Annotated in this window: 57 protein-coding genes and 1 tRNA gene (2 of these 58 cut by a window edge); 18 read left to right on the top strand and 40 right to left on the bottom strand. The window is 56.6% G+C overall.

The window, feature by feature from the left end:
• The 4 genes in view from AC14IB_RS08890 to AC14IB_RS08875 are tightly spaced (at most 59 nt apart) and all read right to left on the bottom strand, a layout consistent with a single transcriptional unit that may run on beyond the window.
• Positions 1–112, bottom strand: the start of a protein-coding gene (locus tag AC14IB_RS08890; protein WP_484231539.1) for a YceD family protein. It extends 443 nt beyond the left edge of the window; only the first 112 of its 555 coding nucleotides appear in the window; it begins with the start codon at positions 110–112; its stop codon lies beyond the left edge, outside the window.
• A gap of 59 nt (positions 113–171) precedes the next feature.
• Positions 172–1149 carry a signal peptide peptidase SppA gene (gene sppA, locus AC14IB_RS08885; RefSeq protein ID WP_484231538.1) on the bottom strand — a complete coding sequence of 326 codons (978 nt, stop codon included), beginning with the start codon at positions 1147–1149 and terminating at the stop codon, positions 172–174.
• A 36-nt stretch (positions 1150–1185) separates the two neighbouring features.
• Entirely contained in the window at positions 1186–1854 is a 669-nt protein-coding gene (locus AC14IB_RS08880) for an HAD family hydrolase (protein ID WP_484231537.1), read from the bottom strand.
• Entirely contained in the window at positions 1847–2809 is a 963-nt protein-coding gene (locus tag AC14IB_RS08875) for an RluA family pseudouridine synthase (protein WP_068860002.1), read from the bottom strand. Before AC14IB_RS08875 ends, AC14IB_RS08880 begins: the two co-directional genes overlap by 8 nt.
• 519 nt (positions 2810–3328) lie before the next feature.
• Here AC14IB_RS08875 and AC14IB_RS08870 point away from each other — a divergent pair.
• The gene (locus tag AC14IB_RS08870; protein WP_484231536.1) at positions 3329–6244 is read left to right on the top strand and encodes an Rne/Rng family ribonuclease; all 2916 of its coding nucleotides are present in this window, start codon (positions 3329–3331) and stop codon (positions 6242–6244) included.
• An 82-nt stretch (positions 6245–6326) separates the two neighbouring features.
• Here AC14IB_RS08870 and murB read toward each other — a convergent pair whose 3' ends face one another.
• Genes murB through AC14IB_RS08825 form a run of 9 tightly spaced genes read right to left on the bottom strand, consistent with a single transcriptional unit; the run spans position 6327 to position 15126 of the window.
• Positions 6327–7358 (bottom strand): UDP-N-acetylmuramate dehydrogenase, encoded by a 1032-nt coding sequence (gene murB / locus AC14IB_RS08865; RefSeq protein ID WP_484231535.1) that lies wholly within the window; start codon positions 7356–7358, stop codon positions 6327–6329.
• Positions 7348–7863: a low molecular weight protein-tyrosine-phosphatase gene (locus tag AC14IB_RS08860; RefSeq protein WP_484231534.1), complete on the bottom strand. Its 516-nt coding sequence runs from the start codon at positions 7861–7863 to the stop codon at positions 7348–7350. The genes murB and AC14IB_RS08860 overlap by 11 nt, the downstream gene beginning before the upstream one ends.
• An 8-nt stretch (positions 7864–7871) precedes the next feature.
• Entirely contained in the window at positions 7872–8702 is an 831-nt protein-coding gene (gene kdsB, locus AC14IB_RS08855) for a 3-deoxy-manno-octulosonate cytidylyltransferase (RefSeq protein WP_484231533.1), read from the bottom strand.
• Positions 8668–8868 (bottom strand): Trm112 family protein, encoded by a 201-nt coding sequence (locus AC14IB_RS08850; RefSeq protein ID WP_484231586.1) that lies wholly within the window; start codon positions 8866–8868, stop codon positions 8668–8670. The genes kdsB and AC14IB_RS08850 overlap by 35 nt, the downstream gene beginning before the upstream one ends.
• Positions 8861–9895 (bottom strand): tetraacyldisaccharide 4'-kinase, encoded by a 1035-nt coding sequence (gene lpxK, locus AC14IB_RS08845; protein ID WP_484231532.1) that lies wholly within the window; start codon positions 9893–9895, stop codon positions 8861–8863. The genes AC14IB_RS08850 and lpxK overlap by 8 nt, the downstream gene beginning before the upstream one ends.
• Positions 9885–11672 (bottom strand): lipid A export permease/ATP-binding protein MsbA, encoded by a 1788-nt coding sequence (gene msbA, locus AC14IB_RS08840; RefSeq protein WP_484231531.1) that lies wholly within the window; start codon positions 11670–11672, stop codon positions 9885–9887. Before msbA ends, lpxK begins: the two co-directional genes overlap by 11 nt.
• A gap of 9 nt (positions 11673–11681) precedes the next feature.
• Entirely contained in the window at positions 11682–12107 is a 426-nt protein-coding gene (locus AC14IB_RS08835) for an ExbD/TolR family protein (protein WP_484231530.1), read from the bottom strand.
• Positions 12104–12736: a MotA/TolQ/ExbB proton channel family protein gene (locus AC14IB_RS08830; protein WP_068860014.1), complete on the bottom strand. Its 633-nt coding sequence runs from the start codon at positions 12734–12736 to the stop codon at positions 12104–12106. Before AC14IB_RS08830 ends, AC14IB_RS08835 begins: the two co-directional genes overlap by 4 nt.
• A gap of 44 nt (positions 12737–12780) precedes the next feature.
• Positions 12781–15126 carry a DNA internalization-related competence protein ComEC/Rec2 gene (locus AC14IB_RS08825; protein ID WP_484231529.1) on the bottom strand — a complete coding sequence of 782 codons (2346 nt, stop codon included), beginning with the start codon at positions 15124–15126 and terminating at the stop codon, positions 12781–12783.
• A 133-nt stretch (positions 15127–15259) separates the two neighbouring features.
• On the opposite strand from AC14IB_RS08825, the gene AC14IB_RS08820 reads away from it, so the two are divergent.
• Positions 15260–15817 carry a DUF2062 domain-containing protein gene (locus AC14IB_RS08820; RefSeq protein ID WP_484231528.1) on the top strand — a complete coding sequence of 186 codons (558 nt, stop codon included), beginning with the start codon at positions 15260–15262 and terminating at the stop codon, positions 15815–15817.
• A gap of 3 nt (positions 15818–15820) precedes the next feature.
• On the opposite strand, the gene AC14IB_RS08815 is transcribed toward AC14IB_RS08820, so the two are convergent.
• Both AC14IB_RS08815 and AC14IB_RS08810 read right to left on the bottom strand, forming a co-directional pair.
• A complete protein-coding gene (locus tag AC14IB_RS08815; protein WP_484231527.1) occupies positions 15821–16507 on the bottom strand; it encodes an ABC transporter ATP-binding protein in 687 nt (228 codons plus the stop codon).
• Positions 16500–17735 carry a lipoprotein-releasing ABC transporter permease subunit gene (locus tag AC14IB_RS08810; protein ID WP_484231526.1) on the bottom strand — a complete coding sequence of 412 codons (1236 nt, stop codon included), beginning with the start codon at positions 17733–17735 and terminating at the stop codon, positions 16500–16502. The genes AC14IB_RS08815 and AC14IB_RS08810 overlap by 8 nt, the downstream gene beginning before the upstream one ends.
• 109 nt (positions 17736–17844) lie before the next feature.
• On the opposite strand from AC14IB_RS08810, the gene AC14IB_RS08805 reads away from it, so the two are divergent.
• On the top strand, positions 17845–18567 hold the full coding sequence (locus tag AC14IB_RS08805; RefSeq protein ID WP_484231525.1) for a glycerophosphodiester phosphodiesterase: 723 nt from the start codon (positions 17845–17847) through the stop codon (positions 18565–18567).
• 12 nt (positions 18568–18579) lie between these two features.
• On the opposite strand, the gene AC14IB_RS08800 is transcribed toward AC14IB_RS08805, so the two are convergent.
• From AC14IB_RS08800 to AC14IB_RS08770, 7 genes are all read right to left on the bottom strand, one after another.
• The gene (locus tag AC14IB_RS08800; RefSeq protein ID WP_484231524.1) at positions 18580–19443 is read right to left on the bottom strand and encodes a M48 family metallopeptidase; all 864 of its coding nucleotides are present in this window, start codon (positions 19441–19443) and stop codon (positions 18580–18582) included.
• A 47-nt stretch (positions 19444–19490) separates the two neighbouring features.
• Positions 19491–21068 (bottom strand): glycerol-3-phosphate dehydrogenase/oxidase, encoded by a 1578-nt coding sequence (locus AC14IB_RS08795; protein ID WP_484231523.1) that lies wholly within the window; start codon positions 21066–21068, stop codon positions 19491–19493.
• Between the two features lie 97 nt (positions 21069–21165).
• Positions 21166–21978: a glutamate racemase gene (gene murI, locus AC14IB_RS08790; RefSeq protein ID WP_484231522.1), complete on the bottom strand. Its 813-nt coding sequence runs from the start codon at positions 21976–21978 to the stop codon at positions 21166–21168.
• 92 nt (positions 21979–22070) lie between these two features.
• Positions 22071–22146: transfer RNA gene (locus tag AC14IB_RS08785), tRNA-Gly, on the bottom strand.
• Between the two features lie 135 nt (positions 22147–22281).
• A complete protein-coding gene (gene pgsA / locus AC14IB_RS08780) occupies positions 22282–22842 on the bottom strand; it encodes a CDP-diacylglycerol--glycerol-3-phosphate 3-phosphatidyltransferase (protein WP_484231521.1) in 561 nt (186 codons plus the stop codon).
• Between the two features lie 42 nt (positions 22843–22884).
• Complete coding sequence (gene uvrC, locus AC14IB_RS08775; protein WP_484231585.1) at positions 22885–24732, bottom strand: excinuclease ABC subunit UvrC; 1848 nt, start codon at positions 24730–24732, stop codon at positions 22885–22887.
• 44 nt (positions 24733–24776) lie between these two features.
• Entirely contained in the window at positions 24777–25415 is a 639-nt protein-coding gene (locus AC14IB_RS08770) for a response regulator (RefSeq protein WP_484231520.1), read from the bottom strand.
• 218 nt (positions 25416–25633) lie between these two features.
• On the opposite strand from AC14IB_RS08770, the gene pbpG reads away from it, so the two are divergent.
• Entirely contained in the window at positions 25634–26725 is a 1092-nt protein-coding gene (gene pbpG / locus AC14IB_RS08765) for a D-alanyl-D-alanine endopeptidase (RefSeq protein ID WP_484231519.1), read from the top strand.
• Here the strand turns inward: pbpG and AC14IB_RS08760 are convergent.
• Complete coding sequence (locus AC14IB_RS08760; protein ID WP_484231518.1) at positions 26712–27320, bottom strand: M48 family metallopeptidase; 609 nt, start codon at positions 27318–27320, stop codon at positions 26712–26714. The two genes, pbpG and AC14IB_RS08760, sit on opposite strands and share 14 nt — an antisense overlap.
• Before the next feature lie 2 nt (positions 27321–27322).
• Positions 27323–29143 carry a DNA helicase RecQ gene (gene recQ, locus AC14IB_RS08755; RefSeq protein WP_484231584.1) on the bottom strand — a complete coding sequence of 607 codons (1821 nt, stop codon included), beginning with the start codon at positions 29141–29143 and terminating at the stop codon, positions 27323–27325.
• A gap of 86 nt (positions 29144–29229) precedes the next feature.
• On the opposite strand from recQ, the gene AC14IB_RS08750 reads away from it, so the two are divergent.
• On the top strand, positions 29230–29796 hold the full coding sequence (locus tag AC14IB_RS08750; protein ID WP_484231517.1) for a YecA/YgfB family protein: 567 nt from the start codon (positions 29230–29232) through the stop codon (positions 29794–29796).
• Positions 29797–29855: 59 nt separating this feature from the next.
• Here AC14IB_RS08750 and trhO read toward each other — a convergent pair whose 3' ends face one another.
• Positions 29856–30770 carry an oxygen-dependent tRNA uridine(34) hydroxylase TrhO gene (gene trhO / locus AC14IB_RS08745; RefSeq protein ID WP_484231516.1) on the bottom strand — a complete coding sequence of 305 codons (915 nt, stop codon included), beginning with the start codon at positions 30768–30770 and terminating at the stop codon, positions 29856–29858.
• Positions 30763–31074, bottom strand: coding sequence for a BolA family protein (locus AC14IB_RS08740; protein ID WP_484231515.1), 312 nt, complete (start codon positions 31072–31074; stop codon positions 30763–30765). Before AC14IB_RS08740 ends, trhO begins: the two co-directional genes overlap by 8 nt.
• 136 nt (positions 31075–31210) lie before the next feature.
• Between AC14IB_RS08740 and AC14IB_RS08735 the strand changes: the two genes are divergently transcribed.
• Positions 31211–32191 (top strand): fatty acid desaturase family protein, encoded by a 981-nt coding sequence (locus AC14IB_RS08735; RefSeq protein WP_484231514.1) that lies wholly within the window; start codon positions 31211–31213, stop codon positions 32189–32191.
• On the opposite strand, the gene AC14IB_RS08730 is transcribed toward AC14IB_RS08735, so the two are convergent.
• Both AC14IB_RS08730 and AC14IB_RS08725 read right to left on the bottom strand, forming a co-directional pair.
• Positions 32139–33548, bottom strand: a complete 1410-nt coding sequence (locus tag AC14IB_RS08730; RefSeq protein WP_484231513.1) for a high affinity choline transporter 1 — start codon at positions 33546–33548, stop codon at positions 32139–32141. The genes AC14IB_RS08735 and AC14IB_RS08730 overlap by 53 nt on opposite strands.
• A gap of 44 nt (positions 33549–33592) precedes the next feature.
• Positions 33593–34762: a 4-phosphoerythronate dehydrogenase gene (locus AC14IB_RS08725; RefSeq protein ID WP_484231512.1), complete on the bottom strand. Its 1170-nt coding sequence runs from the start codon at positions 34760–34762 to the stop codon at positions 33593–33595.
• Positions 34763–34849: 87 nt separating this feature from the next.
• Here AC14IB_RS08725 and AC14IB_RS08720 point away from each other — a divergent pair, with 87 nt between their 5' ends.
• Both AC14IB_RS08720 and AC14IB_RS08715 read left to right on the top strand, forming a co-directional pair.
• The gene (locus tag AC14IB_RS08720) at positions 34850–35716 is read left to right on the top strand and encodes an NUDIX hydrolase (RefSeq protein ID WP_484231511.1); all 867 of its coding nucleotides are present in this window, start codon (positions 34850–34852) and stop codon (positions 35714–35716) included.
• Positions 35713–37107, top strand: a complete 1395-nt coding sequence (locus tag AC14IB_RS08715) for an MATE family efflux transporter (RefSeq protein WP_484231510.1) — start codon at positions 35713–35715, stop codon at positions 37105–37107. Before AC14IB_RS08720 ends, AC14IB_RS08715 begins: the two co-directional genes overlap by 4 nt.
• Here AC14IB_RS08715 and AC14IB_RS08710 read toward each other — a convergent pair.
• The 4 genes from AC14IB_RS08710 to AC14IB_RS08695 all read right to left on the bottom strand — a co-directional run bounded on the left by AC14IB_RS08710 (position 37089) and on the right by AC14IB_RS08695 (position 40479).
• Positions 37089–37265 (bottom strand): sulfurtransferase TusA family protein, encoded by a 177-nt coding sequence (locus AC14IB_RS08710; protein ID WP_484231583.1) that lies wholly within the window; start codon positions 37263–37265, stop codon positions 37089–37091. The two genes, AC14IB_RS08715 and AC14IB_RS08710, sit on opposite strands and share 19 nt — an antisense overlap.
• Positions 37266–37336: 71 nt before the next feature.
• The gene (locus AC14IB_RS08705; RefSeq protein WP_484231509.1) at positions 37337–38584 is read right to left on the bottom strand and encodes an MFS transporter; all 1248 of its coding nucleotides are present in this window, start codon (positions 38582–38584) and stop codon (positions 37337–37339) included.
• A gap of 12 nt (positions 38585–38596) precedes the next feature.
• On the bottom strand, positions 38597–39454 hold the full coding sequence (gene purU / locus AC14IB_RS08700) for a formyltetrahydrofolate deformylase (RefSeq protein ID WP_484231508.1): 858 nt from the start codon (positions 39452–39454) through the stop codon (positions 38597–38599).
• Positions 39451–40479 carry an AraC family transcriptional regulator gene (locus AC14IB_RS08695; protein WP_484231507.1) on the bottom strand — a complete coding sequence of 343 codons (1029 nt, stop codon included), beginning with the start codon at positions 40477–40479 and terminating at the stop codon, positions 39451–39453. Before AC14IB_RS08695 ends, purU begins: the two co-directional genes overlap by 4 nt.
• A gap of 142 nt (positions 40480–40621) precedes the next feature.
• Between AC14IB_RS08695 and AC14IB_RS08690 the strand changes: the two genes are divergently transcribed.
• The 3 genes from AC14IB_RS08690 to AC14IB_RS08680 are packed head-to-tail and all read left to right on the top strand — an operon-like array spanning position 40622 to position 42510.
• Entirely contained in the window at positions 40622–41056 is a 435-nt protein-coding gene (locus AC14IB_RS08690) for an HIT domain-containing protein (RefSeq protein ID WP_484231506.1), read from the top strand.
• Positions 41057–41075: 19 nt separating this feature from the next.
• On the top strand, positions 41076–41822 hold the full coding sequence (locus AC14IB_RS08685) for a TSUP family transporter (RefSeq protein ID WP_484231505.1): 747 nt from the start codon (positions 41076–41078) through the stop codon (positions 41820–41822).
• Positions 41815–42510 (top strand): aldose epimerase family protein, encoded by a 696-nt coding sequence (locus tag AC14IB_RS08680; protein WP_484231504.1) that lies wholly within the window; start codon positions 41815–41817, stop codon positions 42508–42510. Before AC14IB_RS08685 ends, AC14IB_RS08680 begins: the two co-directional genes overlap by 8 nt.
• Before the next feature lie 3 nt (positions 42511–42513).
• On the opposite strand, the gene AC14IB_RS08675 is transcribed toward AC14IB_RS08680, so the two are convergent.
• The 3 genes from AC14IB_RS08675 to AC14IB_RS08665 are packed head-to-tail and all read right to left on the bottom strand — an operon-like array spanning position 42514 to position 44626.
• The gene (locus AC14IB_RS08675) at positions 42514–43044 is read right to left on the bottom strand and encodes a TrmH family RNA methyltransferase (protein ID WP_484231503.1); all 531 of its coding nucleotides are present in this window, start codon (positions 43042–43044) and stop codon (positions 42514–42516) included.
• Complete coding sequence (locus AC14IB_RS08670) at positions 43044–43604, bottom strand: TspO/MBR family protein (RefSeq protein WP_484231502.1); 561 nt, start codon at positions 43602–43604, stop codon at positions 43044–43046. The genes AC14IB_RS08675 and AC14IB_RS08670 overlap by 1 nt, the downstream gene beginning before the upstream one ends.
• Entirely contained in the window at positions 43601–44626 is a 1026-nt protein-coding gene (locus AC14IB_RS08665; protein WP_484231501.1) for an AraC family transcriptional regulator, read from the bottom strand. Before AC14IB_RS08665 ends, AC14IB_RS08670 begins: the two co-directional genes overlap by 4 nt.
• A gap of 112 nt (positions 44627–44738) precedes the next feature.
• On the opposite strand from AC14IB_RS08665, the gene AC14IB_RS08660 reads away from it, so the two are divergent.
• Together AC14IB_RS08660 and AC14IB_RS08655 are read left to right on the top strand one after the other, a co-directional pair.
• On the top strand, positions 44739–45128 hold the full coding sequence (locus AC14IB_RS08660; protein WP_484231500.1) for a DUF4345 domain-containing protein: 390 nt from the start codon (positions 44739–44741) through the stop codon (positions 45126–45128).
• Between the two features lie 12 nt (positions 45129–45140).
• Positions 45141–46070, top strand: a complete 930-nt coding sequence (locus AC14IB_RS08655) for a sterol desaturase family protein (protein WP_484231499.1) — start codon at positions 45141–45143, stop codon at positions 46068–46070.
• A gap of 24 nt (positions 46071–46094) precedes the next feature.
• On the opposite strand, the gene AC14IB_RS08650 is transcribed toward AC14IB_RS08655, so the two are convergent.
• Both AC14IB_RS08650 and AC14IB_RS08645 read right to left on the bottom strand, forming a co-directional pair.
• Positions 46095–46850 (bottom strand): class II aldolase/adducin family protein, encoded by a 756-nt coding sequence (locus tag AC14IB_RS08650; RefSeq protein ID WP_484231498.1) that lies wholly within the window; start codon positions 46848–46850, stop codon positions 46095–46097.
• A 25-nt stretch (positions 46851–46875) separates the two neighbouring features.
• The gene (locus AC14IB_RS08645; RefSeq protein ID WP_484231497.1) at positions 46876–47745 is read right to left on the bottom strand and encodes a lysophospholipid acyltransferase family protein; all 870 of its coding nucleotides are present in this window, start codon (positions 47743–47745) and stop codon (positions 46876–46878) included.
• A gap of 296 nt (positions 47746–48041) precedes the next feature.
• Between AC14IB_RS08645 and AC14IB_RS08640 the strand changes: the two genes are divergently transcribed.
• Positions 48042–49028 (top strand): putative solute-binding protein, encoded by a 987-nt coding sequence (locus tag AC14IB_RS08640; RefSeq protein ID WP_484231496.1) that lies wholly within the window; start codon positions 48042–48044, stop codon positions 49026–49028.
• 8 nt (positions 49029–49036) lie between these two features.
• Here AC14IB_RS08640 and mmsB read toward each other — a convergent pair whose 3' ends face one another.
• The 3 genes from mmsB to AC14IB_RS08625 are packed head-to-tail and all read right to left on the bottom strand — an operon-like array spanning position 49037 to position 52674.
• Positions 49037–49945 carry a 3-hydroxyisobutyrate dehydrogenase gene (mmsB, locus tag AC14IB_RS08635; RefSeq protein ID WP_484231495.1) on the bottom strand — a complete coding sequence of 303 codons (909 nt, stop codon included), beginning with the start codon at positions 49943–49945 and terminating at the stop codon, positions 49037–49039.
• Positions 49946–49997: 52 nt separating this feature from the next.
• Positions 49998–51158: an acyl-CoA dehydrogenase family protein gene (locus AC14IB_RS08630; protein ID WP_484231494.1), complete on the bottom strand. Its 1161-nt coding sequence runs from the start codon at positions 51156–51158 to the stop codon at positions 49998–50000.
• 16 nt (positions 51159–51174) lie between these two features.
• Complete coding sequence (locus tag AC14IB_RS08625; protein ID WP_484231493.1) at positions 51175–52674, bottom strand: CoA-acylating methylmalonate-semialdehyde dehydrogenase; 1500 nt, start codon at positions 52672–52674, stop codon at positions 51175–51177.
• Positions 52675–52756: 82 nt separating this feature from the next.
• Here AC14IB_RS08625 and AC14IB_RS08620 point away from each other — a divergent pair, with 82 nt between their 5' ends.
• The 4 genes from AC14IB_RS08620 to AC14IB_RS08605 form a co-directional block, all read left to right on the top strand.
• Positions 52757–53701: a LysR family transcriptional regulator gene (locus AC14IB_RS08620; RefSeq protein WP_484231582.1), complete on the top strand. Its 945-nt coding sequence runs from the start codon at positions 52757–52759 to the stop codon at positions 53699–53701.
• Between the two features lie 82 nt (positions 53702–53783).
• Positions 53784–54902 carry an S-(hydroxymethyl)glutathione dehydrogenase/class III alcohol dehydrogenase gene (locus tag AC14IB_RS08615; RefSeq protein WP_484231492.1) on the top strand — a complete coding sequence of 373 codons (1119 nt, stop codon included), beginning with the start codon at positions 53784–53786 and terminating at the stop codon, positions 54900–54902.
• Positions 54903–54904: 2 nt separating this feature from the next.
• Positions 54905–55750, top strand: a complete 846-nt coding sequence (gene fghA / locus AC14IB_RS08610; RefSeq protein WP_484231491.1) for an S-formylglutathione hydrolase — start codon at positions 54905–54907, stop codon at positions 55748–55750.
• Positions 55751–55812: 62 nt separating this feature from the next.
• Positions 55813–56253: the start of a DUF4394 domain-containing protein gene (locus AC14IB_RS08605; RefSeq protein WP_484231490.1), read on the top strand. 1239 nt of this gene lie beyond the right edge of the window; the window shows 441 of its 1680 coding nt (coding positions 1–441); it begins with the start codon at positions 55813–55815; its stop codon lies beyond the right edge, outside the window.

Here is a 56253-nt window from a genome sequence, read left to right as displayed (position 1 = left end):
CCAGCGGCGTACGCAACACCAGCTGTGCAGACTGTTCGGCCATTTTGCCGGGATCAACATAGTGCGGCAACATAGTTTGCGGCAGCAACTGCGGCGAATGGGTCTTTGACATAGGCGCGGGATGATACGGACTCACCCGCGCGCTGTCAAAGGAAAAGCGCTCGTTGCCCGCTACTGTAAACGCGGAGCCTGCGAAGTTTCCGTCACGGATTGCTTGAAAGCCGCCCCAAGAGATTTACCGAGCTGACTGCCCAAGCGGCGCAACACCGAATCTAGTGGATTTTGCACCTCTGTATAGTCAACCAGCGTTTCGTGCTTAACCACATCCCGGGCGACGGAGGCCACAGAACCCACGGCATCCGCTAGGCCCAAGGCAATGGCTTGATCACCGCTCCAGAAGTAACCCGAAAAGAGATCCGGATTATTACTTAACCGAGCACCACGACCGGCTTTCACCGCCGTAATGAAGTGTCGGTGAACGGCATCGAGAACACTCTGCACATGCTCACGCTCTACCGGATCCACAGCCCGAGCGGGACTAAGCAGATTTTTATGCTCGCCTGCGGTCAGCGTGCGATCCTCAACCCCGAGCTTCTGCAGCAAATTGGGCACACCAAAGCCCGGCATAATCACGCCAATGGAACCGACCAAACTGGACGGATTTACAAAGATTTTGTCGGCAGCCACGGCAATGTAATACGCCCCAGAAGCGCCAGTATCGCCAATGACAGCGTACACCGGCGTATCGGCATGCAATTTACGCAGTCGGCGAATCTCGCGATATACCTCGTCGGCCTGAACCGGGCTGCCGCCAGGACTATCAATACTCAGCACAATCGCCTTAGCCTCTGTGCTCTCGAATGCGGCGGCGAGCGAGTCGTTAATGCTTTGAGCATTCGCTGGGCTATCGCCAGCAATTTGGCCATTAATAAACACTACCGCGGTGTGGGGACCGAATGCACTCGATGTGCCAGCTTCATCTTTTAAAAAGCTGACCGCCAGAGCCGCCACAATGACCAGCAATAATGCGCGACGCAGCCAGCGCCAGCGCGCACTGCGCCGACGATCATCGAGATCCGCTTTTATAAAGGCTTCAATAAGTGCCCAGTCTTTCGGCTCTTGATTTCGATTACCCGTCCAATCCGACATGCAACACCCCTTCTCAAGACTAAAACGTTTGAATGACTATAACGCAGCCAACGTGGATGCCAGCTCAGACATATCCTGACAAATCGCAATCGGCGCATGCTCTGCAAGCCGCTCTGCGCTATGAACGCCATAGCTCACACCAATGGATGGCATGCCTAAACGTTGCGCCATTTCTAGGTCATAGTGCGTATCGCCAATCATCACCGCGCGCTCCAAGGGCACTCGTAATTCCAACAACAGCTCCCTGAGCATGAGTGGGTTAGGTTTGGAGGCCGTTTCATCAGCACAACGCGTGGCACTGAAATACGATGACCAACCGGCATGCGCCAGGACACGATTCAAGCCCGCTCGACTTTTTCCTGTGGCCACGGCTAATTGACGCCCCGCGCCACTTAGCTGCTGTAACAGTGCCTCTGCACCCGCATAGGGCTGACTATGCCCACCTACGCCCGCAACAAAATGATGCGCATAGCGGTGACGCAACGCCTCTCGCTCAACTTCGGGAACTTGTGGAAACAACACTTGCATGGCTTCGGGCAGACCCAGGCCAATAATGTCACGCGCAGCCGCATCACTGGGCTCCGGCACACCTAAATCCAAGGCTGCGAGCTTTACGCTGCGCACAATTTGCGCCAGCGAGTCCATGAGCGTGCCGTCCCAATCAAAAATGACTAAATCAAAGCGAGTACTGTTGCGATCAAGCACGACGTAACACCTCTAAACCCCGCTCAAAGTCTTCATCAACATCCGCATGTAGCGATAACTTTTTCCCCGAGGGCAGGGTCAAGCGCAGATCCCGTGCATGCAAAAACAGTCGCGACAAGCCTTTCGCTTTAAAACGTGCGTTAACGTCGTCGCGACCATACTTATCATCCCCTACCAAGGCATGACCCAAATGCTGAGCATGAACACGGATTTGGTGCGTGCGGCCGGTGAGCAGATGCGCTTCAACCAAGGTGGCATCGGCAAAACGCTCCAACACGGTAAAGACCGTAATGGCTGTTTTGCCATCACGGGATACGCGCACCACCGCTTCGCCGTTCGGGCTTTCGACCTTTAACAGTGGCGCTTCAACGCGATGCTTGGCTCCGCTTAAGCGCCCGGACAACAGCGCGACATAGCGTTTATCCATCTGGCCATCGCGAAGCTGGGCATGTAGCGCTCTCAATAAGGCGCGATGCCCCGTCACCATGGTCAAACCCGAAGTATCCCGGTCCAGGCGATGCACGAGCTCTAACTGCGCTGTCGCATCCGGCCTAAGTGACCGTAGCGCCTCAATCAAACCAATGGAGATACCACTGCCGCCATGCACGGCTAAACCCGCCGGCTTATTTACGACTAATAAATGGTCCTCATCGTGAACAATGCGGCTTTTCAAGAGTTTTTGCAGGCTGCTGGTCGGGCGGGCAGCTGGCTTTTCTTCACTCATGCGTAAGGGCGGCACGCGAATCACATCGCCAGCCTGCACCCGGTAATCTGCTTTAGTGCGGCCTTTATTAACCCGCACCTCACCGGTACGAACAATGCGGTACACCAACGTACGGGGCAGTCCCTTGAGTGCGGTGATGAGATAGTTGTCGAGGCGCTGGCCTGCATAAGCCTCATCTACCGTGAGCATTTTTACGGCCGGTGCGTCGGGAACGTGCGGTAAATCTGACATGAACTGTCCTGTATTAATTCCGGGCCATTGGCCTTGACGGAAGATGACTGCTATATTAGCGAGTCGCTTGCCATTGAAGACCGTTTGTCGATGGCCGCATGATAAAGCAAAGCGACTGCTGCTTGGCAGGAAACGCAACTGAGCTGAGTCCCTGTGACGACGATATTTCGTCGCTCAGGATGACCGCCGCCCCATGCACCTCCGCCACCCAGCCCCCGAGGCGACGACTCTGTCGCCAGAATAAAACCTCGCGCCGCATCGTGATTTTGCGCGCAGGCAAGAATTTAAAAGCGGCTCTGATCTCGTCATTTTGATCAGGTCACCAGCGGTAAGCACCCGAGTCGGACACCCCGAACCCGTGCTTCTCGCTCACAACAGAATTAAGGATGACACGTAGAGCTCACTTGGCTTGGCGTGTACGAGATTGAAAGCGCATCGATATGATGCCTTTTTTTGCTGTTGCCGCGGCTTGCTTGCGGGCACCCGATGTGGGGCATAACCCCATGGGTAGACCCACACATGAAACGCATGTTGATTAACGCGACACACAACGAAGAAATTCGCGTCGCTATGGTAGATGGCCAACGCCTCTATGATTTTGACCTTGAACACCGCGGCCGCGTGCAGAAAAAGGCCAGCATTTTCAAGGGTCGCGTCACCCGTATTGAACCCAGCCTCGAAGCCGCCTTCGTTGATTTTGGTGGCGATCGTCACGGCTTCTTGCCGCTGAAAGAAGTCGCTCGCGAATACTTCCACAAGACGCCAAAAGAAGCCGGCGGCCGCATCACCATTAAAGATGCGCTGCAGGAAGGCCAAGAAGTCATCGTTCAGGTGGAGAAAGAAGAGCGCGGCAACAAGGGCGCTGCCCTATCGACCTTCATTTCGCTGGCCGGCCGCTACCTCGTGCTGATGCCGAACAACCCGCGTGCCGGCGGCATTTCGCGCCGCATCGAGGGTGAAGAGCGTCAGGAACTGAAAGACGCCCTCAACGCCATCAACATCCCCAACGACATGGGTGCGATTGTTCGCACGGCAGGTCTCGGCCGCAGCGCCGAAGAACTGCAGTGGGACCTCGACTACCTGATGACGCTGTGGACGGCGATTCAGAGCGCTGGCAAAGAAAAGACCGCGCCCTTCCTAATCTTCCAGGAATCCAACGTCATTATTCGTGCCGTTCGTGACTACCTGCGTCAGGACATCAACGATGTACTGATCGACAACGAAGCCGCGTACAACGAAGCCATGGCCTTCGTCCAGCAAGTCATGCCGCATTACCAAACCAAGATCAAGCTCTATAAAGATTCGGTGCCGCTGTTTAACCGCTACCAGATCGAGAGCCAGATCGAGACCGCTTTCCAGCGTGAAGTGAAGCTGCCGTCAGGCGGCTCCATCGTCATCGATCCAACCGAAGCACTAGTGTCCATCGACATTAACTCCTCGCGCGCCACTAAAGGCAGCGACATCGAGGAAACCGCACTCAACACCAACCTCGAAGCAGCCGACGAAATCGCGCGCCAGCTGCGTCTGCGTGACAGCGGCGGTCTGGTCGTCATCGACTTCATCGACATGACGCCTCCTAAGCACCAGCGCATGGTTGAAGACCGTCTGCGTGATGCCTTGGCGATGGATCGTGCTCGCATCCAGATCGGCCGCATCTCCAAGTTCGGCTTGCTCGAACTCTCGCGTCAGCGTCTGCGTCCATCGCTGGAAGAAGCCACCGGCCTGGTCTGCCCGCGTTGCAACGGTACTGGCGTGATTCGCGATGTGCGCTCGCTGTCGCTGTCCATCATGCGTCTGATCGAGGAAGAAGTACTGAAAGACCGCACGGCGCAAATCAACGCGTCGGTACCTGTCTCGGTGGCCACCTTCTTGCTCAACGAAAAGCGCAAAACGCTGGCCGATCTGGAAGCTCGCAGCAAAGTGCGCATCCTGATTTTGCCGAACCCACACATGGAAACGCCGCACTACGAAGTCACACGCCTGCGTGATGACCAAGTCGAAGAAGGCGATGAAGATATCGCTAGCTTCAAGATGGTAGAACGCATCCAGCCACCCGCCCTTGAAGTCGTGCTGGAAGCCGTTGACGGCGACGCGCCTAAGCGTCAGGTCGCTGCAGTACGCAATATCCAGCCACAGACGCAAGCGCCAGCGCCACGCGAACAGCAACCCCGCGAAGCACAAGCTCCTAGCCGTGACACCGGTGCCGCACGCGATACAGCCAGCCGTGAAATCGGCAGTGGACGTCAACAACGCCCAAGCCACTTCGGTCGTGGTACACCTGCGGTGGTGGCAGCCCCGCAGCCTACAGGCTTTATGGCTTGGCTAAAGGGCCTGTTTGGCGTCAAGCCAGAGCCGGTGCCAGCACCACAGCCAGAGCGTCGCCCCATGAACTCACGCGGCAACGCACAGGGTCAGGGTCAGAACCGTCCGCAACGTCAGGGCCAAGGCCAAGGCGGTCAGGGCAATCGCAATCCTCGTAATGGCGATCGCAATGGTGATCGTGGCAATCGTCAGAACCTGGAAGTGCAGTCCGTTGGCGGTCGCAGCCAGATTGATAAGCCACTGGAAGCGGCTCCTGCCGTTGCACCTGCAGAGCGCGCACCGCGTCCGCCCCGTGAGCGTCAACCGCGCGCACCACGCCCACCGCGTGAAGCAGTAGCGATTGATGAAACACTGGTTAACGAAACGGTCGTTGTGGCTGATGATGGCGTTGTCGGAGAAGCGGGTGTTGCACCAGCTTTAGCAGCTGAAGGCGGCGAGCGTCGTCGTCGCAACCGTCACCCTGCGCGCCGTCAGCGTGGCCCGCGCGAGCGCGACCCACAGGTGTTAATCGATGCTGGCCTGCCCGTGCCGGGTGAGTCGCAAGCCGACGCATCCGTAGCAGCAGTTGAAACGGTTGCCGTTGAAACCACTGCCACTGAAGTCGTTGCCGAAGCAACGGTAGCTGAGACAAGCCTCATCACAACAGAAACGACAGCACCCGAAGTCGTGACCGACGTTTCGGTAGAGCCCGCTATTGAAGTGGCTGCGACACCTGCTGAAGTTGTGACTGAATTGGCTGCCGCCACTGAAGTCGAGCCAGCACCTGTGGTTGAAGCTGCTCCTGTCACAGTTGTTGCAGATGAAGTTATTACTGCTGTTGCAGGAGAAACAAAGGCTCCCGCTGTTGAAGTTGCAGCTGAAGTTGTGGCTGAAGCTGAAATCTCTGAACCAGCGCCAATCATTGCAGAAGCTCCGGCTGAAGCAGCAGCGCCAGTCCCTGAATCGGCCACTGAAGTCGTTGCCAGCGAAACGCCTGAAACTAATAGCGCAGACGACAGCAAGGCCCCACGTCGTGCCAGCAATGACCCACGTGTTCGTAGGCGCCTACAGCGTGAAGCCGAAGCGCGCGCCAAAGCTGAACTAAAAGCTGAAAGCGAAGGCTCACAGAGCTAATCCGCCAGCGGATTAGCGAATAGCAAAAAGCCCCAAAAGTGGGGCTTTTTGCTTTCTGACGATAGCCTGATGTGAAGTTAGTTTACAAGCCCCAAATCACTGGCTCCTGCTCCAGCACCACCCCAAACTTATCCAGCACACTGGCGCGAACATCTGCCGCTAACTGCAGTAATTGTGCGCCTGAACCACCGCCACGATGAATCAGCACCAGGGCCTGCCTATCATGAACGCCTACAGCGCCTTGATTGCGACCCTTCCAGCCTGCCTGCTCGATAAGCCAGCCCGCTGCCAATTTCAGACCAACCGTTTGCGGATAGCTAACCAGGGCGGGAAACCGCTGGCGCAGCTCATCCGCCTGCGTTACCGGAACCACCGGATTTTTAAAGAAACTGCCCGCATTACCTAATTTAATCGGATCTGGCAGCTTGCTCTGACGAATAGCAATGACTGCATTTGCGACGGCTCTCGGCGTCACTTGGACAATACCAAGTCGTTCAATTTCGCGACGTATATCGCCATAATCGAGTCGTATTGTGGGTTTTCGCGACAATAAAAAGCGAACTTTCGTAATAATGTAGCGACCCGGTGCCCGCGACTTAAACAAACTGTCGCGATAGGCAAAGGCGCACGCCGCAGCCGCCAATTCCACTCGCGCGCCAGTCAGTCGATCAATCGCCGTTAGCGAATGCATCACATCCGCTACTTCAACTCCATAGGCGCCAATGTTCTGAACGGGCGACGCACCCACTGAGCCCGGAATCAGCGACAAATTTTCCAGCCCCGATAAACCCTGAGCGATAGTCCACTGCGTAAAGGCATGCCAGTTTTCTCCCGCACCAGCCTCAACCAGCACAGCATCTCCATGCATAGACAACACCTGCCGCCCCATCAGGCAAGGCTGAATCACCAGCGCCGGCACATTGCCTGCCAACACCAAATTACTGCCGCCACCCAAGATCTCGACGGGCATACGCTGTGCCGTAACCGAGCGCAACACGTGCATAAGAGCCGCTTCGCTACTGACTTTCGCGAGAAACCGCGCTCGCGCCGGTAAGCCCAAGGTATTGAGTCGAGTGAGATCGGCATTTTCGAAAAATGTCAGCTCAGCAGCCACAGCCAAATACTCCCTGTGTTTTCAATAATGAGCGTAATAGCTGCGTACACGCCGTTTCGACCTGATCTAAGACCTGCTCGAAGCCCTCGGCACCACCATAGTAGGGGTCTGGAACATCACCCCCCTGCAACTCGGGGTGATGGTCGAGCAGTAACGATAGACGTGCTTTGGCTGATTCGCCTACCTGCAAGCGGAGGCGCTTAACTTCGGCTAAATTGGCCGCATCCATCGCGATAATGTGGTCAAAATCGGCGAAATCTTCCACTTTCACTTGTCGCGCTCTCAATGCCGACAGATCATATCCACGCACACGCGCATGCTGCTGCGATCGGGGATCTGGGGCTTTACCCTCATGCCAGGCTGCCGTGCCTGCCGAGTCCGCCTGAATCAAACTCTGCCAACCGGCCTGCTCCACTTGGCGCTTAAATACCGCCTCGGCGGTGGGCGAGCGACAAATATTCCCCAGGCAAACAAACAGGACACGGACAGGCTTTTCAGTGCTCACGCGAGACGTCACACCGATCGAGAAGCGAGCTGCGCGGCCATGACGACACGGACACGATCCAGATCGGCCTGCGTATCAACCCCGGGCGGCAACTCAACGGCTGCCACACCGACATGAATCTTCACGCCTTGATATAACGCGCGGAGCTGCTCCAACGCCTCAACTTGCTCGATCAGCGCCGGTGGCCACGACACATAGTCATGTAAGAAGCCGACGCGGTATGCATAAATACCGAGATGGCGCAGATAAAGCGACAGCGCTTCGGGCGGGAGCTGCTCACGACTCTGCGCAAAAGCATCTCGCGCCCAGGGCATGGGGGCACGGCTAAAATAGAGCGCGTGATCACTCGCATCGCGCACCAGCTTGACGATATTCGGATTAAACAGCTGCTCGGCACCATGAATGGGCTCGGCTAGCGTGGCAATGCTCGCGGCCGACGCTTGCATGAGGTTTTCCGCCACCTGATTGATAACCGCGGGCGGAATCAATGGCTCGTCGCCTTGCACATTCACCACGATATCATCGGAAGCCCAACCAAAATGCGCAGCCACTTCCTGCAAACGATCGGTGCCCGAGGGATGATCCGCACGGGTCATCACCACCGGGGCTCCCAACTCGCGCAACACGGCTTCGATGCCCGGGTCATCGGTGGCGACCACCACATCACTGGCAGCACTCTGCAGAGCGCGCTCGTAAACATGCACCACCATGGGCTTGCCGCAGATATCGAGCAAGGGCTTGCCGGGCAAGCGACTGGAGCCAAAACGAGCAGGAATGACAACGCGAAAGCTCATGGTAGGCTCCTTAGAAGCTGCCGCGACTGGGCGGCAAGGTTTCATCCAGCGTTAAGCGGCGAGCTTCGCCTTCCAACATGACGGGAATACCTTCACGAATCGGAAATGCCAAGGCATCGGCTCTGCAGATCAATTCGGCTTGTTCCGAGACATACTGCAAAGGCCCTTTGCACAGCGGACAGGCTAGGATCGTGAGTAATTTTTTATCCAACATGAGGCTTTCTCCAAGTGGCTAGGCGCTGTGTCAGTGCCTGCCAAAAACTGTCGGGCAGAATAGCCTGAACCGGCACATACCAGCTATTAGGCGGCGCAATTTCGGCGCATTTCACCGCATCTTTTTCCGTCATAACCACGGGTGCAGGCGGGCTAAACTGCAAATCCTCGGCGCTGTAGGCGTGGTGATCAGGAAAGGCATGCGGAATAGGCTGAAAGCCCTGCTCCGCAAGCAAGGCAAAAAAGCGCGGTGGATGACCAATGCCAGCAACGGCATGCACATGACCTGCTGTTGGCACGGGCAGAGACGGGTGAACACCAACGGGCCGCCAAGGTGCAGCCTGAAGCGACAGGGTTATGGCGGATGCGGGGGCGTCTCCCGAAGCACGCCAAGGGCCGTTTACTACCACGAAGTCGACAGTTTCTAATCGCGCTAAGGACTCACGCATCGGGCCGGCGGGTAAACGCCAAGCTGAACCAAATCCGCGCTGCCCATCCACGACGGCAATTTCGATATCCCGTGCAAGGGCATAGTGTTGTAAACCGTCATCGCAAATCACCACATTGCAATTACTGGTCGCCAGTAAATGCTGCACACCACGAACACGCAAAGGGTCAATCACCACCGGTGCCTGTGAACGACGCGCCAGCAAAAGTGGCTCATCGCCCACCTTACTAGCACAAGCATCCGCCTCTACATGCTGGGGATACTGCGCGCCTTTACCGCCATAACCGCGACTGACAATGCCGGGTCGCCAGCCGTGCTGACGAAGTTGCTCAACCAACGCTAGGGTGAGTGGTGTTTTGCCGGTGCCACCAACGGAAATATTACCGACCACAATGACCGGCACCGGAGCCCGCCAAGCACGAAGCCCGCCCCAGCGATAAGCCAGCCGGCGCAGGCCAGCCACTGCCATAAAAAGCCAGGCCAGTGGCATCAGCAAGGCAAACAGCAGATACCCTTGATACCAACGTTCTGCCCAGTTTTTGGGCGACGCGACAGAGCCCTTAGCCTCAGGCGGCATGGCCACCCGTATCCTCTTCACTAAAGTGACGGCTATGCAGCTGGGCATACATGCCTTCACGCGCCAGTAGCTCACGGTGCGTACCCTGCTCAATAATTTCGCCGGCATCCATGACCACGATCCAATCGGCGTTTTCAATCGTGGACAAACGGTGCGCAATCACAAGGGTTGTTCGCCCTTCCATGACTTTCTCTAAGGCAGCTTGGATGAAGAACTCCGACTCATTATCGAGCGCGCTTGTAGCTTCATCGAGAATCAGGATGGGGGCGTTTTTAATTAATGCACGTGCAATCGCCAAGCGTTGGCGCTGCCCTCCGGATAGCTGCACACCATCTTGACCAATTCGTGTGTCATAGCCGTTGGGCATGGCTCGAATGAATTCATCGGCAAAGGCCATTTTAGCCGCTTCAACGACCGCTTCATGAGGCAAGTCACGGAATGCGCCATAGGCGATGTTGTTGCTTACGGTGTCGTCGAAGAGGATGACTTTTTGCCCCACGGAGGCAATTTGCTGGCGTAACTCACTGATGGGATATTCATTGATGGGATGGCCATCAATCAAAATCTCGCCAGCTTGCGCATCATAAAAACGCGGCAATAGATTCACTAAGGTGGTTTTACCCGAACCAGAGCGCCCCACAATAGCCACGGTCTGCCCGGCCTTGACCGTCAATGAAAAGTCTTTCAAGACAGGATGGTTGGGCTCATAAGCAAACTGCACATGCCGAAATTCCACATCGCCCTGCAAGCGCCCGATGGCCCGCGTGCCACCCGACGGCTCTGCAGGCTCATCTAGCACTTCAAACACAGATTGTGCTGCGGCAATGCCACGCTGCAGCTTTTCATTGACTTCAGTCAGCGATTTGATGGGCTTGGCCAACAGGCCAGCAGCGGTGATGTAGGCAATAAACTCGCCCGGCGAGGTGCCCTGCATGATGTCCGGGCGTAATGCGACCCAAACTACGCAGGCCATTGCTATCGACATGAGGAGCTGAACCAAGGGTGTACTCACCGCACTGGTCACCACCATTTTCATGCCTTGGCGTAAATTCTCCTGAGAGGCTCGATTGAAACGCCCCAGCTCAAACGGCTCGCCACCATAGGTTTTGACCACCTGATAACCCGTGATGGTTTCATTGGTAATGTGATTCACATCGCCCATGGTGTTTTGCATGCGTTTAGCCAGCTTACGGAAACGCTTACTCGCCGTGCGTACCAACAACGCGGCAAACGGCCCCACCAGCAACAGTGACAACGACAAACGCCAGTTGGTGTAAAGCAAATAGCTAAACAGGCCAATCACAATCGCGCCTTCGCGAACGATGGTTTTTAGCGCCTCGGTGGCGGCCGCGGTGACTTGCTCAACGTTATAAATGAGTTTCGCGGCAATATGGCCAGGCGAGTTGTGGTGATAAAAACTAGCCGGCAACTTCAGCAGCTTGGTAAACAAGTCCATACGCAAGGCATACACCACATGGCGCGAGACCATGGACATGTAGTACGTGCCAATAAATGAGCCCACGCCGCGAACAAAGAAAATGCCCACGATAAGGAAAGGGATCCAGTCTTTAGCGGTCTGATCTTTGTTCTGAATGGAATCAATAATGTATTTCAGTAATTGCGCAGATGCCCACTCAGTCTGTGCATTGATGATAAAACCCACCACGGCGAAAGCAAAAAACTTCCAATAACGCCGGGTATAGCTCAATAAACGCTTATAAGACTCCCAGCTTGTGGCGGGCGGGGTCGGTGGCGTGGTGGTCACTTCATCGGTCATGAAAAAGCCTTATTGCGATGGCGGCTTGGCATCACGCGCGCCAATGCCCAGAGAACGAAAACCCAGCTGACCGGCAATATCCATGACGGTAACCACGGCTTGATGCGGCGCCTGACCATCGGCGGAAATAACAAACGGCTGATCACGCTGATTGCCGGCTGCTGACTCAATCGCCTGACGAAGGTCTTCAGCCTTCTTGGAAGCCAAGGGCTGACCATTGATGGCGTAGTGACCACGAGAATCTATGGCTACTTCCAACGCCTTGGTGACCGGCTTGCTCGCGCCAACATCCGCCTGCGGTAATTGAATTTGCAGCTTGCCCGTCTTGGCAAATGTCGTGGACAGCATGAAGAAAATGATCAGGAACAGCAGGCAGTCAATCATCGGCGTGAGATTGAGCTCCAGCGGATCTTGCGTGGGACGGCGCAGTTTCACGCGCCACCTTCACGAATATCGACTTCACGATCGCCATGCAGCATGTCCACCAGTTTCACGGCTTGTAGCTCCATGTACACCACCAACGATTGGATATGACGGAAGTAGTACCGATGCATGATCATCGCTGGCACAGCAACAGCAATACCTGCTGCCGTTGTCACCAAGGCTTTGGAAATACCCCCGGCCAATGCCGTGGGATCGCTAATGCCGCCACTGGTCACCACCAAAAAGGCTTCAATAATGCCCACCACGGTGCCCAGCAAACCCAGCAACGGGGCAATCTGCGCGATAGTACCCAGCAGCGTTAGATGGCGCTCCATCTCATGCACAATGCCAGATGCCGCATCCTCGATGCTTTCTTTCATGATGTCACGACCGTGGCGAGCATTAATCAGCCCCGCGGCTAACAAGGCGCCCAGCGGTGAACCGGCTTGCAGCCTAAGCAATGCCTCCCCTTTGAGATCGCCGCTTTGTAATTGCGTCCACACGTCCGCGAGCAAATGCTTAGGCGCGATGCGACTGCTGCGCAGTGTCCAGGCACGCTCCAGAATAATAGCGAGCGCCAATACCGACGCAATGAGTAGTGGCAGCATGAGCCAGCCACCGGATTTCATCATTTCCCACACAGGGCACACTCCCGAGGGCTAAGCCCAATTCCGATGCGGCTACTCTACGGGAACACGTGAAGTGCGCCAAGGCTTGCGCGACCTGCGGCACTATGTTCTGGCCAAAGCCAATAATGCGCTTGTTGTACTCGCCAGCGCTGAACATCTGGCCAAGGCTGGGCAGGCACAATATCATATTGGAGCGCCCCAGTAGCATCGCTACGCCAACCGTGTATGCCCCGCTCCTGCAATCGGTGCAACACCGCTTTTGCCGGATGCTTGAAGCGGTTGCGATACCCCACCGCAGCAATGACCTCCTTTGGCTGAACCGCATCAAGCAGCGTGGCCGTGCTCGAGGTTTTGCTGCCGTGGTGACCCAACACTAACAAGTCGGCCCTTAAATGCTGCACCGGGGTTTCTGCGACCAACTGCAGCTCTGCCACGGCCTCTAAATCGCCCATGATCAAGACCACGTGCTTACCCGCTTGCACTCGCAGTACGCAGGACTGATTGTTATCACCGGCAACGGTACTTTCTGGGTAGGGCCAAAGCACATCAAATTGCACACCGTCCCAGAACCAGCGTTGCCCTGCCCTGCAAGGCGTATGACGCGCGGGCGCATCCAGCGCCGAAGGCCAAACACCTAGCACTTGCTTCACAGGCAAGGCCGCCAACACACTGGCGCCACCTCCGGTGTGATCCAGGTCATCATGACTAAAAATTAAGCGATCGAGAGAGGTGATTCGCGCCTCTCGCAAGGCCGGCAAAATCACGCGAGAGCCTGCATCGGCAATGGGCCCAAAGCTGGGCCCGGTGTCATACAGCAGCTGATGATGCCGCGTCTGTAACACCACCGATAAGCCCTGCCCCACATCGAGTAAGGTCATACGCACAGCCCCCGTGGTCGGTAACAGCTGCGGCCAAACCACCCACGCGAGTGGATAAATAAGCCACAGCCGACCCGGCATGGCCCGTGGCATCAGCACGAGCATCATGACTAGCGCCAAGCCCCACGCACTGCCAGAAGGCAAGGCAAATGACTGCCAGGCGCCAGGAAGCGCTGCCGCCCAGTCCAATACATTGATTAGCTGCTGCATCAGCAGGACGGACAAGCCCCAACAGGCAGCCATTAGCGACGGCCAAGGCCAGCACAACAAGCCCAACATGCTTAAAGGCACAACGGTAAAGGTAATCACCGGAATGGCGATGAGATTGACCGGAAAACTCACCCACGAAACGCGACTAAAAATGGCTAAGGACAAGGGCAACAAACCCCATGTTGCCAGCCATTGGGCGCGCAAGGCAGCCCGCCATCCGCCCTCTTCGCCCAAGGGCATACCAGCGGCCATCAACAGCCCTACCGCGCCAAACGATAGCCACAGCCCAACACTGTGAACCGCCAAGGGATCCCATAGCAGCACCACGGCCAGCGCCGTCATCCAAATCTGCGGCCCGCTAAACTGACCCGGCAGCCAGCGCATCAACAAAATTACCGCCAACATAAACAAGGTGCGCTGTGCAGGCACTTCGGCACCCGCCAGCAACACATAACCTGCCGCCACCAGCCAACCGACTAGGCCGCCCAGCCGCAGCGCCGAGCAATACTTTGCGGCAGTAGGTGTTCGGCGCCACAGGCTCTGAAAGAGATAGCCACTTAGCCAGGCAACTAAAGTGATGTGCACACCCGAAATGGCAACTAAGTGGGTGACCCCAGTGCGCGCATAACGCTCCCATGCCGACGGGCTAATGCCCACGCGGTCACCGGTGAGCAAGGCCAAAACGGTCCCTGCGGCATCCCGCTGGAGCGGAAACTCAGCGAGTAAGCGCTGACGGATCTGCCATCGCCAAAGATCAATGGACGGTGTAGCACGCGCTAAACGCTGGCCGTCACGCAGCCAGCCTGTGGCTGATACACCTTCGGCGTGATGCCAGCGCTCCACATCAAATCCACCGGGGTTTTGCAGGCCGTGGGGCCGCTTTAACTTGACTTGAATACGCCAACGCTCGCCCGGTAAAGGCATCGCGTCGGTTCGCCAGCTCAGCTGCCAAAGTGCTTCCTTATGAAGACACTCCGTAGGATGTGACTGGACGTAATCTGGCTGAAATCGGAAGCGAACTCCGAACGGCTCTGCCGGCTCAGGCAAACCGACTATGACGCCATTCACCGTCAGCAGCTGCCCCTCACAGGCTGTAGGAATGCGTGTGTCCAGTTGTAGTCGTGCCGCCTGAGTCGCGCACAAAATGCCCAAGCTCAAGGCAGCACAACCGGCCAATAGGCGTTTGGGCTGAAAACACAGGACGACTAAGGCCAGCAACGCGCAGCCTATGGTCAGTTCTGTGGGAGGCAATGTCGACCAAAACCACAAACTAAGATGCCCGAAAATCCAGCCCAATAAACATGCGGTACTCAAGCGAATACTCACTCGCACAGCCACACTCCTTGTGACATCGCAAAACGGATCCCCGGCGTTGTTCGCCTGCTCGTGTTGCTTTTGTCAGTGTAGACTAGGCTCTCCGCTCTTGCTTGTTGGAAGCTGCTTTACCATGCCAAAAGCCCTGATTCGCCGCTATTTGCCTTCACCCGACAAAATCCGTGCGCAAAAATCGTTGGGCTTTTTGCGGCATCGATTAGGCGACCCCAGTGTTTGGCATCTCAATCGGCGCTCTGCTTCTTTGGCCATGTTTTGGGGCCTATTTTTTGCTTTTATGCCCATGCCATTTCAAATGGTGCCCGCCACGCTAACGGCGCTGGCTCTTCGCATTAATTTGCCTATGGTGTTGGTGCTGACTTGGCTGACCAACCCCATTACGATCTTGCCGTTTATGTATGTTGCCTACGCAACGGGCAGTTTAATTCTGGGCGTACCGATGCTGAGCTGGTCCGACATGGAGGGCTTATTGGCTACCATGATCTCGCTAGACATCAACTCAACCACAAGCAGCGTCAATGCACCGATTAAGCCTTTTTTGGTCGGCACGGTGCTTTTAGGTGTGGGATTCGGCAGCCTCGGTTATCTTGGGATGCAGGTGTATTGGCGCTGGCATGTTGCCAAACAATGGCAGGCGCGCTCTGCACGGCGCGCGCTGACGCCAAACAATTAAGGCCTACTCTGAGGCCAGGAGCCGGCCTTGCTCCAAGCGCAGGCGCCTGTCCATGAGCGAAGCTAAGCGCTCTTCATGGGTGACAATGACAAAGCTGGTTTGTAAGTCCTTGTTTAGCGACAAAATCAGATCATGAATTTGTTCAGCGGTATCGCGATCGAGATTGCCGGTAGGTTCATCCGCTAACACCACCGCCGGTTGGGTCACCAGCGCGCGCGCTAAGGCCACACGCTGACGTTCGCCACCTGAGAGCTGCGCTGGGGTATGTCCGCCACGGTCTGCCAAGCCCACACGCACCAGCAAGTCATCTGCCCGCTGCTGTGCCTCGCGTACCGACAGGCCACCGATGACACACGGCAACGCCACATTTTCGCGTGCGGTAAACTCTGGTAGCAGATGATGCAGCTGATAAACAAAGCCTACGTGACGATTACGCAACTGGCTCCGCTTCGCTTCGCTGGCATGGCTAAAGGGCTCACCAAGCAATTGCACGACGCCTTGTGAAGGCTGCTCTAAACCACCCAATAAATGCAGCAGCGTGGTTTTACCCGAGCCCGAGCGCCCAACAATGGCAACACATTCGCCCCGCTCAATATGAAAAGAGACACCGCGCAAAACGTCGATGGCTTGCGGGCCTTCGCGAAAACATTGACTCAGGTTTTCTGCGCTTAACACCCACGAATTACTCATAGCGTAAAGCCTCCGCCGGCTGAACGCGTCCTGCTTGATAGGCGGGATATAAGGTGGCGAGGAAACTCAAAATAAAGGCGGTGATACTGACCCAGACCACATCACTGATCACCAGCTCGGTCGGTAGATAGTTCACAAAATAAGCATCAAACAAATGCACCCCGGAGACCCGCTCATAAAATGCCGCCAGGTCACTGACGGTGAGCGATAAGGTCACGCCCAGCAGCATACCCGCCAGCGTCCCACCCAATCCGATAGCCGTGCCTTGCACCAGAAAAATTCGCTGAATCATGCGCGGGGTTGCCCCCAAAGTCCGCAAAATGGCGATATCCGAGCGCTTGTCATTAACCACCATGACCAAGCTGGACACGATGTTAAAAGCTGCCACTGCAACAATCAGCAGCAACAGCAAAGACATGATGGTCTTTTCCATTTTAATCGCGTTGAACAAGCTGCCCTGGGTTTGCGTCCAGTCATTGCCGTAGAAAAAGGGCGGCAACTTAGCTAGCAAGCGCTCGTTAATGGCGCGAGCCTGAAATAGGTCATCGACTTTTAAACGCACGCCTTGGACCTTGCTGCCAATGCGTAAGAGCTTGCCGGCATCGGCATAGTGAACATAGGCAAGTAAGCCATCGACCTCAGCACCGACCTTGAATATTCCCGTCACGGTGAAGCGTTTGAAGCGCGGAATAACGCCCGCCGCACTGATCGTCGCCTCGGGCAACACCAAGGTAATGGGGTCGCCCACGGCCACGCCCAGGCTGTTCGCCAGTTGTTGGCCAAGTACGATGCCAAAATCCCCATCGCGCAAGGTGGCCATGCTGCCTTGCACCATGAAGTCGTGCAGGATCGATACTCGCTGCTCACGCGCCGGCTCAATGCCCGTAATCATGGCGCCGCTAACTTGGCCATTCGCCGTCAGCATGCCTTGAACTTGCGTCATGGGAGCCGCTGCAATAACGCCCACGGTGCTTTCGGCAATTTGTACGAGCTTAGGCCAATTTTGCAGAGGCTCACTCGACGTAATGGTTGCTTGTGGCACCATGCCGAGAATGCGTTGCTTCAGTTCGCGATCGAAGCCGTTCATTACCGACAGCACGGTAATCAAAACGGCTACGCCCAACATCAATCCAATCATGGAACTGAGCGACATGAAGGAGATGAAGCGTTCGCGGCGGCGAGCACGCGTATAGCGCAGCCCGATAAAAACAGAGAGTGGTTTAAACATGATGGTGGCGATTAGACCACAGCTCCTGATCAGCGTCACACGGCTTTAACGAAGATAGCTACACTATCGTTCACGACGCAATGATCACTTACTACGGTTGATATTAGAGATGCTCATTATTGGACACCGTGGCGCTCGCGGCGAAGCGCCGGAGAACACCCTGAGTGGCTTCCGACACTTACACAATTTAGGCATCCGTGCGGTGGAGTTTGATATCCAAGTCAGTGCCGACAACGAGCTTGTGGTGATTCACGATGCCGATGTTAAGCGCACCAGTCTCGGCTCAGGCAGCGTGCATGAACTGACGGCACGGGCGCTTGCTGAACTCGATGCCAGCCACAAGCATTTCCCGCAATGGCCCACACGTGAAGGCATCCCCCGGCTAACCGACGTTCTGACCCTGCTGGCTGGCTTCACCCACATCGAATTGGAAGTGAAGGCTCGAACCCCAGAACATGAGGCGGTGGTTCGCGAAAAGCTACCACAGCTATGGGATCAACATCAGTTGGCAGGACGAGCACGGACCACGTCGTTTAATCCCCGATATTTGCACGGCATGCTCTCGGCAGCGCCCCACATTCCTCGCGGATTCTTATTCGAAGCCGACTTTGCCGGTGATGCCATCCAATTGGCGCAAGCCGTGGGCGCCAGTTCGCTAGGCCCTCACCACAGCCGCTGCTCGGCCGAATTAGTGGCTCAAGCCCATGCTGCGGGCTTAATGGTGTCCACGTGGACGGTAAATGATGCTGAGCGAGCCCATGCATTGGCAGCCATGGGCGTCGATGGACTAATTACCGACATCCCCACTCAGGCGCTGAGCTGGTTTATTTAATCGGCAACGACCTTAGCGAGCTGCTGTTCTCGGCACCATCATGCGGGTAGGTGCAGGCTGACGACGCGCTTGTTCATAGAGCGGCATAACCTTGGGAATAGCGGCCTGTAAATTGGCAATACGCTCGTTGCTCGAGGGGTGAGTACTGGTAAACGAACCTTGGCCACCCCCAGTGGCTTGCGCCATTTTTTGCCACAAACTGACCGAGGCATTGGGGTTAAAACCGGCTCGCGCTAGCAACTCTAAGCCCATGATATCGGCTTCAGACTCTTGGCCACGGCTGTGCGGTAACGTCAGTGCAAGCTGAGCAGCGACCTGCACCATCTGCCCCGTAGAAGCTGACATCCCCGTCATGGCTCCGAGCAGACTCAAACCGGTTTGCTGAGCATAGGCCTGCGACATACGTTCCCGGCCATGCTCGCGAAGCGCATGCGCCATTTCGTGCCCCATGATGGCTGCGATCTCGTCATCGGTCAGTTTGAGCTGATTGATGATCCCGGTGAAGAACATGATTTTCCCGCCGGGCGAGCAATAGGCATTGAGCTCGTTGCGTGTCTCGAGATTCACTTCCCACTTCCATCCGGAAGCATCCTGTCTAAACACGGCGACCTGCGGAATCAAACGGTCGGCAATGCGGCGAATACGCTCGAGGTTAGCCTTATCGGTATTTAAAGAATTTTTTCCACGGGCTTTCGTCAGTTCAGCCTGGTAGGACTCTAACGCCATGGCATCGACTTGATTGGCAGGCAAAAGCAGCAGCTGCTGACGCTTAATGCCCGTTGCCCCCTGCTGAGTCGTTGTGGTACATGCGCTCAGTGTCATCAGAAGCGCCACCGGCAGCAGCCAGGTGCGGTTCATTTGCAGTGTTAAAGTCATTGGTAAAGCTCCTGAAAAGTCACTGCTTTACGCCACGCGCATGGGCGTTAAGCGCTCGGCAAGTAATAGTAACGCTGCCAAATGTCACTATAGCGTACACGCTCCTGCGAAATTTGATCTGTGGACCAGTTCAACTCTTCAGCCAAAATCTTATCTAATGCGGGGATAGCATCTAACCCCCCCTGCGGCAGCAACAGTCCCAGCCGGACACGACGCAATAACAAGTCATCCAGATGCACCACTTGCTCGTGACGACAGGCCCAACGCAGCTCTGCCACCAAAGTTTGTGTATCCGCCACGGGCGTCATTTCATCCGCCGGCATTTCTGTCAGGAAAGCACGCGTGTGAATGCCTAAGCGCGAGACGAGTCGTGCAAAAACGTTCTGCGCCATGCCGGCAGGAGCAGCACCCGGGTTTGGCGCTGAAAATACGGCGAGTCGTTTATCGTTAACGCGGATACCGAGGTAAGGGGCCGCTAGCTTTAAGGCATCCAAGGCAATTAAACGGAAGGTCGTGAGCTTGCCACCGGTCACGGTAATTAAGCCCTGATTATCCCAGACACTGTGACTACGACTTTCCTTTGAGGGGTCGCTACCGTCTCCGGCACTCACCACGGGGCGAACGCCCGACCATGTGGAAATAATGTCCTCGACGCCTAAGTTTGCATCGGGAAATTGGGCATTCGCGCCACGCAACATGTAGTGCATTTCATCCACATTGAGCACGGCCTCGATGTCCATATCTGTGCGGTGATCCAAGTCCGTGGTGCCAATAATGGTTCGGCCTTCCCACGGGTAAGTGAACACCACACGGCCATCATCGGGATGGTGAGAGATGAGCGCTTCGGTTAAGGGCAGCCGCTGAGCAGAGATAACCAAATGGCTGCCACGTAGCGGACGCACACGCACTTCGTTGACCAGCTTCTGGCGCAAGCGATCTGCCCACGCGCCTGTGGCATTAATCACGCACTTGGCACTAACCACGGCATGCTCGCCCGATACACGATCCTCCAGGCGAAGCCCCGCCACGCGACTACCGGCCATGACGAGATCTGTGGCTTTGATGTAGTTGAGTGTGGTCAGGCCTTCAGCCACCGCTTCATCAAGCACGCGCTGCACCAATCGCGAATCGTCGGTGAGCGCATCGGTATAACGTGACGCGCCCTGCAAATTATCTTGGCGATGACCGGGGATTCGCTTCAGGAACGCAAGGCGCTTATAAAACTTGTGATCACGTACGCCGGCCAGAAAGTTATAGGCCATGACCAGCACTTGGAATGGCCAACGTCCAGGAAAAACGCCACGATAGTGGGCAAAGTAATAGCCCATGCGCTCCACTAGACCAGGAGCTTCACGCAACAGACGCTCGCGCTCGGTGAGTGAATGCCACGTCAGGCGTATCTCACCTTGAGCGATGTAGCGCAGTCCGCCATGGACCATTTTCGAGGATCGACTGGAGGTGCCCCAGCTGTAGTCGGTTTGTTCGATCAGTAAGGTTTTCAGCCCCAGACGCGTTGCTTCGCGAGCAACACCCACGCCTGTAATGCCACCACCGATGATGATCAAATCCCACAGATGATGAGGCAAAGACTGCCATTGCTGCTGACGTACATCCAAAACCGACATGCGTGACCTACCCAAAATGAGCGTGCGAAGGCCACTATATTAGTGCTTTAAAGCCGACAAATCAGACGAACGAACGACTGACAAGTCAGGCGCGCGTTTACCAGAGCACTTGCTCTAATTGGGTGAGCTCTCGGCCCAAGAAACGCCCGCCTACGGTCTGGAAGCGCAGCGGCACATCCGTCACGACATAGCGATATTCCGGCTGCTGACGTTGCGGGTTATGCATATCCATTTCAGTGAGCACGCGCGCCGTTTGCTCCGCAATAGTGATGGCTGAATCCACCAGCTTAATGCCAGGGCCAGCCACTTCTTGCAGCAAGGATTTAAGCAGCGGGTAATGGGTGCAGCCCAACACAAGGGCATCAATCGATTCAACAAAAACGGGCTTCAGATATTCTTTAGCTGTCAGGCGCGTGACCTCATGATCGAGCCAGCCTTCCTCGACCAAGGGCACAAACAGCGGGCAGGCCTGCGAGTACACATGCAAATCAGGATTCAGCGCATGGATATTGCGCGCATAGGCATTAGAGTTGATGGTGGTCGGCGTACCAATCACACCAATGCCCTTGCGACTGATGTCCACTGCTGCACGCGCACCCGCATCGATCACATCCAGCACCGGCACCGGTGAGCGCTCGCGCACGGCATCGCCCGAGACGGCGGCCATGGTATTACAGGCGATGATAAGCAGCTTGACGTCGCGCTCTAGCAGATAGTCAGCGATCTGCGTGGTGAAGCTGCGAATGGTCTCCACCGACTTCACGCCATAGGGCACGCGTGCGGTATCGCCAAAGTAAATAATATCTTCGAAGGGCAATCGCTCCATGAGCGCGCGCACCACGGTCAGGCCGCCAATACCGGAATCGAAAACACCAATCGGGGAACGGGCGGAGCGCTTGGGTGCGGGCATCGGAGCAAATCCTGTGGGCGTCATCAGCATGATCGTTGTGACCAAACGCAGGATAGCAAAACGCCGACACAATGGTCGGCGTTTCGGATAATTGGAGCGGGAAACGAGACTCGAACTCGCGACCCCGACCTTGGCAAGGTCGTGCTCTACCAACTGAGCTATTCCCGCTTACTGCTTTGGCAGCTGTCTCATTGGCAGTGAGTTAACGAGACAGGCGCGCATTGTAGGTTGCCAACACCGTGTGTCAAGCACAGGTCGCTGCTATGCGTGCTAACTGCACAAATTTACGCCAATGGTGCGAACTTAATCGGCTTGTCGTAAGGAGGGCCAGGCGGCGGCCAAGTAAATACACATCGACCACAAGGTTAAAACCACCGACACATACAGCAGACCCCACGCCAAGCCCATGAGATGAGGTTCATTCCAAAGCAGGCCGGTAATCGCCACCATTTGTGCGGCAGTTTTCCATTTGCCAATTTGGCTGACGGCCACTTGTGCCCGATGGCCAATTTCCGCCATCCATTCGCGTAAGGCCGAGATGGTGATCTCACGCGAAATAATGACAATCGCGGGCACCACCATAAAAACGTGAGGGTTCCATTCCACTAACAAAATCAGTGCGGCCGCGACCATGAGTTTGTCGGCCACCGGATCCAAGAAGCGCCCAAATGCCGACCCTTGATCCCACATGCGGGCTAAATAGCCATCCAGCCAGTCGGTAATCGCCGCAAACGCAAAAATAAACGCAACAATTTCATTGCGATAGGCGATTGGGGCATAGGCCACGATGAGCAAGACGGGGATCAGCGCCACTCGCGAGACAGTTAAAATATTGGGAATGTTCCACAGTGGACGTGCAGGCAACACCGTCTCCTCGGGTAGTGAGTAAGCGACTATCCCGTAAGTTTAATGACTGTGCAAGGCAGCATAGATCGTCTGTGCCAAAGACTCGCTAATCCCAGCTACCTTGGCGATATCGCGTGCGCTCGCCCGCTGTACTTCCTGTAAGCCGCCAAAATGCTGAATTAAGGCTTTTCGGCGAGCAGGCCCAACGCCTTCAATACTTTCCAATGTTGACGTTTTACGCGCCTTATCTCGGCGCTGACGGTGGCCGGTAATGGCGAATCGATGGGCCTCGTCGCGAATTTGCTGAATCAGATGTAGCGCCGGCGAGTCGGCATTGAGCGTTATCGTATCGCCATCAGGAAAGTGCAGCGTCTCCAGTCCGGGTTTGCGCCCCTCCCCTTTGGCAATACCAATGAGTTGCACACCACTGACACCCAAGCTAATACCTAAGGTGTCGAGCACCTCAATGGCCTGCGTGAGCTGGCCTTTGCCACCGTCAATAAAGAGAATATCGGGCAAGCTGCCCTCTCCCTTAACCAATCGACTGTAACGTCGAGTCAGTGCTTGGTGCATCGCGGCATAATCATCTCCGGGGGTGATGTCTTCGATATTAAAGCGACGGTAATCGCTCTTTTTCGGGCCCTGGCCATCAAACACTACGCAAGATGCCACCGTGGCTTCGCCCATGGTGTGACTAATGTCAAAGCACTCCATGCGTGTGATCGGCGCTTCGCGCTCCAGCAAAGACTGAAGCGCTGCAAAGCGTTTGGCGATATGGCTGCGATTGGCTAAACCGGCCATCAATCCGGCATCGGCGTTGCGCTGCGCCATCTCAACCCATGCTGCCCGTGCTTCTCGTACCCGCGACTTAATCTCCACATCGCGGCCGTATTGCAGCCGGATGGCATCGGCCAAGACCTCAGCGCCGGGCAGCTCCACCGACGTGATGATCTCGCGCGGCAAATCACGACCGCCCCCCTCCGACAAAGCACCCTGCAAATAGAACGAAGGCAAAAATTCCTCGAGAATGTCGGCCGGTGCCGTTTCACCAAACACGGCGGGTTGATACGCCTTGGTACCAAGCACGCGCCCCTCACGTACAAACAGGACCTGCACACACACGCCACCCGGCTGAGCTGCCACGGCAAAAACATCGACAGAGCCCACATCCTTAAGCACGAATTGCTGCTCTTGCACCCGACGCAAGGCGGTGAGCTGATCGCGATAGACCGCCGCCTGCTCGAACGCCATGGACTCCGACGCCATGCTCATGCGCGCAATCAAATCTTCGGTCACTTCTTCGTTGCGACCCTCGAGAAAACGTCGCGTGTTGGTGACATCACTGCGATAGTCTTCCGCACTGACATAGCCCACGCAGGGCGCACGACAGCGCTGGATTTGGTATTGCAAACAGGGTCGATCGCGGTTGCGAAACGTGCTGTCTTCGCACTGGCGCACCTGAAACAGCTTTTGCAGCAAATTCAGGCTTTCTCTAACCGCCGTTGAACTGGGAAATGGTCCGAAATAACGGCCCGCTTGCGTGCGTGTGCCGCGATGAAATGCAATACGTGGCCACGAATCGCCTTCGGAAATAAATAAATAGGGATAGCTTTTGTCGTCCCGCAACAAGATGTTGTACGGCGGCTTCAGCGATTTAATCAGCGTCTGCTCAAGAAGCAAGGCTTCGGTTTCCGATGCCGTAATGGTCACTTCAAGATGATGAATGCGCGCAACCAAGGCCTGTGTTTTTGGACTTGAGACCTGCTTCAAAAAATACGAGCTGACACGCGACTTTAGGCTCTTGGCTTTGCCGACATAGAGTACGCCGCCATCCTCAGCCAGCATGCGATAAATGCCAGGCTGCACGGGCAGTGTTCGAATAATTTCTTTTAATTGCGTTAAGCGAATATCGTCATCGCCACGAGGTGGCAGGATGGATACGTCAAGATCACTCACAACATCACGCCAAACTGAAGCGCCAATCGCGCCAACGCCATATCGTTATCGACCCCTACTTTTTGCAACAAGCGCACGCGATAAGTACTGATGGTTTTGGGGCTCAGGCACAATTGTTCAGCAATATCTTGAACGCGCTTTCCACTGCTTAGTGCCGACAGCACCTGCATCTCGCGCTCTGACAACTGATCGAAGGGGTTCTCTGCCTGATTTGGCACATAGGGTTGTAAGGCAAGTTGCTGCGCCAGATGGGGACTAATGTAGCGCTTGCCGATAGCGGCACGGCGAATGGCCATAACCAGCTCATCTAGCTCCGCGCCTTTACTGATATAGCCAGTGACACCTGCTTGCAAAAGTCGCGCTGGCCATGGGCCTTCATCGGTCACACTGAGCATAACAATGCGCACATCCTTGGCCTGTTTCAGAAGACGCAACGCCGCTTCATGCCCGCCCATGCCAGGCATATCTAAATCCAACAGCAACACGTCTGGCGCGTCTTCTTTTACGCGCTGTAATGCCTCCTCACCGGAGGTTGCCAACCAAAGAATTTCAATGCCAGGAACATCTGCCAACAAATGCGACAGGCTGAGGCGAATAAGTGCATGATCATCAACTAAGGCGACGCGAATGCTCATATTTTTCTCAATACCAAACGGACGTTATCAACCAGCATCACGCTATCTTAACGACTTGCACTTGTGTTAAAAATATAGCACTCGCAATTCGTCGTAACGGCCATGACCAAAGAGGCCCTATGTCGTACGCTGCTGAGCAATTCTTGGATAGGCTGCGGGCTTTTTTATGTCCCTACTTTTCAGCATATCTGGTTATTATTCGTAAAGGTTTTTCGCTCATGTTTTCTATCTCTTTGCGCCTCGCCCTGCGTAGGCTCAACCGCTTTGTTTTATCGCTATTACTCACGCTAGCCGTGGCCATGCCTGCCGTCGCCATTTCCCCAAATGCCGAAGCCGCCACATCCTCTAAATCCGCCCAAACCACCAAAGCTAAGAAAGCTGCTGCCAAAAAACTCGCCGCGAAGCGTGCTGCCGCCAAGAAACGACTGGCTGCAAAGAAAAAATCATCGCGTACCAAGCGCGTGGCCAAGACCGCTGCGGTTGCCGCTGCCGCATTAACAGCAGCCGAGTTAGCCGCGCAAGAACGACGCCAAGCCCCGGCTGAAATTCACAATAGCGTGAATATTCCGCTTGAAGTGCAGTCCCGTGCTGCGCTCATCGCCAATGCCAAAACAGGCGAAGTGCTCTATGGCAAAAATTACAATCAAACCATGCCGATTGCTTCAATCACCAAGCTAATGACTGCCATGGTGGTGCTGGATGCCGGGCTGGACATGAACGATCCTGTCACCATCACCCAAGACGATGTAGACACTCTGCGACATACCCACTCTCGGCTTAGCGTAGGAACTACCCTAACGCGTGCCGACATGATGCTGATTGCACTGATGGCCTCGGAAAACCGTGCAGCGGCTGCCCTTGCACGCAGCTATCCAGGTGGCACTAAAGCAGCCCTCACCGCGATGAACCGCAAAGCCGCCAAGCTGGGCATGATGCACACACGCTTTTTTGATGGCACTGGCCTAAATGGCGACAACATCTCTACCCCAGGTGATTTGGTCAAACTGGTGCAGGCGGCCTATCGCTATGCCGATATTCGTGCCTTCTCGACTGCACCCAAATATGAAGTGAATAGCCGCGGCCGACTCCTGCAATACAAAAACACCAATACCTTGGTGAAAGAACCCGAATGGGATATCGGCGTATCGAAAACCGGCTTTATCAATGAGGCCGGTCGTTGCTTGGTCATGATGGCGCGTATTCATGACGTACCCGTGGTCATTGTGCTGATGGACTCTTGGGGCAAGTACACGCGCATTGGTGACGCCAATCGCGTTAAGCAATGGCTAGAACGCGTTAAAGGGGCTTAATACGGCCCGCGAAGGCCGTGAGCGCTTTTTTCTGCGACGGCCAATCTGGATTCACATGGCTTTGCAATGCATAAAATGCAGGGCCGTGATGAAACTCATGTAAATGACAAAGCTCGTGGTAAATCACATAGTCAATGCACGGCATTGGCATGTGCATGAGCAGCGTATTAAGGGTGATATCGCCCTTCAAAGAGCAACTACCCCAGCGAGAGCGCATGCGTCTGAGCTTAATCTGAGTGGGTATCCATCGCGGGCCTAACGCCTTAGCGATAGCCATACAACGTGCTGGCAACAGCTCGAGCGCTTGTTCTCGCTGCCATTGCTGCCATTGCAGTTCGCTGCGTATATGAAGCGGTAGCGCCTCGCCCAAATGCCACCACACATCTTCGGTCACGTTTTCCGTTTCTTCGCAACGCCGCGCTGCAATTTCCGCTAAATGCCTGTTGATCCATGCCTGCCGACTCACTACAAACGCATGAATTTCCGTGGTGGGCATGCGTAAAGGGGCGCGCACCTGCACCAGACCATCGCGACGAATTTGAATCGCCAAGGTGCGCCGAGCACTGCGAATCAAGGCGTATTCAGGGCAGCTCATGGTTACACCATGGCATCAACGTGCTTCCGAATCACTGCAAGGAAGTCATCACCGTAGCGACTGAGCTTGCTGTCGCCTATGCCTCCAATGAGGCGCATTTCATTCAGACTGAGGGGCATATGCTCGACCATGGCCATGAGCGTGCTGTCATGGAAAATCACATAAGGTGGCACACCTTGCGCCAAGGCTAACTCACGGCGCAGGGCACGGAGTGCGAGCCACAAGGGTTGATCGGCTGCGTCCAAGGTTTGGCTGGCACGGCTGGCTGATGAGCTACGACGTTGCGCCGTGAGCGTGTCTTTATCTTGGCGCAAAGCCAAACTCACCTCGCCCTTCAGCAGAGGCCGACATTCGGGTGCAAGCCTTAAGGTACCGAAGCCTTCCCCATCAACCAGCAACAAGCCCTTTGCCAAAAGCTGTCGGAACAGGCTGCGCCAACTTTTAAGGCTTAGGCTTTGGCCTTGACCAAACACGGCGAGCTGCTCATGTTGATTCGCCAGAATACGGTCGCTACGTTTCCCGACTAACACCTCCACCACATACTCCACGCCATAGCGCTGGCCGGTGCGATAGACCGCCGACAACGCCATCCGTGCGGGCTCGGTGGCATCCCAAGTCGCTACCGGCTCAGCGCAAATATCGCAGTGGCCGCAGGGCTTGGGCATGTGCTCATCGAAGTAACGCAATAAGAGCTGGCGTCGGCAATCCGTGGTCTCGCATAGCTGAAGCATGGCATCTATGCGTCGGCGCTCATGACGCTTGTGCTCTTCACTACCCTCCGATTGCGCCAACATTTGTTGATGCTTAATCACATCCTGCAAGCCGTAGAACAGGCAGACTGTTGAGGCCAAACCATCGCGACCCGCACGACCGGTTTCCTGATAGTAGGCCTCCAAACTTTTCGGCAAATCCAAGTGCGCCACAAAGCGTACATTGGGCTTGTCAATGCCCATGCCAAAAGCAATGGTAGCCACCACAATCACCCCTTCTTCGCGCAGGAATTTGGTCTGGTTGGCTTCACGCTCGTGAGCCGGTAACCCAGCGTGATAAACCACCGCCGGAAAGCCTCGCGCCTGCAACGCCTCGGCGACTTTTTCAGTCTTCGCGCGTGAAAGGCAATAGACAATCCCGGCATCCGACGGGTGTTCACGCTTAATAAAATCGGTGAGCTGCTCTAGGGCATTTAGGCGCGGCAGGATGCGATAAAAAATATTGGGACGATCAAAGCTGCTGAGATAGACCTCCGCGTTTTCCAGTCGTAAGAGACGCTTAATATCGGCGCGCGTTCGCAGGTCAGCTGTTGCGGTCAAGGCCAGTCGAGGCACTTGCGGGAACTGTTCAGCCAGCACAGACAGGCCCAGATAGTCGGCGCGGAAATCATGCCCCCATTGCGATACACAGTGGGCTTCGTCAATGGCAAATAATGAGATGGGGGTGCGCTGCAAAATATCCAGCGTACGCGAGGTCACCAAGCGCTCGGGGGCCATATAGAGCAAGTCGAGACTGCCATCGAGCAACTGCGACTCAATGGCTCTGGCCTCATAAGCGTCCAGCGAACTGCTCAGATACGCTGCGCGAACGCCCAGCTGCAATAAGGTCGCGACCTGATCCTGCATCAGCGAAATGAGGGGTGATATGACAATGGCGGTGCCTGGGCGCATTAACGCCGGCACCTGATAGCACAACGACTTACCTCCGCCGGTCGGCATGAGCACCAACGCATCCTCGCCGCTAGCCACTCGCGTCACAATGTCGGCTTGCTGGCTACGGAAATCGTCATAGCCCCAAACATGTTGTAAGACCTCGCGGGCCTGAGCCAGCAAATCACTTTGCAGGGACTTCATGCAGGAAACCTCACATTCCATTGCGCTGCCGCACTACAATCAGCCTCATAGTCCTGGAGAACATCATGCACGAACAATACGCCTTGCCGACTGGCACTCTGAATGCGTTGGAAGACTTTCTCGATAGCGAAGCTAATGAACACGGCTTGGATTTTCATGGCGCTCACGGCTTTCTCACCGCGATTACCGTGGGCCCGCGTGGCAAGCTCGACACTGATGCGTTTGCCGCCTTTTTCGAAGATGAGGCCAGCAGCATAGATGCCGGCCAATTGAGCGTACTGAAGCAGCAACTCGAAGCCTGGCAAAAAAGCATTCATGCCGTGCTTTACCACGGCTCCCGCTTGGAACTGCCCTGCCCGCTGATTGCCGATCCGGATGAGCCCAACAGCCTGAGTGACTGGTGTGTGGGTTTCATGGAAGGTCTGTTCTTGGATGAAGACCGCTGGTACGCCGGCAGCGAAGACGACATTGCTGACCTGACCCTGCCCATGGTCGTGCTGTCGGACTTGATCGAAGACGATGACCTGCAAACGCTGCGACGCGACAAGAAGCTGCTGAAAGACATGACGGCATCGATTCCAGATCTGATCACCGAGCTGTATCTGCTGTTCCACGCGCCCGCTAACCCCTGAGTTGTTGTCGACTACGTTGCACTGACGCGACGCAACACGCCGGGCCTTGCCAGCAAGCCTCACTTGCGCAGGCCCGACGCTCGCTCAGCCGCTAGTTTCTTCTGCAGTTTACGCTCGGCAAATCGCGCCTTCTGCTGCTCACTCAAACTGTCATGACACGCCGGGCAACTAATGCCCTCTTCATAGCCAGGCGCGAGCTTATCTTCAGGCGTAATGGCACGACGACAGCCATAGCACAGCTCAGCAACACCCTCGGCCAAGCCGTGAGTCACACCCACACGCTCATCAAAAACAAAACACTCGCCTTGCCACAAACTGTCTTCGGCAGGTACTTCCTCGAGGTATTTCAGAATGCCGCCTTTGAGGTGGTAGACCGTCTCAAAACCTTGCTGGCGCATATAGCTCGATGCTTTTTCACAACGAATGCCCCCGGTGCAAAACATTGCGACTTTTTTGTGTTTCGCCGGATCTAGCTGCGCCGCCACGTATTGCGGGAACTGGCGGAAGGTTTGCGTTTTCGGGTCAACAGCGCCCTGAAACGTTCCAATCGCGACTTCATAATCGTTGCGGGTATCAATAACGATAACCTCAGGGTCTTGAATCAGCGCATTCCACTCGGTGGGATCAACATACGTACCGACAACCGCCGTGGGATCCACAAACGGAACGCCCAACGTCACAATTTCCTTTTTCAGCTTAATTTTCAAACGGACAAACGGATGTCGGTCGCTGAGCGATTCTTTATGTTCTAGCGCCGCTAATCGAGGGTCTGATCGCAACCACGCCAAGACGGCATCGATACCGGCGCGGGAACCTGAGATCGTGCCATTCACACCTTCTTGCGCTAACAGCAACGTGCCGCGAATCCCTTGCGCCTCACAGAGCGCGAGCAAAGGCGACTGCATTTCACGGAAATTGTCTAAACGCGCAAAGTGATAGAGCGCAGCCACCACAAACTGCGACGACTCAGTCATGTTTACTGCCCCCCATGCAAGCCGGACTAGCCGGAGCTGCGCCAACCTGAGCCCACTCCTCCGGGGTGTACACATGCAACGCTAGCGCGTGCAGGCCTTGGGTCATCTCCGTTTGAGTCAACGCGTAAACCTTCTGATGGCGAGCCACCGCCCGCAGGCCCACGAATGCCGCCGACACTAAAGTGACCTTGTAGTGGCTTTCGGTGGCTGGGCCACCATGGTTATGGGACTCATTTTCGACCACCAGAAAGTCTGGATTAAACGCTTGCTGCAGCACGCTATGCAGTCGGGCTTGGCGGGACATGAAAGGCTCCACTGAAAAGACATCGGCGCGAATTATAGAGGCTGAAATCAGTGACCGCTTGCAAATGCGTTAATTCGCGCTAAACTGACCCTATTTATTACATATCTTTTCTTATTTAACTTTTATGAGTAATAAAATGTCCCACTTTAAACTGACTCCGGAACAACGGGCAGCCTTGAATACCAAATCAAACTGGCGTGGCAGCCTAGAGGTTGGCAAGGATTGGAGCTTAATCCTGCTAGCGTTTGCGTTAAGCCTGCTCTGGCCTCATCCGCTCACCTTTGTGGTCAGCCTATTGCTGCTGGCTGCGGCACAAGCTGGTTTCGCCATCTTGCAACACGAAGCAGCCCATCGGTCTTTATTTGCGTCTGCAAAACTCAATGATTTTATTGGCGAATATCTGTGTGCTCAGCCCATCCTGCAGAGCATGCCAGGCTATCGTGCCTATCACATGACCCATCATCGCCTAGCCGGCACCGTCGACGATCCAGACCTCATCATGACGGAACAATATCCTGTTGCGCCCAGCAGCCTGAGACGCAAACTATGGAGAGATGCGTCAGGCCTCACCGGTCTGAAGTCCGTGCTCGGTTTAATGGGCATGGCCGCTGGTTACTGGCGTTATGAATTAACGGGTCGTGTGGTGCGTGTCGAGCCAGCGCCACAGGGCATTCCGGGTTATTTACGTGTTTTTATTAAAAACCATGGCCATGTTGGCCTGCTTTGGCAAGTCGTCATGGTGGCCACGCTGAGTGCGCTGGGTAATGGCTGGCTCTACCTGCTGTGGTTGACCGCATTCATCTTCATTTTGCCGATTTGCATGCGCATTCGCCAAATTGCCGACCATGCTGTTGTGGCCGAGCCACTTAGCACCAACCCGTTACTTCATGCCCGTACGTCCAATGCACGCTGGTATGAGAAGCTGTGGTTCGCGCCGCATAACGAGCACTATCACTTAGAGCATCATTTCATGCCAACTACGCCATGCTGGAACTTGCCTAAGTTACACGCCATCTTGGCAAAAGAAGGCGTGATTCCCGCAGAAAATCAGTCTGATCGATTGCTCAGCATTTTGCAGCGCGCGACCACCAAGAGCCCAGCAGCATTGCCACAATAGCCGCAAATAAGCCCGCCAACTGTGGCGGGCAAATCCCTTCAGGAGCGAAGGCTTCCAAGGTTAGCCATACGGCGATACCTGCCACCATGGAAGACAATGCCCCAACTCGATTCGCATATCGCCAATAAATACCTGCTGTGAGCGGAACAAAAGCCGCCACCAATGTCACTTTGTAAGCATTCTCAACCATCTCAAAAATGCTGGCATCAGACCTTACGGCAAACCAGGTAATCAAGACACCGAACACGGCGACAACGCTGCGCAGCATCCACAGAAACTGACGGTCGCTTTGTGTTTTCAGCAACGGCTTGAGCAAGTTTTCAGTGAATACGGTGGATGGGGCTAACAACGTGCCTGATGCCGTGGACATGATGGCCGACAGCAAAGCGCCAAAAAAAAGCACCTGCATAATTAACGGCAAATCCGTTTGAATAAAGGTAGGCAAGATTTGTTGCGCATCAACGGCAATGACGCGACTTACCAGACCCGGATCAATCACCACGGCGGCATAGGTTAGGAAAATGGGCACCATACAGAACACCAAATAGCCCACACCGCCTAGGATAGATCCCGCCACGGCAATGCCTTCAGTTTTCGAAGAGTTCATGCGCTGAAATACATCTTGCTGCGGAATTGAGCCCAACGCCAAGGTAACGAATGCCCCGACAAAGGCCAGAACCGCGGGCAAATTCCACTCCGGCCAAAAGCCCTCAAACTTCCCCGCTGCTCGCGCGTGCTCAACAACGACCATGGCGCCGCCCGCTTTGTCTGCAACTACCCAAGCAATAATTAACAGGGAAATAATGATGACCAGCATTTGCACGAAGCTGGTCATAGCCACTGACCACATGCCACCGAACATCGTGTAGAAAACCACAATCGCTGCACCAATCATGATGCCTTGATCATGGGTGATGGCACCTTGACTCAGACTGCTGAAGACCACGCCCAGCGCAATGAGCTGCGCCGATACCCAGCCCAAATAAGACAACATAATGGCAGTAGACGCGATAACTTCAGCTTCACGTCCATACTTTTCCCGGAAGAAATCGCCAATGGTGAGCATGTTGCGGCGATACAATGCTCGTGCGAAAAACATCCCGGCAAAGATCAAACAAAATGCTGCACCAAAAGGATCCGCCACAATACCGCCAATCCCTTCCTGCAAAAAAGTAGGTGGCGCGCCCAACACAGACTCTGAACCAAACCAGGTGGCAAACATGGTGGCGGTCACGATGCTTAGTGGCAGACTGCGTCCAGCGGATACGAAATCCCGCGAGTTGTGGACACGCAAGCTGGCCAGCAAGCCAATTGCAATGGATACCACCAAATAACCAATAACAAATGCGCTCAGCATGGAATCAGGCTCCCAACAGAGAGGACACGAAAATTTTGCGAATGCTAACAGCAGAAACCGAGCGCGATAAGCAACTTACGCGACGTTTCATCACTTACTGTTTGCAAGCGATGTGCCGGAAATTCGCGTCGAACCGAATAGTGTTTACGCAGCGCATCAAAAGCCATGCTGGATTGACTTTCATGGAGCGACGCCCGAAGGCGTTCATCATCCCCAGCTTGATCCACGAGTTGCGCCGTTAGCGCATGCAAATCGGCCTCTGTGTCACCCGTCATGGGCCACGTCAGGGTCTCGGCTCCGATCGTAGGCAGAACATCCTGCAGTGAACCTGTCAGGGTCAAACCTTCGTTCGCTGCAGCCGCCTGCACAATTTGCCAGGTCCCACGCCATTTGCCTTCTAAGCTATGGCCGGCAATATGGGGACTGGCGTAGCGCACCAAGGCCAACACATCGGGTCGAATGTGGGGCTCTCCTTCCCAAACATCTAAGGCCACCACGCGGCCGTTGTGCTGCAGATCACTTAGCAAGGCATCGTGGTCAATGACTGCGCCGCGCGCCGCATTAATTAACCAGGCACTGGACTTCATTTGCGCCAATGCGGCCTGATTAAATAGATGAAAGCTGGGGAATTGACCCTGTCTCGTGAGGGGCGTGTGAATGGTAATGATATCGGCCGTTGCCAATAACTCAGCCCAACTCACCGGTTGTACACGGCCATGCACGGGCCATGCTTCAGTGGCTATTAATGGGTCGTAGGCAATCACGCGCAGGCCGAGGGGCAACATCAGGTCCGCTACCCAGCGGCCCACATGGCCCAGCCCAACAATCCCCAAGACTTTACCCGCCAAATGCTGTTGCTGCTCTTGTGCAAGTCGCAGGCACAGGGTCAACACCCACTCGGCGACCGCACGCGCATTGCAGCCTGGCGCAGCCGACCAGGCCATACCCTGCTGATTCAGCCAAGGGATGTCTAGGTGGTCCGTACCTATGGTTGCAGTACCCACAAAGCGCACGCGGGTAGCCGCCAGCAAGCCCGACGTGACCGGGGTTATTGAGCGCACAAATAACCAATCTGCCTGTGCCACATCGGCTGCTGTTAACTCGCGACCGGGGCGACGCACAACACGGAAGTCAACGCCGGCAATCTGCGCGCAGCACGCCTCGACGCCGGGCATGTTGTCATCGGCAACGACCGTTATTTGTTGGCGCGACATAACGCAAACCTCATGGCGAAAACGCAAGTATGCCACCTCACTTTGCTACACTGCAGGCCTCGTTTCAGCAGACATGCAGGTTTTTCCATGGCGGCACCTCTCGCGGCACAAATCATGTCTTTCTTACAACAAGAGCCGCGCTTTCAGGCCGTCAATGAATTGCGTCTTGTGCTGGATGGCGAGGCAGTCGGTTGGGTCCGGCCTCAGGTTGCTGAAGCGCTCTATGCGCTTGATCGCCCGCGTATCCGAATGAATGGCCGTGAGGTGCTGCTGTCCAGTGATGGCAGCCATGACCACCGCAGTGCGCTTTTGCAAACCTATGCGAAGGCCATGAAACAACAAGGACTGCTGCAAAATTGGCGCGATGAAGCCATGCAATTAACCCGGCACGGGCAGGTTTTTTTAACCCTAGAGCGCGCCGCGTTTCGAACCTTCGGCCTGCAAACGCCCTCCGTGCATCTCAATGCGTGGGTAGCCACGGTGAATGGTGCTGAGCTTTGGGTCGCACGCCGCAGCAGTCATAAATTCGTGGATCCCAGTAAGCTCGACAATCTGGTTGGAGGCGGCTTGTCTGCCGGTGAAAGCATCGCCACAGGCCTAGCGCGTGAGGCTTGGGAAGAGGCAGGTTTATCGCTCAAGCATCCACCCGCGCCCTTTCATTTTTTGCATATTCATCGCCGCATCCCTGAAGGCGTACAAGATGAATTCGTGGCCGTGCATGATCTGTGGCTGCCCGCACACCTTCAGCCGCAAAATCAAGATGGCGAAGTGGCTAGCTTGGAACGCATGAGCATTCCCCACGTTCTGCAACATCTCTTAGCCGGTGAGTTCACCTGGGATGCAGGATTAGTGGTTCTTAGCGGGCTCTTGCGACAACGCTATTTTGGCGCCGATAACGCCGCCATTACGCAGGAATTGGGCCGCTTAGGCTATGGATCATTGAGCGTTTTATGAGTCGCCCCACCGTGTCATGGCAGCAAGAACTTAGACTACTGGCGGCGTTAACCGGCCCTATTCTGATCAGTCAGTTTGCCCAGGCGGGCTATGGCCTGATAGACACCATTATGGCGGGACAGCTGTCTCCCTTGGATCTGGCTGCGGTGGCCTTGGGTGCCAGCATTTGGCTGCCGCTGTATCTATTAACGACTGGCACCCTGTTAGCCACCACCACCTTAGTCGCCGAAGCCAGAGGCGCTGAGCAGCCCGAACGCATCGCCATCATCACGCATCAAGCCCTTTGGCTGGCTACACTCGTGGGCATCACCGGGCTGCTACTGATTCAAGCCTCGCCGCCCTTATTGGGCTGGATGGGCATGCCCGACCATTTGCATGCTGAAACCGCAGACTATCTGTACGGCGTGTCTTGGGGCATGCCGGCGGTGGCTTTCTTTTTCGTGCTGCGTTGCTACTGCGAAGCTCAAGCCAGGCCATTACCGGTGACACTCATTAGCTTGCTGGGCCTCGGCCTGAACGTATTGGCAAACCGCTTCTTTATGTACGGCAGCGACAATTTCTTGGGTTGGACCGTGCCCGCCATGGGCGGTGCAGGTTGCGGCTGGGGCACAGCGGTGGTGATGTGGTCTATGACCTTAGTGCTCCTAGCCTACGTGTTGCTAACTAAGGCATTCGCAAAGACGCGCTTGCTCACCGTGTGGACACCGCCGCATGTGCCTGAAATTTTGCATATCGCCAAGCTGGGCTTTCCTATCGGACTCGCCATTTTCTTTGAAGTCAGCTCGTTTGCGCTGGTCGCCATTTTAGTCAGCCCCAGCGGCGAGATCGCCGTGGCCGGCCATCAAATTGCGCTGTCGGTCACCTCGGTTATTTTCATGCTGCCACTGAGCCTGGCGTTAGCCCTGACGATTCGCTGCGGTCATCATTATGGCGCACAAAATCTGGCCGCCCTGCGCCTAACCCGTCGCGTTGGACTCACCACGACGACACTCATGGCCTGTGGCACCGCACTGATGTTACTGCTGTTGCGAGAGCCCATCGTGCGCTTCTACAGCACAGACCCTGCGGTTGTCGATTTAGCGGTTCAGCTGCTGTTGTTTGCGGTGGCCTATCAAATCGTCGATGCCCTTCAGGTCGGGGCGGCGGGTTGCTTACGTGGCATTCAAGATACACGCAGCCCGATGCAGCTCACCTTGCTGGCCTACTGGGGCGTTGGCATTCCTTTTGGTTACATCGCGGGCAGCACCGATTGGCTGGGTCAGGCGTGGGGGGCGCAAGGCTATTGGGCCGGCTTAGTGCTCGGGCTTGCCGTGGCGGCTTGGCTGCTCAATCGCCAACTGAGTTTTCGCTTGGATAACTTGCCGTTTAGCGCTCAGCCCTTTCGCAACTGATAGCGATATAAACCGGGCTCCGGCTCATCGGCGAGCACCAAGTGATGCCCTAAGAAGTGGCAAAATTTCGGGATGTCCCGCGTGGTAGATGGGTCGGTCGCCCAAACCCATAAGTGCTCACCGCTGGCCAACTCGCGCACTCGTTTGTGCAGCATCATCACCGGCTCAGGGCAATTCAGCCCGCGCGCATCCAACCACGGCTCATTTGCTAAAGGCGTCTCTAGCACCGTTAACCCCCTGACCGCAGCTGTTCTGGTTCTCGAGTGAATCGCCAGGCAGGCAAAAGCAAGGCGATGCCAGCAAGTCCGCTAATTAAAAAGTGCTGGGTATATCCAATTTGCTCCACGAGAAAGCCCGCAGGCAAATAAAACATACCGCCAAACATCGCCAACAAGCTGACCTGCAACGTAAAGTCCACGCCAGCATGGGCTTGGCGGGCGCGATCCATGACCGCCGAAAGCAGTGCAGCCATCGCCATGCCGCCCATAAAGTGCTCCACCGCATTAATGGTGACTACCGTGGTGGTGGGCGACAGGCCCAACACACCCATACCTGAGGCTGGCAAGGCGTAACAAGCGAAGGTACATGCCTGCAGAAAACCAAACCAGACAATGGCCCGACGTCGTCCCCATCGCTCCGTTAACCAACCGCCAAGCAACGCTCCGGTAATGGTCGTGACGGAGCCCACCATGCTCACCTGCAGGCCCATTTGCGACAAGGAAATACCCATATCCACCATCATGGGCTTGACCATGGCGGAGCCCAAGGACTCTGCGGCCTTATAGGTCACCAGCACCCAAATCCAGCCCTTGATTTCTGGGCGCTGAAAAAAGCTACGCCAGGCCGAGCTGTAGGGCTCACGCGAGGCCGCTGCGGCTTCCGGCAAAATCGTGGGTTCGCGTAAAAATAAGACCGGCAACAACAATAAACACGAGATGGCAATGAGACCGCCAAAGGCCGACTGCCAGCCCCAAGTATCTAAGACCACCAACAATAAGCCGCCGCCCACGATTATACCGACGCGATAAGCCGAGACCTGAATGCCATTACCTAGGCCGCGCTCGTGAGCACCCAAGATACGAACGGCCAATCCATCGGTGGCGATATCTTGCGTGGCCGCAAACAGGTTCACCAGAAACAACAAGGCAAGTAAGGTGTAAACGCCACTAGGCTCGCGCAGAGACTCAGGATTGAAACTGGCCATGACCACCAAAACGGCAATCAAGCCCAGGTTCATGGGCAAAATCCAGCTCCGCCGATAGCCTAGGCGTGGCCAATAGTAGCGATCCACCCAGGGAGACCAGAACACCTTTAAAGCCCACGGAATGGCCAACAAACCGCTCATACTAATCAGCGACAATGGCGCATCGTAGGTGCGCAGAATGGCCGGAAGTGCCTGCGTATACACGCCAAAAGGAACGCCTTGAGCGAGGTATAAGCACAGCAATAAACCCAGGCGTGAGGGCAATGAAGACATTGGCTGCTTCCGTTAGGCGAAAACGATGGTCTTGTTGCCGTGCACCAGAATACGATCTTCAAGATGCCAGCGTACCGCGCGCGCCAAGACTTGGCGCTCCACGTCTTGGCCCATTTCACGCAGGGTCGGCACTTCATCACGATGCGACACACGTTCTACATCTTGCTCAATGATCGGGCCTTGATCGAGATCCGCCGTCACATAGTGCGCGGTGGCACCGATGAGCTTCACGCCTTTGTCATACGCTTGCTGGTAGGGGTTAGCCCCCACAAAAGCCGGCAAAAAGGAATGGTGAATATTGATAATGCGGTGCGGCCAGCGTGCGGTGAAGTCAGCACTGAGAATTTGCATGTAGCGCGCCAAAACAATTAAATCGACACCGCAGAGCAACTGCTCGATTTGCGCTTCCGCCTCGACCTTGGTTGCTGCCGTGACCGAAATGACATGAAACGGCACGCCGAAGCTTTCCACCGACGGGCGTAAGTCATCGTGATTACTGATCACCGCCACGATGTCGCAGGGCAAGGCGCCACGCGACCAACGCCAGAGCAGCTCCATCATGGCGTGGTCGTGCTTAGACACCAGCACCGCGATTTTTTTCCGTTCTGCGGCATAGCTGATGTGCCACTTCATGCCATAACGTGCCGCTACAGAAGTCTGGAAGGCCTGCTCTAAGGACTCACGGTTTAAGCTCAAATTACCGGTTTGAAACTCCAAGCGCATGAAATACGTGCCGCCTTCGGGAGCGGTCGCATGCTGATCGAGATCGGTAATGTTGGCACCGTGGTTATACAAAAAGCTCGAAACCGCGCTGACGATGCCCGGCGCATCAGGACAGTTAATTAACAAGCGTGCGGTGGTGTCGGTCATGATTCAGAGGTTTCCAATAACTGGCGGCGGCAGGCGGCCGGGGTCATACCTGTCCATTGCTTAAAGGCGCGATGAAATGCACTGGCTTCTGAGTAGCCCATCATGAGGGCAATCTCGTCAATGGAAAGTGTGGGTTTAGCGAGATAAAAACGCGCCGCTTCTTCGCGCATTTTATCCTTAATAATTTGATAGCTGGTGCCTTCGTCCTTTAAACGACGACGCAAGGTTTGCGGCGTGAGATTCAGTCGCTGGCAAATGTCCGTCAGCTCAGGAAACTGATTGCCATACTCCCGCCCCAGCAGACTACGCACACGATCCGTTAAGCGTTCTGGTCGCGCTTGGCCGCCAATAATGCGCGCCAGCGAGTCTTTTAGAAAATGCGACAACGACAGGGTGTTTTGCGCCAGCGGCAAGGTCAGCCAAGCCGCGGGAAAGCGAATGACATTCGCCTCCATGCCATAGTTCACCGGGCAGCGAAACAGTTTTTCAAATTCTTGCGAGCTGGGCGGGGCATCGAAAGCAAATTCAATAACGAGCGGATCTAGCCGTCGCCCCACTAACCAGCTCCAAAATCTCACCGAGACAAACGCCATGACCTCATACACCGTCACGGAAAACTCCGTGTCTCGTCGCACTTCAAAGTACACATGGCCTTCGTTATTAACAATCTCGAAACGCGTTTGCACCGGCGTTTCAAAAAGTTCATAGAACGCCACCGAGCGTCGTATCGCTTTCTCTAAATTAATACAGTTAATGACCGCATAGGCCATCATGGCAAAGCTGCCGGGCTTGGAGCGTCCCGTACTGGCCAAGCCAATAAATTCATCGCCAATTTGCTGCATAGCGGTTTGAATCAGACGTATCAGCTGCGCACTGCTAATGCTGGCATGGGCATCTTCCAGAAGTGCTGGATCAAGCCCCGCGAGGCTAAACAGCTCCGCCAGTGAGGAGCCCTGGCGCACAGCACCCGCCAGCAGACGCTGCACGTAGGCAAGGCTCAAGGTGTTGGCGGGGCGCATCGACATCAGGTATCCGACTCGGCAGAAATGTGGGGGAGCTAAAATAAGCTGTCGCAAGGGTAACAAAAGCTGACGCAAGCTGCATGCTGGCTCGCTACACTCATGACATTACTCTTGCCTCGTTATTAATGCTTTCTGGAGACAGCCCATGTTTCATCTCCACCCTCGCCTCGCCGCCGACACCTTTCATCTCGGCGACTTTCCGCTCTGCCGTTTACTGCTCATGAACGATGCGCAATACCCGTGGCTGGTGCTGGTTCCTCGTCGTGCCGACCTGCGCGAAGTCCACGAACTCAGCGAAGCCGATCAGCATCAGTTGCTACGCGAATCGTCTTGGGTCAGTCGTCAGCTCGACGAAGCCCTTCAAGCGGAAAAAATGAATGTTGCCAACCTCGGCAATGTGGTTAGTCAATTGCACTGGCATGTGGTGGCCCGTTTTGTCGATGATCCGGCCTGGCCGGCGCCAATCTGGGGCAAGCACCCGGTCGTGCCATACACCCCAGAAGAACTAAAAGAGACATTGGCTATTTTGCGTGCAGCGTTGCCAGCGCAGGGCGATGTGACTTTGGAATGGGCGGTCTAAGCAGGTCATGCAGTCGCTCTTGGCACTGCCCGATGGCCTAGCACTCAGCCATGCCATCCTGCTCGTCATCAGCGCCGGTTTTACGTCGGCACTGACGGCCGGGCTAGGCATTGGCGGTGGCGTGCTGCTGCTCGGCATAATGGCATTCCTAGTACCGCCGGCCGCACTGATTCCGCTGCATGGCGTGGTGCAAATCGGCTCCAATGTCGGCCGCACCTGGCTCATGCGCGCACACATCCGGCCCGTGATTGTCTGGCCGTTCGCGGTCGGCGCGCTGGCCGGGGCCTTCGCCGGTGGCAGCGTCGCACGCGAACTGCCGGCACAGCTGCTCAATCTCGCACTAGCGCTGTTCATCCTTTACGCTGTCTGGGGGAAATGGCCGACGCTGAAAGGACAGGCGCAAAAAGCCGGACTCTGGGGTGGCGGCATCGTGATCAGTTTCGTCAGCATGTTTGTCGGTGCCACCGGCCCGCTGGTGGCGACCCTGATGAAGACACAGGCGCTGGACCGGCAGCAGCACATGGCCACCTTCTCGGCCTGTATGAGCCTGCAGCACGGCCTCAAGATCATCGCCTTCGGCTTTTTCGGCTTCGCGTTCGGCGCGTGGATGCCGCTGCTGCTGGCCATGATCGCCAGCGGTTTCATCGGCACCTGGCTGGGTGAGCGCTGGCTCGCCGGCCGCAGTGAAGACGGCTTTCAGCAAGGCCTGAACTGGCTGCTGACCGCGATGGCCATACAACTACTCTGGCAGAGTTTCCATGCTTGATTTTCTGCCCTTGGGCGCTCAGCTGCTGCAAGCCAGTCTCGCCGGCCGAGAATTGTTTTACCTCTCACCCGGCCCGCACCAGCCGCAAGCCGCACGACGCGGCGGTGTGCCCGTACTGTTTCCTCAATTTGCCGGCAACGGGCCGCTACCCAAACACGGCTTCGCTCGCAATCGCGACTGGGCGCTGAATACACCACATCCCAACACCTGTGTGGCACGTTTGCAGCTGACGCGAACAGATCATCCACAATGGCTACATAGCGCCGAGCTGACGCTAACCACCGTGCTGAGAGATATGCTGACGCAAACCTTGTGCATCGAGAATACCGGCAGCAGCACCTTCAGCTTCAGCGGTGGGCTACACCCATACTGGGCGGTGACTGATATCGCCCATTGCAGCATCAGCGGCCTGAGTCTGCCCGGCCTAGGCCATCGCGAAATTGATGAGTGGCATGCCGGTGGTGAAGCCATCACGCTGCAAGACGGAGAGCAACAGCTACGCTTGTCTCAGCAGGGCTTTCAGGGCTGGCAGGTCTGGAACCCCGGCCCCGATCATGCACTAAGCGACATGCCGTCTGCCGATTGGCAGCGGTTTGTTTGCCTAGAGCCAGTGGTGATGACACCGATTCAGCTGGCTCCCGGCAAAATTTTTGAGGGGGTGTTGCGGGTTCAGGTAATCCAGACCTGATACTCAGCCCTTCACCACCAAACGATTGTTCACATCGCGGCTCGCCCGCACGCGCTCCAGATGGTCGATGGCATTTTGCTGCTTGGCCAGGCGGTCATAGAGCAGCACATTCACCGTCGCCGCCAGATTCATGCAGCCGATGGTCGGCACATAGACCACCGCATCCGCGGCATCGATGAGCGCTTGATCTATCGAACCATCTTCCGGGCCGAACACATACAAGGCATCGTGCGGATGCTGAAACGCTGGCAACGGGGTCGCACCTTCCGCCAGCTCTACGCAGACCAGCGCCTGCCCTGTTTGCCGCTGCGCCAGCAGCGAAGTAACGCCGGTCAGCGCGATGGTCTCGCTACGCTGCTTGGTATCGAGCTGATATCTCGCCGCGCGCTCGAAGCGTGTGCCGGTGTAATAGACCGTTTCCACGCCGTAACAACCCGCTGCACGTAACACCGCTCCAACATTATCTGGGCTTTTCGGGTTGATCAGGCCAATGGCCGCTTTCTCTGACAACACAGAGTCCTCACGATCATCCATCAGCCCAAGAGTCCGGGATTGTTCTGCCACAACCAGAAATTCAGCACAGCTGCAAATCCCACCCAGAGCGCATACGGCAGCAGCATCAGTGCTGCCAGCTTGTTGAACCGCCAGAACTGCACGGCCGTGGCCACAATCAGACCCTCCAGCAACAGCACATCGGCAAATGCCAGCGCGCCCTGATGCCAGGCAAAGAACAGCCAGCTCCACAACACATTCACCGCCAGTTGCACGCCGAACAGTTGCAGCGCACGACGATGGCCCGGCTCACGCCAGACCAGCCAGGCGGCAACACCCATCATCGTGAACAAGGTGGTCCACACCGGACCGAAAACACCCGCTGGCGGCGCCCAGCTGGGCTGCTGCAGCGTCGCATAAAAAGCTTTGGCCTGAATGGATGCCAGCGCGCCAAAACCGGATGCGGCATAGACCACGACCAGCGAAATCAGCAAGGCCAGCCACTGACGCTGGGGCTTAGCGGCATGCGTCGCAGCTTTTGGCCGACGGCCGCGCTTATAGTGCGCTTCCGGCGAGCTGGATTTGATGATCAGACGTGTCATGGTGAACTCCTGTGCAAGCAGGCCTTGCGCCACCGCATCGGCGACTCACCTGCCCACTCCTTGAAGGCCCGCGAAAATACGCTCTGCTCAGCATACCCCAGCAGGAACGCGATCTCGGGTAATGATAACTGGGCATCGCGCAGATAATCCTTAGCTAACTCAAAGCGAAGGCTATTCAGCACCTGCTTGTAACGCAGATCTCGCACTTGCAGGGCGCGGTACAGCGTGCGCTCCGACAAACCCATGCGTGCCGCCACCGCCGCAACTTCCGGCGGGCCGTCCTGTAAAACGGCGACGATTTGCCGCTGCAATTCACCGAGAAAGGAGTCTGGCACTGGCAGCGCCTGCAGCATCGCTTCAGCCTGCTGTTCAAGCAAACTGGTGAGGTGAGGGTCCTGACTGTTAATCGGCAGGCTCATGACGGCCAGCGGCAGATGCATGGCGGAGACCGGGCTATCAAAATGTACTGGGCAACCGTAGAACGTTTCATACAGCCCGACATCTGCCGGCTTGGGGTGCAGGTAGTACACGGCGGTCGGGGTGATGTCATCGCGACCGGTCAGCTGGCGAGCAAAGCCAGCCAAGCCAGCGGACACCACATCATCCGAGAGCAGTGTGGATCTGCTCTCACCTTTGCCCCAGCCAATCACAATTTCGTCATCATGCTGAATCAGCAACGATGGCGCGAGATTGTGCAGTAGCGGCTGAAACCGGCTGAAGCGCAGCAACGCCTGACCCACGGTGTCGCTATACATAGCGAGGTAACCGAGCACGCCAATATGATGCGGATGCGCACAGCTGCCAATCTGGAGACCCAGTGCCGCCTCATCTGGGCAGGCCAACTGGATCTCGTCGAGTAAGGCCCACCAGGTCGTGATCGGCATGCGCGGGCCTTGCGCCAGTCGCGTCAGGCGTTCGCGCAGCGCCGGCAAGGCCAGCTGCCGCTGATCGAGAAAGCTGATCAGCAGGTTAGCGAGCGAGGCCGCAACATAAATCGTGGTGGTATCTGATGTGTTCTTCATTTGGCAGACTATGTCAAAAAGCGTGAGAAAACGTCAAGACGACGGGTCAGAAAGCCGACATCATGTGTGTGTCGTAAAAAGAAGAATCAATAACGCAACGAGGGGAAACACCATGAAAAAAGTCACACAAGGTTTCTTGCTGCTCTGCGGCCTAAGCTTTCTGCTGATCGGCATTAACACCTTTCACGACCCGTTGACGGCGATGGCCCCAGTCGAGCTCAACATCAACACCGTGAGCGCACTGAACGAGCTGCGCGCCAACTACGGTGGTTTGCAGATCGGCATGGGCTTGTTTCTGTTAGTCGGCCTCTGCTGCAAAAACTATGTTCGCCCGGCTCTGCTGGCTCAGGCACTGATCGTTGGCGGTCTGGCTGCCGGCCGGCTCGTCAGCATCGCGCTGGACGGTCAGCCCAATGCCTTCGTGCAGGGTTTGATCGTGCTCGAAAGCGTGATCGCCCTGCTCTCGCTAGCACTGTTTCTGCGCCAACCCAAGATCGCCTGACGGAGACTCGCCATGACTGATTTTTTGCAACCTCTCATGCCGCTGCTGCACAACATCTTTGGCCAGGATGTGGACTGGAAACAGGTCTTTCTGATCGGCATGACGCCACTATTTCTGCTCGCCTTCATGATCGAATACGTGGTGGAGAAGAAGCGCGGGCATCACGCTAGCTTTCACCCGCGCGAAATCGTTGCCAACCTGTCGCTGGGTGCCAGCTACCAGGTCTTCGAGGGTGTGATGTGGCTGTTGCTGACCGGAGGGATTTTCGCCTGGGTTTTCGATCACCGCCTGTTCGACATCCCGGTCAACGGCTGGACCATCCTGCCCATCTTTATCGGCGTGGAGTTCAGCTATTACTGGTTCCACCGCACCTCGCACCGCGTGCGCTGGTTCTGGACCGCCCATGTCCCCCATCACAGCGGTGAGACCATGAACTTCACCAACGCCATGCGCCAGAGCCTGCTCAACGCCTTTGTGGGTAGCTTCGTGTTTTACCTGCCGCTGGTCTGGCTGGGCGTGCCACCGGCGGTGGTGATGTTCTGTCTGGCGGTTGATCTGGCCTACCAGTACTTCGTTCACACCGAGTCCGTTGGCCGCTTTCCGGCCTGGTACGAATATATTTTCGATACGCCGTCCAACCACCGCGTGCACCACGGCCGCAATCCGGAATATATCGACAAGAACTACGGTGGCGTGCTGATCATTTTCGATCGCTGGTTCGGTACCTACGCCGAAGAAAAGGCCAAGGTCGAGTACGGCATCACGCAGCAGATCCGCTCTTACAATTTTCTAGTGCTGAACGTGCATGAAATGGTCGACATGCTGCGCGATGTGTTCTCGCCCGGCCCGCTGGGCCAGCGCCTGAAGCATCTGATCATGCCACCGGACTGGCAGCGCCCTGGCCACAAGCCAGTGCGCACCTGGAAGACCGAGGAGCGCTGATCGGCCTCCTCAGCGCTGGCTTGCTCAGCTGCGATAGCTCGCATCCAGCTTCTCCACCTTGCGCAGCAGCGCCGGCCAGGCAAACGCGCCACCCATGCCGCTGGTCTGCACACGCATGGCCTCAGCGACACCAGCAACGATGCGCGGATCCACCGAAATCAGCTCGCCGCCGGCTTGCGCCGCAAGCTGAATCTGGCAAGTGCTCTCGAACACATACATGTTGAGAAAAGCATCAGCGATGCTGGCACCGCAGGTCAGCAGGCCATGGTTGCGCAGCATCAGGAAATTCGCGGCACCGAGATCGGCTTGCAAACGTGGCTTCTCATCCGGCCGGAACGCCACACCTTCGTAATCGTGATAAGCCAGCGACGCCAGCACAAAGGTCGATTGCTGCGAGATCGGCAGCACGCCCGCCTTCTGCGCACTCACCGCGACACCGGCGCGGGTATGCGTGTGCAGCACGCACTGCGCGTCCTCTCGCACCTCATGTACCGCACTGTGAATAACAAACCCAGCCGGATTGACCGGAAACGGCGACTCGCTGAGCTTGTTGCAGTACTGATCGACTTTGATCAACGAGGACGCCGTGATCTCGTCGAACATCAGTCCATACGGATTGATGAGAAAGTGATGATCCGGCCCCGGCAGCCGCACCGAAATATGCGTGAAGACCAGATCGCTCCAGCCATAGGCAGCCACTAAGCGATAGCAGGCAGCCAGATCACACCGCAGCTGCCATTCCTCGGCGCTGACTTGACCTTGCAGTGATGGTAGATCCATAAGTAGTCCTCTTAATACCTGCCGTTCAGTCTTGTAATGGCGCCAACCAGCGTCGCCAAGCCGGCCATTTAGGTTGGTCTATTTGACGCTGCACTTGCAGCTGAGCCATCAAACTATGAATGGCACGTTCGGTCTGCTCGCGCACAGCCCACAGACTGGATTGATCCACCGCCTCGGTTTGCCAAGGCGCAGTCGAAATGCGCTCGCCAAAGGCAAAGTAAAAGGGTTGTGGGCGAGGTAGCAGGGTCGGGCCAATGCCCTTTACCACCGGCGACAGCAGATCACCATCGCGCACTAATTTGTTCAATCGGCCGCCACGATCCAGCCACTGCCAAAGCGTTGAGCTGCGCACATCATCGGCATCAAGAACAATCTCGTAGCTTTCGTTAGCCCCCACGGACGCAAACGGAATAATGTCGTAGCCATGCTGGATAGCGAGGCGTGCAAAGCCCGTGCGCTGCTTCCAAATCACTTCATAACGGTCGGATTTACGGCGATTCACTTCGCGCGCGCCACCGGGAAAGACCAGTATGGATTCGCCACGCCGCATCAGTTCACTGCAATTCTCGGGTGTGCCCTCTACCCCGCCGTAATCTGTCACGGCCTGGCCCCAGCCGGGAATTCGAAAATGTAGGTGATCGCCCAGTGAACGCGGCAGCACGCCGTAATGCGTGTAGAGGTGATCCAGCATGAGACCGGCATCAATGCTAAACAGCGCATGATTGCCTACAAACAGGGCTGGACGCTTTAGGTCCAAGCTGTCTAAACCATAAAATTGTGGGCTAAACCACGCTCGCATGGGCGCCATCAGGCGATGTAATTTCTTTGCTGATGGCGCCTTAAAGTTTCCAAAAGCTTGCTGCGCCAGTTGCTCAGCACGGGTTAATCGAGCCATGTACCACCTATTCCGTCAATCATCCTGATTTGAAAAACTTATCCCCGACTGCTGTGGACAAGTTCGTGGGAAAGCTGCCATGAATCGCCTGTATGCCAGTAAGCACAAGGGATTCCAAGTTTTGTTTGAATTTTCGGCAATTGTCTACTTATTCGACGATCACCGATTTTTGACCTCAAATGACTGCTTAATTTCTGCACATCACTAAGGTCATCTCACTGAAATCATCCTACAATCGCCAACACAATAAGACCTAGCAGTTTGTTTAACTGCAGCTAAATTCTGGGATGAATTAGATGAAAATAAAAATACTCGCCGCCTCGGCACTATTGGCCATCAGCAGCAACTCCATGGCAGGCCTTTACTGCATATTCGATCCCTTAGGCGCTCAAGGCCCCGCGTTTGAAATTGCAAAAGATTTCGCCTTGGTTGCCAAGCAGTGGAAAATTCCGCTCACGTTAAAAGCCTATACCGACGAGCGTGTCGTCACTGAAGACTTCAAAGCCGGTCAATGTGATGGCATTGCGGTCACGACATTGCGTGGACGTCAGTTCAATCATTTTGTGGGCAGCTTAGATTCGATTGGCGCGGTGCCCACCTACAAGCATTTGCGCATTGCCCTTCAAGCGATTGCCAGCCCACAAATGGCCCCTACAATGACCTCGGGGCAATACGAAGTGATCGGGGTCGCGCCTCTTGGGGGTGCTTACATCATGGTCCGCGACCGCAACATCAATTCCATTGAAAAGGCCGCCGGCAAGAAAATTGCCGTGCTCGACTTTGACAAGTCACAAGCCAAAATGGCTCAGCAAATGGGCCTGCAGCCCGTGGCCTCTGATATCACCAGTTTTGCCCCAAAATTCAACAACGGGCAGGTCGATATCATTGCGGCTCCGGCCATCGCCTATAAGCCATTTGAGCTCTACAAAGGGCTTGGCACCACCGGCGCGGTGTATCGCTTTCCGCTGATTCAAATGACCGGGATGATGATTATCCGCAAGGACAAGTGGCCCGCTGATTTCGGCGCCAAGGCTCGCGCCTATTCACTCACACAGCTCGATCGCGCCGAGCTCATCGCTAAGCAGTCTGAAGATACGATTCCGGCAAACTACTGGATGGAATTGAGCGCAAACGACAAAGCTCGCTACGTGGTCATGATGCGGGAATCACGACTGATACTAACGAAAGATGGCACTTACGATCAGAAGATGATGAGGCTACTAAAGAAAGTACGCTGCAAGATCGATGCCTCAGCCGCAGAGTGCTCGGACAACGCGGAGTAACACTGCACTTACGCAGGCTTCTTCTGCAAGAGCCGGATGATGCTGGAGAAATCCAGCGCACCGGCACCGCCGGCACTGTGCGCGGCATACAGATTGCGCGCCAGACCGCCGAGCGGAATCGCTGAGCCACTGGCCAGCGCGGCCTCTTCAGCCAGACCCAAGTCTTTCAACATCAGATCCGTACCAAAACCGCCGCTGTAATCCCGCGATGCCGGCACGCCAGCCATCACGCCTGGCATCGGGTTATATTTCTCTAAGGACCAGTTGCCACCCGAACTCTGCTTCATGATTTCCGATAACACCGCTGGATCTAGCCCATTGTTGACGCCCAACGTGAGCGCCTCCGCCGAGCCGATCATGTGAATGGCCAACAGCATGTTGTTGCAGACTTTGGCAACCTGACCGGCACCGCTGTTACCGGCATGGAAGATGTTCTTGCCCATAGCCTGCAGAAACGGCTGAGCCGCCGCGACACACTCTGCTGCACCGCCGACCATGAAGGTCAGCGTACCGGCAGCAGCACCTGCGGTACCGCCAGACACTGGCGCATCGATCATGGACAGCCTGCGAGACTGAGCAGCGGCGGCGACCTTGCGCGCAGTCGCGGGGGCAATCGTGCTGCAGTCGATAATGCGGGTGCCTGCCGGCAGGTTAGCCAGCAGGCCGGTATTGGCTGCGCCATCACCGAGGTAAAGCCCTTCCACATGACGACTCGCCGGTAGCATGGAAATGACCACACTGGCACCAACCAGTGCCTCGGCGGCCGTCGCAGCCACGCGCACACCCTCGGCGGCAACCTTGGCACGAGCCTCGGCCGTAAGATCCACGGCCGTGACCGCGAAGCCGGCCTTGTGCAGGTTCACGGCCATCGGGCCGCCCATATTACCGAGGCCGATAAAGGCTATTTTCACCGTCATGTCTGTATCCTTATGCTGTTAGTCAGGTCTGTCGCGCCGATCAAGCAGCGCCTCAGCGAATACTGTCCAGCGCATCCGCGTCCAGCATGCGCCGCGCGATAATCACGCGCATGATCTCGTTGGTGCCTTCCAGAATCTGGTGCACGCGCGAATCGCGCAGCAAACGCTCCAGCGGGTAATCGCGCAGATAACCGTAGCCGCCGTGCAACTGCAGCGCCTCGTTGCAGACATTGAAGCCGGCATCGGTGGCAAAGCGTTTCGCCATCGCGCAGTACGTCGTTGCATCCTTGGCGCCGGCATCCAGCTTGCTCGCGGCCAGACGGATCATCTGCCGGGCGGCCACCAGCTCGGTGGCCATGTCGGCGAGGCGGAACTGCAGGGCCTGAAAATCCGCCAGCTTCTTGCCGAACTGCTGGCGCTCGCCGAGATAGCGCTGTGCCGCATTGAACGCGCCCTGGGCCGCACCCACGGAACAAGTGGCGATGTTGATGCGCCCGCCATCCAGCCCCTTCATGGCGATGCGGAAGCCCTCGCCCTCTTCGCCAAGACGATTGCCGACTGGCACACGCACGTCATCGAAGAAGATGGCGCGCGTGGGCTGGCTGTTCCAGCCCATCTTGTCTTCCTTTTTGCCATAGCGGATGCCCGGCAGATCGGCCGGTACAGCAAAGGCACTGATGCCTTTTGCGCCGGCGACACCGGTACGCGCCATCACGACCAGCATGTCGGTGCTGCCCGCGCCAGAGATGAACGCTTTCGAGCCTTTCAGGACATAGTCGTCACCGTCGCGGCGGGCACTGGTCTTCAGGTTGGCTGCATCAGAACCGGCATCGGGCTCGGTCAGACAGTACGACGCCAGCTTCGCACCGGCCGTGAGCGCCGGTCCCCACGACGCCTTCAAGGCTTCCTGGCCCCAGCTGCAGAGCATCCAGGTCGCCATGTTGTGGATGGTGAAGAAGGCCGCGGTCGACGGATCCGCCGCCGCCAGCTCCTCGAATACGATCGCGGAATCCAGGCGGGACAGACCAAGGCCGCCCTGCTCCGGTGGCGAATACAGACCGCAGAAACCCAGGTCGCCACCCTGACGAAATACCTCGACCGGAAAGTGCGCCTCGGCATCCCAGCGTGCCGCCTGCGGGGCCAGTTCACGTGCAGCGAAATCGCGGGCCAGCTGCTGGAAAGCAAGCTGGTCATCGTTCAGTTCAAAGTTCACGGCGCAAGCTCCTCGATCAGCGCAGGCTGATGGTGGTGTTGACCGTGCTCACGGCATCTTCGTCAAACCAGCGTGCAGTGATGGTCTTGGTCTGCGTGTAGAACAGCACGACCTGCTTGCCGTAAGGACCGAGATCGCCGAGCTTGGAGCCGCGCGAGCCGGTGAACGAGAACAGCGGCACCGGCACCGGGATGGGCACGTTGATGCCAACCTGACCGACGTCGATCTCTTCCTGGAAGTGACGCGCTGCGGCGCCGGAGCGGGTGAACAGGCCGGTGCCGTTGCCGTTCGGGTTGGCGTTGATGAGCGCAATAGCATCATCGAGCGTGTCGACCTCGACCACGCACAGCACCGGTCCGAAAATTTCCTGATCGTAAATGCGCATGCCCGGCTTCACGCCGGCAAACAGTGTCGGGCCGACAAAATTGCCACCCTCGTAGCCCGGTACGGCTGGCTTGCGGCCATCCAGCACCAGACGCGCGCCATCTTCGATACCGCTGGCGATCAGGCCCTCGATGCGCGACAGCGCCGCGCACGAAATCACCGGGCCAATTTCCACACCCTTTTCATGACCGGCACCAACTTTCAACGTGGTGGCACGCTCGGCCATCTCGTTAATCCACTCGCGCGCTTCACCGACCAGCACGACGACCGACGATGCCATGCAACGCTGCCCGGCCGCGCCGAAACCGGCGCCCACCAGCGCATTCAGCGTCTGCTCCTTGGGCGCATCCGGCAGTACGACCACATGGTTCTTCGCACCCATCATGCACTGCGCGCGCTTGCCGGCCAGCGTGGCGCGGTTGTAGACATGCGTTCCGACGCGGGTCGAACCCACGAACGAGATCGCCTTGATATCCGGGTGGTCGCAGAGGCCGTTGACAATGTCTTCGGCACCGTGGACAACGTTGAGCACGCCGGCCGGAATGCCGGCCTGCACGGCCAGCTCGACCAGTCGCATGGTGCTCATCGGGTCCTGCTCGGAGGGCTTGAGCACGAAGGTGTTGCCGCAGGCGATGGCCATCGGGAACATCCAGAGCGGAATCATGGCCGGGAAGTTGAACGGTGTGATGCCGGCGCAGACGCCCAGCGGCTGCTGCAGCGTGTAGGTGTCCACACCGTTGGCGACATTGTTGGCAATCTCGCCCATCTGCAGCGTGCCGATGTTGGCAGCATGTTCGACCACTTCGAGACCGCGAAAGATGTCGCCCTCAGCATCCGGCAGCGTTTTGCCCTGCTCGGCGGTGAGGATGGCCGCAACTTCCGCCATGTTTTCGCGGATCAGCTGCTGATACTTGAGGAAGATGCGTGCACGGGCACCGATCGGCGTCTTGCGCCAGGTCTTGAAGGCGGCCTTGGCCGAGGCAACGGCAGCCGCCAGCTCCTCCGGCGTAGCCAGAGGAACACGTGCCAGCACCTGCTGGGTAGCCGGATTCACCACATCACGCCATTGCGTGGTCTGCGACTCCACGAATTCGCCATTGATCAGCAACTTGACGGTAGGAACAGTGGTCATGACGATCTGCCTTGCAAAAGAAATGACGCTCAGCATATATAGGATAAAATGCAATATAAACCGACATAGATCCCTATTTGATATGCAAAAAAGCACAAAGCAACCCGATTGGGATGACCTTCGCTTTTTCCTCGAAGTCGTGCGCGCCGGCACCGCCAGTGCCGCTGCCCGCCGCCTTGGCGTCGACTACACGACCGTGGCACGGCGCATCCGCACACTCGAGGAGGCTCTGAGCGCCCTGCTCTTCGACAAATCGCGCAGCACCGGCTTCACGCTGACACCGGATGGCCAGCAGCTGGTCAGTCACGCGGAAGCCATGGAAGGTGCCATGCAAGCCGCCTGCGAACAGGTATCCGGCACCGGCAGTGCGCTCTCGGGTCTGGTGCGCATCGGCTGCACCGAGGCGTTCGGCAGCTATTTTGTGATCCCGGAGATGGTCGCCTTCCAGGATCGCTACCCGAACATCGCCATCGATGTGCTGCCGGTACCGCACTTCGTCAGCCTGTCGCGGCGCGAGGCCGACATCGCCATCACGCTGGAAAGACCGGCGCGTGGCCCCTATGTCTGCAGCAAGCTCTGCGACTACACCCTCGCGCTCTATGCCACACCCGGCTATCTCGCCAGTCACGCCGCCATCCACACGCGCTCGGACCTGAACGGCCATCGCTTCATTAATTATGTCGATGACCTCGCCTTCAGCGCCCAGTTGCTGTACCTCGACGAGCTGGTGCCCGGCGCGACCAGTGCCCTGCGCAGCACCAGCGTGCTGGCGCAGTACCAGGCCGTTCTGCAAGGCCGGGCGCTGGCCATCCTGCCCTGCTTTGTCGCCGCCGGCGACCCGCGTCTGGTTCCTGTACTACCCGGCGACGTGTCCGTGGTACGACAATTCTGGATGTCTTACAGCGAGGATCTGCGCCGGCTCAAGCGCGTCACCGGCGTGGCCGCCTGGCTCACCGAGCGCGCTCGAGCCAACGAGGCTTATCTGCTCGGCACCGGGCCAGCACTAGCGCCCGGCATCCTAGCCTGAGCGGCAAAAGTCCCGCTGTCATGGTGACGCGCCGACGCCCGGCTGGTACCTTCGCGACACCCCCACCTGCAGGAATTTGCTCATGAAAACCCGTGCCGCCGTAGCTTGGAAAGCCGGTCAGCCGCTGACCATTGAAACTGTCGACCTCGCTGGCCCAAAAGCGGGTGAAGTGCTGGTCGAAATTCGCGCCACCGGCATCTGCCACACCGACTACTACACGCTCAGCGGTGCCGATCCCGAAGGCTTGTTCCCGGCCATTCTCGGCCATGAAGGCGCCGGCGTGGTCGTGGATGTCGGCCCCGGCGTGAAGTCGCTGCGCAAGGGCGATCACGTGATTCCGCTGTACACGCCGGAATGCCGCGAGTGCAAGTTTTGCCTGTCGCAGAAGACCAACCTCTGCCAGGCCATCCGCAGCACGCAGGGCCGCGGTCTGATGCCGGATGCCACCTCGCGCTTCTCGCTGAACGGTCAGGACCTGTTCCACTACATGGGCACCTCCACCTTCTCGAACTACATCGTGGTGCCCGAGATCGCCCTCGCAAAAATCCGTGAAGATGCCCCCTTCGACAAAGTCTGCTACATCGGCTGCGGCGTCACCACCGGCATCGGTGCCGTGCTGTTCACCGCTAAAGTCGAAGCCGGCGCCAACGTCGTGGTCTTCGGCCTCGGCGGCATCGGCCTCAATGTGATTCAGGGCGCGAAGATGGTCGGTGCCGGCAAGATCATCGGCGTCGATCTCAATCCTGAGCGAGAGAAAATGGCACGCGAATTCGGCATGACCCACTTCCTCAATCCGAAGGACATCGCCGCGGCCGGCGGCAACATCGTCGATGCCATCGTGCAGCTCACCGACGGCGGTGCCGACTACAGCTTCGAGTGCATCGGCAACACCAAGGTCATGCGCGATGCCCTAGAGTGCACGCACAAGGGCTGGGGCCGCAGCATCATCATTGGCGTGGCGGAAGCCGGCGCCGAGATCAGCACGCGGCCGTTCCAGCTCGTCACCGGGCGCAAGTGGGAAGGCTCAGCCTTCGGCGGCGCGCGCGGCCGCACCGATGTGCCGAAAATCGTGGACTGGTACATGGAAGGCAAGATCAACATCGACTCGCTGATCACCCACAAGCTCAAGCTCGAAGACATCAACGAAGGTTTCGCACTGATGAAGCGCGGCGAATCCATCCGCTCCGTGGTGGAGTTCTGAGCGTGACCACGGCATTCACCACCCGTAGTACGCACGCCTGCTTCGGCGGCGTACAAGGCTATTACGAGCACGACTCGGCCGTGATCGGCCTGCCCATGCGCTTCTCGGTGTATCAGCCGCCGCAGGTCAGCACCGGCAAAGTGCCCGTGCTGTTCTACCTGGCCGGTCTGACCTGCACGGAAGAGACCTTCATGATTAAGGCCGGTGCCCAGCGCCTAGCTGCCAAACTCGGACTCATGCTGGTCACCTGCGATACCAGTCCGCGTGGTGCCGGCATTGCCGGTGAAAGTGATAGCTGGGACTTCGGTGTGGGCGCAGGCTTTTATCTCGATGCCACGGTATCTCCTTGGTCAGCAAACTACCGCATGGACACCTATGTGAGCGAGGAGCTGCGGAGCCTGATCCTGAGTCATTTTCCCGCGGACGCTGATCGCGTCGGTATATTCGGCCACTCCATGGGCGGCCACGGCGCCCTCACCTTGGCACTCAAACACCCCGAACGCTATCAATCGGTTTCCGCCTTCGCTCCCATTGCCGCGCCCAGTCAATGCGCATGGGGGCAAAAAGCCTTTACAGGCTACCTAGGGGATAATGCTGCCGCATGGTCGGCACATGATGCTTCAGCTCTCATTGCTGCAGGTCACCGCTGCCCGCCGCTACTGGTTGACCAAGGCCTAGCCGATCAGTTCTTGCCACAACTGCATACGGACAGCCTCGAGCAGGTCTGCCAAGCGGCCAATCAACCCCTAACGCTGCGGCGGCACGCCGACTACGACCACGGCTACTACTTTATTAGCACCTTTATTGCCGATCATCTGCGACATCATGCCAACCAGTTAAAGCGCTAAGCGTTTCGGTCAAGATGCCGTTACACTCATGCCCAAGTTTGTGCCCAATCCGGAGCCTTTAGATGCATCTTTTTTCGTTTCCCCGCCTTGTGCTGATAACGGCTACCAGTGTTGGACTTGCCGCCTGCGGTGGTAATGCGCCCACGCTCACCGTGCCCGTGTCCGCGCCTAATGCGTATTTGCTCACCACCGACGACAGTATTGTGGGTGTGGATTTGGACAGCATGGAATTCGCCCGCAGTGTACGAGGCATCCCCCGTGCAACAACGGCCAGTACCACGCCAAATCCACAGGCTTTAGAACCTAATGAAGTAATCCAAGACATCGATTATCGGAACTCGGAAGGCGCTCTTTATGCCCTGACCAAAGATGGTACCAAAGGTCGTATTATTCGGATTGAGCCCAGCTCCGGCGCGATTCTCCGAGTGAGCACATTAGTCTCTGAAATTAATGGCTCGCCAATAGCACTTAGCAGCACCAGCAGCTACACCATTGACTTCAAC

Source organism: Perlucidibaca sp. (assembly GCF_057084925.1).
This window is presented reverse-complemented; position numbering and strand designations above follow the sequence as displayed.

What these genes read in the sequence shown, in the direction of transcription:
- trhO (WP_484231516.1), bottom strand. Translation starts at nt 30,770, where the DNA reads ATGACTGAGTCGTCGCAGTTTGTGGTGGCTGCGCTCTATCACTTTGCG.
- AC14IB_RS08690 (WP_484231506.1), top strand. Translation starts at nt 40,622, where the DNA reads ATGTTTCATCTCCACCCTCGCCTCGCCGCCGACACCTTTCATCTCGGC.
- AC14IB_RS08750 (WP_484231517.1), top strand. Translation starts at nt 29,230, where the DNA reads ATGCACGAACAATACGCCTTGCCGACTGGCACTCTGAATGCGTTGGAA.
- AC14IB_RS08795 (WP_484231523.1), bottom strand. Translation starts at nt 21,068, where the DNA reads ATGTCGGTTTTGGATGTACGTCAGCAGCAATGGCAGTCTTTGCCTCAT.
- AC14IB_RS08665 (WP_484231501.1), bottom strand. Translation starts at nt 44,626, where the DNA reads ATGAAGAACACATCAGATACCACCACGATTTATGTTGCGGCCTCGCTC.
- AC14IB_RS08760 (WP_484231518.1), bottom strand. Translation starts at nt 27,320, where the DNA reads ATGAGCTGCCCTGAATACGCCTTGATTCGCAGTGCTCGGCGCACCTTG.
- AC14IB_RS08660 (WP_484231500.1), top strand. Translation starts at nt 44,739, where the DNA reads ATGAAAAAAGTCACACAAGGTTTCTTGCTGCTCTGCGGCCTAAGCTTT.
- pbpG (WP_484231519.1), top strand. Translation starts at nt 25,634, where the DNA reads ATGTTTTCTATCTCTTTGCGCCTCGCCCTGCGTAGGCTCAACCGCTTT.
- AC14IB_RS08800 (WP_484231524.1), bottom strand. Translation starts at nt 19,443, where the DNA reads ATGACTTTAACACTGCAAATGAACCGCACCTGGCTGCTGCCGGTGGCG.
- AC14IB_RS08675 (WP_484231503.1), bottom strand. Translation starts at nt 43,044, where the DNA reads ATGGATGATCGTGAGGACTCTGTGTTGTCAGAGAAAGCGGCCATTGGC.
- AC14IB_RS08670 (WP_484231502.1), bottom strand. Translation starts at nt 43,604, where the DNA reads ATGACACGTCTGATCATCAAATCCAGCTCGCCGGAAGCGCACTATAAG.
- AC14IB_RS08620 (WP_484231582.1), top strand. Translation starts at nt 52,757, where the DNA reads ATGCAAAAAAGCACAAAGCAACCCGATTGGGATGACCTTCGCTTTTTC.
- AC14IB_RS08735 (WP_484231514.1), top strand. Translation starts at nt 31,211, where the DNA reads ATGTCCCACTTTAAACTGACTCCGGAACAACGGGCAGCCTTGAATACC.
- AC14IB_RS08720 (WP_484231511.1), top strand. Translation starts at nt 34,850, where the DNA reads ATGGCGGCACCTCTCGCGGCACAAATCATGTCTTTCTTACAACAAGAG.
- sppA (WP_484231538.1), bottom strand. Translation starts at nt 1,149, where the DNA reads ATGTCGGATTGGACGGGTAATCGAAATCAAGAGCCGAAAGACTGGGCA.
- lpxK (WP_484231532.1), bottom strand. Translation starts at nt 9,895, where the DNA reads ATGCCGCCTGAGGCTAAGGGCTCTGTCGCGTCGCCCAAAAACTGGGCA.
- AC14IB_RS08820 (WP_484231528.1), top strand. Translation starts at nt 15,260, where the DNA reads ATGCCAAAAGCCCTGATTCGCCGCTATTTGCCTTCACCCGACAAAATC.
- AC14IB_RS08740 (WP_484231515.1), bottom strand. Translation starts at nt 31,074, where the DNA reads ATGTCCCGCCAAGCCCGACTGCATAGCGTGCTGCAGCAAGCGTTTAAT.
- AC14IB_RS08695 (WP_484231507.1), bottom strand. Translation starts at nt 40,479, where the DNA reads ATGTCGATGCGCCCCGCCAACACCTTGAGCCTTGCCTACGTGCAGCGT.
- AC14IB_RS08615 (WP_484231492.1), top strand. Translation starts at nt 53,784, where the DNA reads ATGAAAACCCGTGCCGCCGTAGCTTGGAAAGCCGGTCAGCCGCTGACC.
- mmsB (WP_484231495.1), bottom strand. Translation starts at nt 49,945, where the DNA reads ATGACGGTGAAAATAGCCTTTATCGGCCTCGGTAATATGGGCGGCCCG.
- murI (WP_484231522.1), bottom strand. Translation starts at nt 21,978, where the DNA reads ATGCCCGCACCCAAGCGCTCCGCCCGTTCCCCGATTGGTGTTTTCGAT.
- AC14IB_RS08705 (WP_484231509.1), bottom strand. Translation starts at nt 38,584, where the DNA reads ATGTCTTCATTGCCCTCACGCCTGGGTTTATTGCTGTGCTTATACCTC.
- AC14IB_RS08875 (WP_068860002.1), bottom strand. Translation starts at nt 2,809, where the DNA reads ATGTCAGATTTACCGCACGTTCCCGACGCACCGGCCGTAAAAATGCTC.
- AC14IB_RS08640 (WP_484231496.1), top strand. Translation starts at nt 48,042, where the DNA reads ATGAAAATAAAAATACTCGCCGCCTCGGCACTATTGGCCATCAGCAGC.
- AC14IB_RS08645 (WP_484231497.1), bottom strand. Translation starts at nt 47,745, where the DNA reads ATGGCTCGATTAACCCGTGCTGAGCAACTGGCGCAGCAAGCTTTTGGA.
- AC14IB_RS08680 (WP_484231504.1), top strand. Translation starts at nt 41,815, where the DNA reads ATGCTTGATTTTCTGCCCTTGGGCGCTCAGCTGCTGCAAGCCAGTCTC.
- AC14IB_RS08625 (WP_484231493.1), bottom strand. Translation starts at nt 52,674, where the DNA reads ATGACCACTGTTCCTACCGTCAAGTTGCTGATCAATGGCGAATTCGTG.
- AC14IB_RS08655 (WP_484231499.1), top strand. Translation starts at nt 45,141, where the DNA reads ATGACTGATTTTTTGCAACCTCTCATGCCGCTGCTGCACAACATCTTT.
- AC14IB_RS08815 (WP_484231527.1), bottom strand. Translation starts at nt 16,507, where the DNA reads ATGAGTAATTCGTGGGTGTTAAGCGCAGAAAACCTGAGTCAATGTTTT.
- AC14IB_RS08725 (WP_484231512.1), bottom strand. Translation starts at nt 34,762, where the DNA reads ATGTCGCGCCAACAAATAACGGTCGTTGCCGATGACAACATGCCCGGC.
- AC14IB_RS08710 (WP_484231583.1), bottom strand. Translation starts at nt 37,265, where the DNA reads ATGATGCTGCACAAACGAGTGCGCGAGTTGGCCAGCGGTGAGCACTTA.
- purU (WP_484231508.1), bottom strand. Translation starts at nt 39,454, where the DNA reads ATGACCGACACCACCGCACGCTTGTTAATTAACTGTCCTGATGCGCCG.
- AC14IB_RS08805 (WP_484231525.1), top strand. Translation starts at nt 17,845, where the DNA reads ATGCTCATTATTGGACACCGTGGCGCTCGCGGCGAAGCGCCGGAGAAC.
- kdsB (WP_484231533.1), bottom strand. Translation starts at nt 8,702, where the DNA reads ATGAAACCTTGCCGCCCAGTCGCGGCAGCTTCTAAGGAGCCTACCATG.
- AC14IB_RS08810 (WP_484231526.1), bottom strand. Translation starts at nt 17,735, where the DNA reads ATGTTTAAACCACTCTCTGTTTTTATCGGGCTGCGCTATACGCGTGCT.
- AC14IB_RS08870 (WP_484231536.1), top strand. Translation starts at nt 3,329, where the DNA reads ATGAAACGCATGTTGATTAACGCGACACACAACGAAGAAATTCGCGTC.
- AC14IB_RS08730 (WP_484231513.1), bottom strand. Translation starts at nt 33,548, where the DNA reads ATGCTGAGCGCATTTGTTATTGGTTATTTGGTGGTATCCATTGCAATT.
- AC14IB_RS08715 (WP_484231510.1), top strand. Translation starts at nt 35,713, where the DNA reads ATGAGTCGCCCCACCGTGTCATGGCAGCAAGAACTTAGACTACTGGCG.
- AC14IB_RS08650 (WP_484231498.1), bottom strand. Translation starts at nt 46,850, where the DNA reads ATGGATCTACCATCACTGCAAGGTCAAGTCAGCGCCGAGGAATGGCAG.
- msbA (WP_484231531.1), bottom strand. Translation starts at nt 11,672, where the DNA reads ATGACCGATGAAGTGACCACCACGCCACCGACCCCGCCCGCCACAAGC.
- AC14IB_RS08770 (WP_484231520.1), bottom strand. Translation starts at nt 25,415, where the DNA reads ATGAGCATTCGCGTCGCCTTAGTTGATGATCATGCACTTATTCGCCTC.